This window comes from Gryllotalpicola koreensis (assembly GCF_039538185.1).
Classification (GTDB): Bacteria; Actinomycetota; Actinomycetes; order Actinomycetales; family Microbacteriaceae; genus Gryllotalpicola; species Gryllotalpicola koreensis.
The window spans coordinates 221,465-278,086 of record NZ_BAABBW010000005.1 but is presented as its reverse complement, the minus strand read 5'-3'; the positions used below and the strand labels follow the sequence as shown (position 1 = coordinate 278,086).

The window sequence follows — 56,622 nt, the reverse complement described above, 5'->3', positions numbered from 1 at the left end:
GGCGGCATCCGCGGAAGCGCGAGGGGTGCCGTGCAGCGCCGGCGCGAGAACAAGCGCCAGCGCGAGCGCGCCGGCGGCTGTTGCCCTCGAATAAATCATCACCTGATGAAATATAGGTCTCCGACGATGGCATGGGAACGTTGCAGAAGGCCCCAGCTCGGGGGGAGGGTCACTCGCCGAACAGGTAGCGTTCGATCGTCGGAGCGACCAGCTCGACGAGATCGTCGACCGATGCCGAGGCCAGCGGCTCGATCTCAAAGACGTAGCGGGCGACGAACAGCCCGAGCAATTGGGTCGAGACGAGCCCCGCCCGCAGCGCCGGGTCCGGCCCGGCCGCGATTGCGGCGAAGCGAGCGTTGACCTCGCCGTCGACGAAGATCTGCGAGAGATGCGCCATCTCCGTAGTGCCCACGGCCGCGCGCACGAGCGCCGTCATCTGCTCGCGTGGGGCGGGCTGCTCATAGAGCGTGAGCGCGTAGCGCAGATATCCGCGGGCGAGGGACTCACGGGGGCCGTCGAGCACGGCGAGGAACGCGGAATCGACAACGCCCGACGCGCTCAGGACCGCGTGGAAGAGCGCAGGCTTGTCTTCGAAGTAGTGATGAACCAGAGCGGGATCGACGGAGGCCCGCCGCGCGATCGCCCGCAGCGAGGTGCCGTCGTAGCCGTTCTCGGCGAACTCCTCGCCCGCCGCCCGCAGGATCGCCTCGCGGGCATCCGTTTGCGCTCCGGCACGCGGACGCCCGCGGCGGCGTGCGGGCTCAGGCATGCGCACCACGATACGGGCTCGGGTTCTTTACAGTGGGGACATGCTCCACGCCATTCCACGGGAACCCGGTTCCCCGACGTCGCAGAGGTCGAGCCTGACCGAGCGCGCCGACATCGTGCTGCGCGGCGGCCTCTACGCTCTGCGCAACACCGACCTCACGCCGTACGAATCCATGGTGAACGACCTGCTCGCCGTGCGCGCCGTGCTCGCGGCATCCGAAATCCCCTATCTGCTCGTGCGCGACGAGACCGGCCGGCTCGTGCTCGCCGTCGATCGTGCCGCGCGCAAGCGGCTCGTGGCCGCGCTCGCCGAGGCGTTCCGAGACGAGCCGTTCTACGCCAGGACGATGCGCGTCGACGGCACCACCGCGCGCAAGGACGACAGCCGGCCGCTGCTGCTTGCTGACGGAGTGCTCTCGGAGCGCCGCAAGGCGACCGTGTTCCGGCTGTACCGGCCCCGCATCGAGCCGGTCGGGCAACTGCGATACGGGCATCGGGATGCGTTCCAGCTCGAGCTGTGGCGGTTCGGCGACGAGGAGATCGAGGCGCCGCTGCCGAACCTGCTGACCCGCACCCGCATCAAGCGCTCGGAGGCCGTCGCCGACGAGGTCGAGCTGCTCGGCACCACCTGGCCGACCCTGCAGGGCATGTTCGAGCCGGCGGTCACCGACATCGACTTCCCGATCGACCTGGTGTTCTCGTGGGTCGACGGCTCCTCGGCCGAGTTTCAGCGGGCGCGCGCTGCGCGCATGGCCAACTACGTCGTCGGCGAGGGCGACGACTCCGAGGCGCGCTTCCGCCAGATCGACGAGCTCAAGTACGCGCTGCGCAGCGTGCACCTGTTCGCCCCGTGGATCCGCCGCATCTTCATCGCGACCGACTCGTCTGCGCCGGCCTGGCTCGCGGAGCACCCCAAAGTGACGATCGTGCGCAGCGAGGAGTTCTTCGCCGACCCCGAGGTGCTTCCCACGCACAACTCGCACGCCGTCGAAGCGCAGCTGCACCGCATCCCCGGCCTGGCGGAGCACTTCCTATATTCCAACGACGACATGTTCTTCGGGCGCCCGGTGCAGCCGTCGCTGTTCTTCTCACCGGGCGGAGTGTCGAAGTTCGTCGAGGCGACGACCCGCATCGGCCTCGGCGACAACGACCCGGCGCGCAGCGGCCACGACAACGCCGCGCGGGTCAACCGCCGGCTGCTGCGCGAGCGCTTCGGCCGCACGACGACGCGGCACCTCGAGCACTGCGCCGCCCCACTGCGTGTCAGCGTCATGAACGAGCTCGAGTCCGAGTTCCCCGAGGACTTCCGCCGCACCGCCGCAAGCCGCTTCCGCAGCGCGAGCGACATCTCCGTCACCAACTCGCTCTATCACTACTACGCGCTCATCACGGGGCACGCCGTCGAGCAGAAGCAGGCGAAGGTCACCTACGTCGAGACGACGCTGCGCCGCTCGCTGAACCAGCTCGATCGGCTGCTGCGCCGTCGCGACCAGGACATGTTCTGCCTCAACGACGGAAGCAATCCCGAGCTCTCCGTCGAGGAGCGCACGGCAGCCGTGACGGAGTTCCTCGAGCGCTACTTCCCGATTCCGGCGCCCTGGGAGCGGCCGGCGGCTAGCTCTCGAGAACCGGCTCCTCCTGCGGAAGCAGCAGCGGCTCCTCCGGCGTGACCCACGCGTTGACGCGCTCGGGGATACGGATGCCGGCGTCGGCGAGCTGCGCCGCGGCCGCCTCGGGGCTCACATAGTCGAGCGCCTCGTACTGGCCGAGCGGCACGACCGAGTGCAGCACGGTCTCGGGGTAGACGTGCACGAGGTTGAACGCCTGGGCGCCGTCGCGGGCGCGCGTGCCCCGGCTCTCGTCGTGCATCGGAACGTTGAGATCCTGCGTGTAGCAGGTGGCGGACGCAACCGACACGGGGATGCCGGCGAACATGCCGCTCGAGGAATAGTGCAGGTGCCCCGCGAGGATTGCGCGGACGTCGGTACCCTCGACGACCTCTGCGAGCGCGGCCTGGTCGCGCAGCTCGACGGTCACCGCGAGGTCGAGCACCGCGGGAACCGGCGGGTGGTGCATGGCGAGGATCGTGCCGTGCGGCGCGGGCACCGACAGCTCCTCCGCGAGCCAGTCGAGCTGCGCCGGCGTCACGACGCCCCAGTGCTCGCCGGGAACGCTCGTGTCGAGGGTGATGACGCGCAGCCCGTTGACGTCGTAGACGCGATCGACGGGCCGTGGCGTCGGCACCTCGCCGAAGAGGTGCTCGCGGAAGGTGCGGCGGTCGTCGTGGTTGCCCATCGCCCAGATCACCTGGGCGCCCAGGCGGGCGGCGGCGGGCTCGACGATCGAGCGCAGCAGCTCGTAGGCATCCGCCTCGCCCTTGTCTGCAAGGTCGCCCGTGAACACGATCGCCTCGGGGCGCCCGCGGCTCGCCTCAAGCTCGGCGAACAGCTCGGCGAGGGCGGCAGCACTGTCGACCCGGTCGTAGAGCTTGCCGGGGGTGCCGTCGCGGCGGGCGAGCAGGTGCGTGTCGGAGAGGTGGAGGAGGAAGTGGTCCGGCCGCGGATATTCCGCTGTGCGGAGGCTCATACCTTTATTCGACCAGCTCTCCACGAACGTTTGGTGAATGACACGCAACCGGACGTCACAGTTCGCGGGGCTCCAGTCGTCGGAGTTGGGTGACGTGCCGCGGTTCGAGCTCGGCGACGTTCGAGACCTGGAGGAGCTTCATGGTGCGCACGATCTGCTCTTGCAGGATCGCGATCGCCCGGTCGACGCCCTCGCGACCGCCGGCCATGAGGCCATAGAGATAGGCGCGGCCGACCAGCGTGAACTTGGCGCCGAGGGCGAGGCTCGCGACGATGTCGGCCCCGTGCATGATGCCGGTGTCGACGACGACATCCACGTCCTTCCCGATCTCGCGCGCGACGTCGGGCAGAAGGTGGAACGGGATCGGCGCGCGGTCGAGTTGGCGGCCGCCGTGGTTGGAGAGGACGATCCCGTCCACGCCGAGATCGGCGAGCCGCTTGGCGTCGTGCAGGGTCTGCACGCCCTTGATGACGAGCTTGCCGGGCCACATGCCGCGGATGGTCTCGAGATCCTCATAGTCGATCGACGGGTCCATGGCCGCATCCAGCAGCTCGCCGACGGTTCCGCCGGTCGCCGACAGCGAGGCGAACTCGAGCTTCGGCGTGGTGAGGAAATCCCACCACCACCAGGGGCGGGGGATCGCGTTGAGGATCGTCTTCGGGGTCAGCTGCGGCGGGATGGAGAACCCGTTGCGCTTATCGCGCAGCCGGGCGCCGGCGACCGGGGTGTCGACGGTGAAGAACAGGGTGTCGAACCCGGCTTTCGCGGCGCGTTCGACGAGCCCGTAGGAGATCTCCCGCTGGCGCATGACGTAGAGCTGGAACCAGTTACGCCCTTGCGGGTTCGCGGCCTTGACCGCCTCGATGCTCGTGGTGCCGAGGGTGGAGAGGGTGAACGGGATGCCGGCCGCGCCGGCGGCTCCTGCGCCCGCGGTCTCGCCCTCGGTCTGCATCAGGCGAGTGAACCCCGTGGGCGCTATCCCGAACGGCCACGCCGAGGGGCCGCCGAAGATCGTCGTCGACGTGTCCACGGTGGAGACGTCGCGCAGCACGCCCGGGTGGAACTCCACGTCTTCGAACGCCTGCCGGGCACGGGCGAGGGACAGCTCGCCCTCGGCGGCGCCGTCGGTGTAGTCGAAGGCTGCGGCCGGGGTGCGCCGCTTGGCGATGTTCCGCAGGTCGTAGATCGTCAGCGCGGACTCCAGCCGTCGCTTCCTGCCGTCGAGCTCGGGCTTCTTGAACTTCATCAATTCGAAGATCTCCGCCGGCCTCGGCACCTGACGCTCAACCATAGGAAACCGTCTCTCTCATCGTGGTCGGAGTGTACGTTTGCGGCCGCTGCGTCGCCGCGACCACAGCGCGCAGCGACTCGAGCGAGCCGGAGATCGCGCCGACGGCGCGCGCCTGCACGAGCAGGTTCCCGATCGCCGTCGCCTCGACGGGCCCCGCGACGACGGGCAGTCCGGAGCGGTCGGCGGTCGCCTGGCACAGCAGCCCGTTCAGCGCGCCGCCGCCGACGAGGTGGATCGCCGACACCCGCTTGCCCGAGAGCGCGGCGGCCGTCGCCACCGTGTCCGCAAAGGCCTGCGCGAGGCTCTCGACGATGCAGCGCACGAACGCGGGGCGCGAGTCGGGCACGGGAAGATCGTGTTCCCCGAGCCACGCGGCGATGCGCGCCGGCAGATCGCCCGGTGCCAGAAAGCGCGGGTCGTCGACGTCGAAGACGGGCACGGATGCCGGCACCGCAGCCGCCTGCGCCAGCAGCTCCTGCAGCGCGCTCGACTGCTCCGCCGAGCTCGCGCCCGGGCCGAGCCAGGTGCGGATCGATTCCGACAGCAGCCACAGCCCCATGACGTTGTGCAGGAAGCGGACGCGCCCGTCGACGCCGCCCTCATTGGTGAAGGACGCCTCGCGTGCGGCATCCGTCAGCACCGGCTCCTCGAGCTCGACGCCGACGAGCCCCCACGTGCCGCACGAGATGTAGGCGATGTCGTCGCGCGGCGTCGGAATGGCGACGACGGCGCTGGCCGTGTCGTGCGAGCCGACCGCCGTGAGCGGGGCGCCGATCGCCTCGACGGCGCCGAGCGAGGTGCCCGGGTCGACGAGCGGCGGGAACAGCTCGCGGGCGAAGCCGAGCGTTGTCGCCAGCTCGCGATCCCAGTCACGGGCCCCGGCCCCGAGCAGGCCCGTCGTCGAAGCGTTCGTGCGCTCGGCGACGACCGTGCCCGTGAGCTGGAAACCGAGCAGGTCGGGAATGAGCAGCATCGCGTCCGCCCTGTCGAGCATGCCGTCGGCCCGGTCGCAGGCGAGCTGGTACACCGTGTTGAACGGCAGGTGCTGCAGCCCGTTGCGGCGGAACAGGCTCGCCCCGTCGATCGCATCGTGCACCAGCTGCGGCCCACGTCGCCCGCGGCGCTCGTCGCGGTAGTGGTACGGCACGCCGAGCATCCGCCCGTTCCGCAGCAGCGCATAGTCGACGGCCCACGAGTCGATGCCCACCGACGCGATCTCGGCCGACTGGCGAGCGGCCGCCGCGAGCCCCGAGAGCACGTTGCGGTACAGCCCGAGCACGTCCCAGTGCAGCCCGTCGCGCAGCGCGACCGGCTCGTTCGGGAAGCGGGCGACGTGCCGCAGCTCGAGCTCGCCCGGGCCGACCCGGCCCAGGATCACGCGGCCGCTGGTCGCCCCGAGGTCGACCGCGGCCAGCTCGACGGGGGAGCTCATCTGAGGAACGCGGCCGCCACGCCGGCATCCACCGGGATGTGCAGGCCTGTGGTGTGGTCGAGATCGCCCGTGCACAGCACGAACACGGCGTTCGCGACGTGCTCGGGCAGTACCTCGCGCTTCAGCAGCGTGCGCTGGGCGTAGTACTCGCCGAGCTTCTCCTCCGGCACGCCGTAGACCGCGGCCCGTTTCGCGCCCCAGCCACCGGCGAAGATCCCGGAGCCGCGCACGACGCCGTCGGGGTTGATGCCGTTGACCTTCACACCGTGCTCACCCAGCTCGGCCGCGAGCAGCCGCACCTGGTGCGCCTGGTCCGCCTTCGTCGCCGAGTAGGCGATGTTGTTCGGGCCGGCGAACACGGAGTTCTTGGAGGAGATGTAGATGATGTCGCCGCCGAGCTTCTGGTCGATGAGCGCTTTCGCGCTCGCCCTGGAGACGAGGAAGGAGCCCTTGGCCATCACATTGTGCTGCAGGTCCCAGTCGGCGACCGTCGTCTCGAGCAGCGACTTCGACAGCGACAGTCCGGCGTTGTTCACGACGATGTCGAGCCCGCCGAAGGCGAGCAGCGCGGCATCCACCGCGGCCTGTACCTGGTCCTCGTCGGTGACGTCCACCTGCACGCCGACCGCGATGTCGGCCGAGCCGAGCTCGGCGGCCGCCGCCTGCGCCTTCTCGAGGTCGAGATCGGCGATGACCACGCAGGCGCCCTCGGCGGCGAGCCGGGTGGCGGTGGCCTTGCCGATGCCGCTGGCGGCGCCCGTGACGAGCGCGATGCGCGTCGCGAGCGGCTTCGGCTTCGGGCGGCGCTGGAGCTTCGCCTCCTCCAGCGCCCAGTACTCGATGCGGAACTTCTCGGACTCCTCGATCGGCGCGTACGTCGACAGCGCCTCGGCGCCGCGCATCACGTTGATCGCGTTGAGGAAGAACTCGCCGGCCACGCGCGCGGTCTGCTTGTCGGCACCGAAGCTGAACATGCCGACGCCCGGCACGAGGACGATCGCCGGGTCCGCGCCACGGATTGCCGGCGGCTCCTCGCCCTGCGCGCGAGCGGCGGCTGCGCCGCGCTCGTAGTAGGCGGTGTAGTCGGCGCGGTACGCCTCGTGCAGCGCCGGCAGGCGGTCGACGATCTCCTCGACGGATGCCGTGGACGGAAGATCCACCACGAGGGGCTTCACCTTCGTGCGCAGGAAGTGGTCGGGGCAGCTCGTGCCGAGCTCGGCGAGCTGCGGGTGCTTCTCACGCGCGAGGAAGTCGAGCACGGCATCCGTATCGATGAAATGCCCCACCTGGGGTCGGTCGTGCGAGGCGATCGCGCGCAGGTGCGGCACGAGCGCCGCCGCCTTGGCCCGCCGCTCGGCTTCGGGCAACGGCTCGTAGCCGGGCAGGGCGGCCCCGAACGGGTCTGGCTTGCCGTGCTCCTCGATGTACCGCGCGGCGGTGTTGATGATCCACAGCGAGTTCGCCTCGACCTCGTCGCTCGTGTCGGCCCACGCGGTGATGCCGTGGCCGCCGAGGATCGCGCCGATCACGCCCGGGTTCTCGGCTTTGATGCGCGCGATGTCGAGGCCGAGCTGGAAACCCGGGCGGACCCACGGCACCCACGCCACGCGGCCGCCGAAGATCTCGGCCGTGAGCGCCTCGCCGTCTGCCGCCGCGGCGATCGCGATGCCGGAGTCGGGGTGCAGGTGGTCCACGTGCGCGGCGTCCACCAGGCAGTGCATCGTCGTGTCGATCGAGGGGGCCGCGCCGCCCCTGCCGTGCAGCGTGTAGTCGTACGCCGCGACCATCTCGTCCTCGCGCTCCACGCCCGGGTAGACGTTCACGAGCGCGCGCGCCCGGTCCAGGCGCAGCACGGCGAGCCCCGACTCGGTCAGAGTGCCGAGGTCGCCCCCCGAGCCCTTCACCCAGATGAGCTCGACCGGCTCACCCGTGACCGGGTCGATGTCGGTGCCCTTCGCCGAGGTGTTGCCCCCGGCGTAGTTGGTGTTGCGAGGGTCGGCCCCGAGGCGGTTCGACCGGGCGATCAGTTCCTTCGCGGCATCCGTTGCCATCTCTACGCTCCCCAGCCTGCCTGCACGCCACCGACGCGCTCGGCTTCGATCTTCTCCTGATATCCGGATGCCGCATAGGCCACCATCGGGTCGCCCGGCAGTCCGCGCGATTCCCGCCACTCGGCCAGCGCCGGGCGCACATCGGTGTAGAACGCGTCCATCAGCACGCCGTTCGCGCCGAGCACGTCACCGGCGCGCTGCGCCGCAGACAGGGCGTCCGTGTCCACCAGCAGTGCGCGCGCCGTCATCTCCTGCACGTTCAGCACCGAGCGGATCTGCCCCGGGATCTTCTTCTCGATGTTGTGGCACTGGTCGAGCATGAACGCGACATCGGAGTCGGCGCCGTAGCCGCCGCCGCGGATCACCTCGAAGAGGATGCGGAACAGCTGGAACGGGTCGGCCGCGCCGACGATCAGGTCATCGTCGGCGTAGAAGCGCGAGTTGAAGTCGAAGCTCCCGAGCTTCCCGAGGCGCAGCAGCTGCATGACGATGAACTCGATGTTCGTGCCAGGCGCGTGGTGGCCGGTGTCGAGGCAGACGACCGCACGCTCGCCGAGCGCGCTCACCTGTGCGTAGCTCGTGCCCCAATCCGGCACATCGGTGTGATAGAACGCTGGCTCGAAGAACTTGTACTCGAGCACGAGCCGCTGGTTCTCGCCGATGCGCTCATAGATCGCGGCGAGGGATTCCGCGAGCCGGTCCTGCCTGCCGCGCAGGTCGTCCTGCCCGGGGTAGTTCGTGCCGTCGGCGAGCCAGATCTTGAGGTCGCGCGAGCCCGTCTCGTTCATGACGTCGATGCAGCGGAAGTGGTGGTCGATCGCCTTCTGCCGCACCGCCGCGTCGCTGTGCGCGAGGCTGCCCAGCTTGTAGGCGTCGTCCTGGAAGGTATTCGAGTTGATCGTGCCGAGGGCGACGCCGTTGTCCTCGGCGTGCTTCGCGAGGTCGGAGTACGAGTCGACGAGATCCCACGGGATGTGCAGCGCGACGGAGGGGGAGAGGCCCGTGACCTTCTGCACCTGGGCCGCGTCGCTGATCTTCTCGAACGGGTCGCGAGGCGTCCCCGCAGAGCCGAACACCTTGAATCTCGTGCCCGAGTTCCCGAACGCCCAGCTCGGCAGCTCGATCGCCTGCTCGGCGAGCCGGTCGGCGATCTCGGCGAACGCCTTGGTCATGATGTGGCTCCTTCTGCAGCGCACGGCTGCCGCGAAATGAATCGTTTCAAACAATATGGGTCAGGGTGCCCGCACGCAAACGACGCCTGTCGTCATCCCTTCACGGCGCCGCTGGTCATGCCGGCCACGATCTGCCGGTTGAAGAAGATGTACATGATCAGCGGCGGGATCGTGATGAGCAGGATGTTCATGAACAGCAGGTTGTTCTGGCTCACCGATTGGCTTTGGAAGTTGTAGAGCGTGAGCTGCACGGTCGGGTTGTCGCTGCCGGGCAGGAAGTACAGCGGACCGGTGAAGTCGTTGAACACGGCGACGGCCTGCACCACGATCACGGTGACGATCACCGGGCGCAGCAGCGGCAGGATCACGCCGAAGAAGAGGCGCATCGCCCCGGCCCCGTCGATGATCGCGGCCTCGTCGAGCTCGCGCGGGATGGTCGCGACGAAGGCGCGGAACAGGAGGATCGCGAAGGACAGCCCGAAGGTGGCTTCGATCAGGATCATGCCCGGAAGGGTGTCGAAGATGCCGAGCCGCTGCAGCACCCAGATGGTGGGGACGACGGCCGGCGGCGCGATCAGCCCGGCGAGCACGAAGAAGTTGACGACGGGGTTCAGCCGCGATCGTCTGCGTTGGAGCAGATAGCCGACCATGGCCGAGAAGACGACCATGATGGCGACACTGACCACCGTGAGGGCGATGCTGTTGATGAACGCCGCGAGCAGCTGGAAGTTGTTCGTCTGGATGACCTCGGCGAAGTTGCGCCAGAACTGCGATTGCGCAGGCAGCGCGAACTGCATGAGGCCCGCTTCTCGCGGGTTCTTCGACGCCTGGAGGAGGACGAAGACGAAGGGGACCAGGAAGACCACGATCGACACGAGGATGGCAACGGCGCCGAGAAGATATTTGCGGGCGAATCGCCTGACCGTGAACGGCCGGCGCGCGGCCGCCGTCGGGGCGCTCACAGCTCTGCCTCCCGTCGGGTGAGCAGCCACTGCACGGGGACCATGATCGCCGTCACCACGATGAACAGGATGACGTTGCCCGCGGTCGACAGTCCGAAGAATCCGGCCTGGTACTGCTTGTAGATGACGGACGCGATCACGTCGCTCGAGAAACCCGGTCCGCCGTTGGTCATCGCCCAGATCAGGTCGAAGGAGCGCAGACCGCCGATGAGCGAAAGGATGATCACCGTCGCCATCGCCGGTCGCACCAGGGGCAGGGTCACACTGCGGAAAACCTTCCAGGCGGAGGCACCGTCGACGCGCGCCGCTTCGAAATACTCCTGCGGTATGGCGACGATCCCCGCCATGAAGATGAGGGTCGCGATCCCGACGCCCTTCCAGATGTCCACGCCCGCTACGGTGAGCAGCGCGAGGTGCGGGTCGGTGTACCAGCCTGGCTGCGGCAGATGGAGCGCGCCCAGGACGGAGTTGACCACGCCGTGAAACGGGTCGAGCAGCGCCTTGAAGGTCAAGCCGACGCCAACCGTGGAGACCAGCACGGGGAAGAACACCACAGCACGCAGGTATCCGCGGCCGAAGATCGAGGTCGTCAGCAGCAGGGCGAGCGCCAGGCCGAGCACGACTTTCGCAGCCGAGGTGACGAATCCATAGATGAAGGTGTTGATGAAGCCCTGGGTGAGAGCCGGGGTCTGGAAGAACTGGACGAAATTGCCGAGGCCGATGAACTGCTGGTCGAAGAGCGTCCACCTGGTGAGGGCGAAATAGAACGACGAGAACGTCGGCAGAGCGAAGAACAGGAGATAGAGCACGCCTGCGGGGATGTAGAACCAGGAGGGGTAGAGGCCCCGGATGCCGCCGCGCCCTTTGCGCGGGGTCCTCGGGGCGTTCGCATGCCGTGCGGGCTCCACACCGGCGACTGCAGTGGTCATTGGAGGCTCCTTGATAAGGGGCGGGGGCCGTTGAGACGAACGCGGCCCCCGCCCACAATCGATCGATCAGGGGTGAATCGAGGCCCTACCAGCCCTTGATTCCCAGCTGCTGCGCCTGGGCCTTCACGTCCTGGTCATACTGCTGAGCGCCCACCTGCGGCGAGGTGGTTCCGGAGCCGACGCCGATGAGGATGGTCTCGAGGTTCGGTCCCTTGATGGGCGAGAGGAACTCGAGCGCGGGGCTCGCCTTGTCATCGTCGATGTACTTCTGGATGTCGGCGACGAGAGCCGGTGCGTCTGACGGCGCCTTGCAGACGCTGTCCACGTATGGTCCCGCGACGGCACCCGTGGTGTTCTGGATCTCGCATCCGTCAGGAGAGTTGAGGAACGCGACGAACTTCTTCGCGGCGGCGAGTTTGTCGCCCGTCGTGGTGCTCGCGATGTAGACGCCGTTGGGCTCCCACAGTGTGAGCGAGGTATCGGCCGCCGTCGTCGCGGGGATCGCGAACACCCCGATGTCGTTCACCTTGTCGGCGTTGTCTTGCTGAACCGTGGCGATCGAGGCGGTGAGCATCGGGTACTGCGCCGCTTTCCCCGTCGCGAGGGCGTCCATCGCCTGGGCATTGGTCATCGAGGCGAAGTCCTTGTTCACCAATCCGGAGGTGTGGATGTCCGCGGTGTGCTGGAAGCCTTCGAACGCCGGCTCGTTGACGTACTTGGCGTCGCCCTTGTTGTTCGTGTAGTTGTCGGCCCAGTTGGGGTCCTGTTTATTGATGTTCGCGAAGTCGCCGAGCACCAGCAGCTGCGACGTCCAGGTGTCGCCGTAGGACTGGAGGATCGGGGTGACTCCCGGGTCCGAGGCCGCGATCTTCTTGCTGTTGGCGATGAACTCGTCCCAGGTCGTCGGGATCGACAGCCCGAGTTTGTTATAGATCGCCTTGTTGTAGAGGATGCCGCCGGCGAACGACGTGCCGAGTGGCGCGCCGTACACCTTGCCATCGACCGAGACGACCTGCTTGAAGTTCTTGTCGAGGTCCTTGACCCAGCTCTCATCGCTCAGGTCGACCATGCTCGTCTTCGGGTTCAGCGCCTGGAACAGGGAGCCCGAGTTGTAGTAGAAGACGTTGTCCATGGTCTTGGTCGACAGCTTGGTCTTCATGAGGTTGTCGCCCTGCGTGCCCGCGGGCTGGGTGTCGAGCTTGACGGTGATGTCGGGATTCTTCTTCTCGAAGCCGGCGATCAGCTGCTTGGCTCTCGTGGTGGTGGCCTGGTCGTTCTGGACCAGGAAGGTGATCGTCACCTTGCTGCCGGCGTTGCCGGTCGAGGCGCCGAAGCCGCTGCAGCCGGAGAGTGCGGCCGCGGCCGCGGCGAGAGAAGCGACGGCCACAACGGGCCGCCACAAGCGGTTCTTCTTCATCCCATCTACCTCCTTGTAGATATGTGGGTGCGTGGTGTGCGAGTGCTGGTGATGCCGGATGAGCGCCGTCAGGCGACGGCGGGTGTGAGTTCTGAGATCGAGGTGGTACGGCCGCCCGTGATCGTTCGGTCGCCTTCGCCTGGCAGACGCAGGATGCCTTCGACGCCCTCCGGCAGCTCGACTTCCACGGAAAGCTGGTCGCCGTCGGTCGTCCAGTGCACGGCGACGCGGCCCCGGGGCGTCTCGAGCGCGGTCTCCGCCTCCGTCAGGCCGCCTCCCGGCTGAGGCGCGATAAGCACCGATGCGTACCCGGGAGTGAGCGGGGCGATCCCACCCACGACTCGGTGCATCCAATCGGCCACGGCGCCGAGGGCGTAGTGGTTGAAGCTGGTCATCTCGCCGGGGTTGATACTGCCGTCGGGCAGCATCGAGTCCCAGCGCTCCCAGACGGTCGTCGCTCCCATGGTCACCGGGTAGAGCCAGGACGGGCAGTCCTTCTCCATGAGGAGCCGGTATGCGGCATCCACATGTCCGGTCTGGGTCAGAGCGTCCGTGATGAACGGCGTTCCCGCGAATCCGGTCGAGATGCGATAGCCCGCCTGTTCCGCGAGCTCTGCGAGTCGTCTGCCGGCGAACTCCTCATGCTCCGGGCTCAGCAGCCCGAACACGATGGCGAGCGAATACACCGTCGTGCAATCGCTCTTCACCACTCCGTCGTCGACGTATTCGGAGTTGAAGGCGTCGCGCAGCCGGGCGGCGATGGCGTCGAACTCGCGGTGGGCCTCCTCGAGGCCGAGGAGAGCCGCGGTGTCGGCGACGATACGCGCCGAGCGGTAGATCGCAGCCGTGGCGACGACTCCCTTGTCGGCCTTCGCATCGGCCGGGTACTCGGGCGGAGCATCGGGGTCGAGCCAGTCGCCGAACTGGAAATTCCCCTCCCAGACCCCTGAGGGGGAGAGCAGGGAGTCGACCCGTCGCACGTGCGCGGCCATCGAGCCGAACTGCCGTCTCAGCACGCTCTCGTCGCCGTAGGCCTGGTAGAGGGTCCACGGCACCCAGACCGCCGCGTCGCTCCAGATCGCCGTCGAGTCGACAGGGCCCATGTCCGTGGGCCGCTCGCGGTCGTGATACTTCAGGATGTCGGGGATGACGAAGCCGACGATGCCGTCATGGTGCTGCTGCTCCAAGTCGAGGTCGACCAGCCAGTCCGAGAGGAATGCGTCGACATCGAAGAGGAACGCCGCGGTCGGCGCGAAAGCCGCGATGTCGCCGGTCCATCCGAGGCGTTCGTCTCGCTGCGGGCAGTCGGTGGGAACGTCGACGAAATTCCCGCGCATGCCCCAGACCACGTTCTCGTGGAACTGGTTGAGGAGGGGATCGGAGGTGCGCATCGTTCCGATGCGGTCGAGCTCCGACCCGATTGCCACGGCGGTGAACGCCTCAGGGGAGAGCGCCCCTGGCCAGCCCTCGATCTCCGCGTAGCGGAACCCGTGGAAGGTGAAGGTGGGCTCGAACTCGTCCGTGCCGCCGCTCAGGACATATCGGTCGGTGGCCTTCGCGCTGCGCAGCGGGCGCGTGCCGAGCTCGCCGTTTTCGAGCACCTCGGCGTGGCGGATGGTGATCTCGGTTCCTGCCGGTCCGCTCGTGCGAACCCGGATCCAGCCGACGAGGTTCTGGCCGAAGTCGAGGATCGTCTTTCCCGACGGCGAGACGATCACCTCAGCGACCGGAAGTTCGTTCCACCGCCGCACGGCGGGCCCGATGTACGGGACGAGCGTCGAGGTGTCGAACTCGAGGGCATGCACCCCTCGCCAGCCGCCATCATCGAAACCCGGGCGCTTCCATGCGTCGTCGACGAGCCGTGCGTCGATGGTCTGCCCGTCGTACAGGTCGTTCGCGAGCACCGCGCTCGGCCCGCTCCGCCAGCTCTCGTCGGTCACGACCAGCTGGACGGTGCCGTCCTCGAACTCGATCTCGAGCTGGGCGAAAGCGCCGAGCTCATCGCCATAGAACGATCCCTTCCCGGACCAGCCGAGACGCCCGCCGAACCAGCCCTTCCCCAACGAGAGCCCGACGACCGTGCGCTCCTGGATGAGCGTGGTCACGTCATAGGACGCGTACCGCAGGCGCCATTCGTAACTGCTCCATCCGGGAGTGAGCACATCGTCGCAGACGCGCCGGCCGTTGAGCCAGGCCTCCACCAGGCCGCGAGCCGTGACGAGGAGCGTGGCGCGTCGGACCGCACCATGCTCTCGCTCGGTCTCGAATTCCGTTCGCAATTGCGGAGCTCCGTTGAACGCATCGTCTGGAGCGATCATTTGGGCTGTCCAAGCCATCTCTACCCTTTCGGCGATCGACATCTTCGTCGGCGGCAAGCACAGCACTCACCGCATTCTCGCCGCGGCGTTGCTGGCTCTATTGAAACGCTTCAACGCACGCTAGAGCGCGCGGAGATCGCCTGTCAAGGCTTGATTGTCACGATTCAATCGCCAGAGTGTGAGTATGGTCGTCAACTGAGGGGAGCGCATGGCAGAGAGTGTCAAGGACGTCGCCCGGCTCGCCGGGGTATCCGTCGGAACCGTGTCGAACGTGCTGAATCACCCCGATAAGGTCGCGGAGGCGACCGTCGCACGCGTGCAGGAGGCGATCGAGAAGCTCGGCTTCGTGCGCAACGACGTGGCACGGCAGCTGAGGGCGGGGAATTCGCGCGCGATCGGGCTCCTCATCCTCGATGTGCGCAACCCCTTCTTCACCGATCTTGCCCGCGGCGCCGAGGCTCGGGCCGCCGAACTCGGCCACGCCGTGCTGCTCGCCAACAGCGACGAGAGCAGCGCGCGTGAGGCCGACTATCTCGATCTCTTCGAGCAGCAGCGGATCCGCGGTCTGCTGATCTCGCCGGTGGGCGACATCACCGGCAGGCTGCACCGGCTCCGTGACCGGGGCATCCGTTCCGTGCTTGTCGACCGCCCGTCGTCGGACATCGCATTCGGCTCGGTGTTCGTCGATGATGTGGCAGGTGGGGAGATCGCGGTGCGGCACCTCCTCGAGATCGGGCGGCGCCGCATCGCCTTCGTCGGCGGCTCTCTCGCGATTCGGCAGGTCAGCGACCGACTCACCGGTGCCCGCGCGGCGGTAGCCGAGCACGCCGGCGCATCGCTCGAGGTCGTGGAGACGGCAGCGCTCACCGTGGATGAGGGCGCAAAGGCGGCGCATGCCCTTCTGACGCGCCCGCCGGCCGACCGCCCTGACGCGGTTTTCGCGGCCAACGACCTGCTCGCGATCGGGATGCTTCAGGTGCTTGCGGGTTCCGGCGATGTCACGATCCCGGACGATATCGCCCTGGTCGGCTATGACGACATCGATTTCGCGAGCGCGGCGATCGTCCCGTTGAGCTCAATCCGGCAGCCGGCGGCCCTGATCGGCGCGACGGCCGTCGAACTGCTGCTCACGCGCACGGGCGAGGCGGCGGTCGTCGGTCGAGCGTCCGAGCCCACGCGCGCGGTGCGGTTCCAGCCTGAGCTCGTGGCCCGTGCCTCAACTGGCGTCCGATAATTATTGTCACTTAGTGACGGCTTAGGTATACGGTGACACCGATTGGTGTCATGTGGACACCATCGTTCAAAGGAGAACGAAGATGCCCGGCCTCGACGACCACCGCAGCGCACTGCGGAATCCGCCGATCGAATACCGTCCCGAGTTGCGCTGGTGGCTGGCCGAGGGGCTCCACACCGACGCCACTCTGCGGGCCGAGATCGCCGCGGCTCACCGCTTGGGGTTCGGGGGAATGGAGTTCCTCGCCATGGACGAGGGGCACCTCGACCATCGGCGTTACGGCTGGGGCTCTGAGGAGTGGGTGCACGATTCCGGGATCGTCGTCGAGGAGACGACCGCGCGCGGCATGTCGTTCAGCTTCACCTCCGGCACGAACTGGTCGAACGCCAATCTGCCGACCATCGACCCCGATCACCCGGCTGCGGCCAAAGAGCTGAACTTCGTGAGCTTCGACGTGCCGGGCCTGCAGCATGCCTCCCGCGTTCTTCCCCGCATCGACCTGCAGGCCGAGCACGCCCCTTCGCTGCTGCCCGGCGAGCGGATCGCGCCGACGAAGCAAGAACTGGTCGCCGTCGTCGCGGCGCCCGTGCTCGGCGAGGGTGTGCTCGACCCAGAGGGAGTGGTGGATCTGACGGCGTCGGTGAGCGAGGGCGAGCTCAGTTGGACGGCTCCCGACGCCCGCCTGTGGCGGGTTTTCGTGTTCTGGTCTCACGGCACGGGGCAGACCGCTTCGCCGTCCGCGAGCGTGAACTACACGATCAACTACCTGGATCGCGACGGAGTCGACGCCCTCACGCACTATTGGCGCACCGTCGTCCTGACTCCCGAACTGAAAGCAGACATCGCGCGCAACCCGCGCGCTCAGATGTACATGGACTCCCTTGAGCTCACGACGTGGGGTGAGGGCGGGATGTTCTGGGGGCGCTCGGTCGCCGAGGAGTTCCGCCGTCGGCGCGGGTACGACATCGTCCCGTGGCTGCCGTTCCTCGTGCGCAGCGCGCCGATGATGGCGGCATCCACCGCCTACCACTACGAGCCGGAAGCGGCGCACAGCGTCACCGTCGGGAAGGTGCGCTTCGACTATGTGCGCACGCTGACCGATCTCTACATCGAGAACATGCTGCGCCCGTTCGCGTCGTTCCTGCACGAGAACGGGATCCTGCTGCGTTCCGAGATCAGCTACGGCCTGCCGTTCGAGCTGACCCGCCCCGGCCCCGAAGTGGACGGGATCGAGACCGAATCGCTGGAGTTCGGCTCGCAGATCGACGGTTACCGGCTGCTGGCCGGACCTGCCCACCTCTTCGGGAAGCAGTACTCCTCCGAGACCGGTGCGACGACGCGCAACCACATGCTGGATCACCGCTTCTACGACCAGATCATCGCGACACAGCTGGCCGCCGGAGTCACGAAGACGGTCCTCCATGGCTGGGCCAGCACCGCGGGCGCCGAGGGCGCGACGGAATGGCCCGGTCACGAGGGCATGTGGTCGATGTTCTCCGAGCGCTTCGATCTGCGGCAGCCCGGCAGCGAGTTCTACCCGCTCTGGAACGACGCCATCGGGCGGTACCAGTACCTGCTCCGGCAGGGCAGGCCGCGCATCGACGTGGGGATCCTGCGAACGGATCACTTCGTCGACAACACCTCGGGGATGCACTTCGGCACCGCGGACGGCGGGCGGATTCCGGACGAGGAGGCGTACGGCCGGCTGTGGATGCGCGATCGCCAGAATCACTGGTGGCAGGACCTCGGCATGCAGGATGCCGGCTGGACCTACGAGTTCTTCGACGGGACGCTGCTCACGCGGCCCGAGGTCATATTCCAAGACGGGGTGGTGCAGCCCGACGGCCCCGGCTATCAGGCGCTCATCGTCTTCCAGGAGGCGTTGGACGTCGAGGTCGCGGAGCTGCTCAGAGAGTGGGCGACGCAGGGGCTGCCGATTCTCATCGTCAACGGGGCGCGCGAGCTCAAGTGGCTCTTCGCCGGGGCATACACGACGCATCAGCGCGCGGCCTCGCAGACCCCGGGGCTCGACGGCCGCGACGCGGAATTGCGTGCCGTCATGGACGAGCTGCGGGCGCTGCCCTCTGTCGCCGAGATCGCGGACCCCGCTGAGACCGTCACGGCTCTTCGCCGACTCGGGGTGCGGGGGCGCGCCGAGTTCGATGCAGCGAACGCCAGCGTCCTCACTCACCTTCGCGAAGACGGCGAGCTGCTGCACCTCTACGTCTACAACTTCCTCTACGAGACCGGCGGAGAGACCCGACTGGACATCTCCGTCCTCGGCGAGGGGGAGGTGTATCGGGTCGACGCATGGAGCGGCTCGGTGCGGCCGCACTCGGGGACCGGCCTCCGCGACGGGCGCACCCGGATCTCTGTCGCGCTCGGGGCGGGGGAGATGGCGCTCTTCACGATCGACCGCACGCAGCGGGCTGAGACCCGCGACCTCGCTGAGCGCGCGGTCGTCGCCGAGCTTCGCAGCTGGGATATCACGGTGGAGAGCTGGGATGCCGGCGAGCCCGCGATCATCACCGAGGATCGCGGCCTCGGGTACGTCACCCGCGAGGTCCAGCCGACGACCGAGATCACCCCGCTGCACGTGTCCGGGCTGAGCGAGCTGCGGCCCTGGACCGAACTGGCGGGCGTCGGCGCCGAGGTGTCGGGTGTCGGCGAGTACGTCGCGGAGTTCCACCTTCCCGGCGAGGTCGACCCGGATTCGCGGTATCTGCTCGAGCTCGGGTCCACCAACGGCGGGCTGGGTTCGGTGGCGCTCAACGGTGCGCCACCGCGCGGCTTCGACACCTCAGTGCCGATCGTCGACGTGACCGACGATCTCGTGCCTGGGGCGAACCGCGTGGTCGTGCGGGTGTCGAGCTCGCTGAACAACAGGCTCATCGCTCGCGGCTACTACGACGAGCTACCGGACATCGGGGCGCTCTTCCTCGGCAGGCAGGCGACGCACACTGTGCGTGTGCGGGAGTACGGCCTCGTCGGGCCGGTGAGGCTCGTGCGGGAGCGGCGTTCCTCGTCAGGGCGGCGACTGCTGAGATAGTGGTCGCGGAGGTGGCGTGTGGCTGGACAGGGTGCGAAGAACGGCGAGCCGGATCTGTCGCCGGTGATCCCTCAGGACCCGCTGGACGTTCTGCTCTCCGTTACGTCCATCGTGCACTGGGCCGACAGCCGCGACGTCCGCCTCGCGGCCATGGAGGCCTCGGAGTTCCCCGTCGATGACATGCCGATGTTCCTCGTCGTCAACCAGCTCTGCTACCGCGGCGCGCTGAGGCCGACGGACATCGCCGCGGTGCTGGGCATGAGCAAGACGAACATCAGCAAGATCATCCGCAGGCTCGAGCAAGTGGGGCTCGTCACCCGCGCGCCCTCCCCGTCCGATGACCGCAGCGTGCTCATCGCGCTTACGGCTGAGGGAAGAGCCCTCGGCGAGCGCATCATCGCCAATGCGCGGCGCACCGTCGACGATCTGACCGCCGTCTGGACCGACGAGGAGGTCCAGACGCTTCGCCGTGTGCTCGCCCACTTCGCGCAGCAGGCGCGTCACGAGATCGCCCTGCATTCGCCGGCGTTGCGCACTCTCCGCTGAGCGCCGACCCCGGCATCCGTTCATAGGAGTTTGTTGCTTGATCCGCGAAAGGGGGCCACATAGCCTGGCGTAGCCCAAACACAACGGCGTATTTGGAGGTAGTCAGGCATGGAACGACGCAGCGTGCTCACGATGGGCGCAATCGGTGCGGCAACGATCTTGGCGGGCGGGGTCGCGACAGCGACGCCGGCGTTCGCCGACACGGCGAAACGGGGCCCGAGGCCCGTCGGCAGCAGCGACCCGCAGTCGCTGCGCGCCCTCGGCACTCTCATCAATCTGCCGATCGGCTCGGCGCTGACCCCGCAGGACATCACGCAGTGGGCGTCGATCTCCGGTGGCCAGTTCTCGGTCGTGACCGGCGCGAACGCGATGAAGTGGGAGACGGTGGAGCCCGCGCGGGGCACATATGACTGGACGGATGCCGACCAGCTCGTCGCCTTCGCCAAGGCCAACCATCAGCTGGTGCGCGGTCACACCCTGCTGTGGCACAACCAGCTGCCCGCCTGGCTCACCGCCGGCGTCGCAGCAGGCACCATCACGAAGACGCAGCTCTGGGGCCTGCTCGAGAAGCACATCTTCACCGAGCTCGGCCGGTACCGGGGCAAGATCTGGCAGTGGGACGTCGCGAACGAGTTCTTCACCGACGCGAACCCCTCCGGCGTCAACCCGAACGACTGGTGGGTCGTGAACGCCGGCGAGGGCATCATCGCGCAGGCATTCAAGTGGGCGCACCAGGCCGACCCGGGCGCGCTGCTGTTCTACAACGACTACAACGTCACCGGCGAGGACGGCACGAACGCGAAGCACGACGCCGTCTTCGACTGGGTGAAGAAGCAGCGGGATGCCGGCGTGCCGATCCACGGCGTCGGAACGCAGGCGCACCTCGACACGCAGTACGGCTTCGACCCGCAGCGATTCCAGCAGGATCTCGAGCACTACGCCTCGATCGGCCTCAAGATCGCGATCACCGAGGCCGATGTGCGCACCTTCGTCGAGACGACCGACTCGAACCAGACGCCGACGGACAGCCTCGCCCAGTTCGCGCAGCCCTTCGAGTACTCGGCGATGCTGCAGGCGGCGATCTCGGTGCCCGAGGTCATCTCGTTCACGGTCTGGGGCTGGACGGACGCGGATTCCTGGGTGCCCGGCACCTTCCCGGGCGAGGGCTACGCCTGCATCTACGACGTGAACCAGCAGCCGAAGCAGGCGTACTTCACGCTGCAGAAGGACCTGGAGCTGGCGGCTCAGGGCGGCCCGCGCCGGGCCGCGCCGCCGCGCGCGTAACGCGGGTTCACGACGGCCGGGCGGGTTTCGCCCGGCCGTTCGCGTGTCGCTAGCGTCGGGGCATGGCGCAGCGAGTCGAGTTCGTGGTGATCGGCGGCGGTGCGATGGGCTCGGCCGCGGCGTGGCAGCTCGCGCGGCGCGGGCGCGAGGTCGTGCTGCTCGAGCGGTTCGCGGCCGGCCACGTGAACGGCGCGTCGCACGGCCCGAGCCGCAACTTCAACGTCACCTACGACCGCGAGCCCTATCTCGGCCTGCTCGTCGAGGCCCAGCGCCTATGGCGCGAGCTGGAGGGGGAGACGGATGCCCGGCTGCTCGACCTCGTCGGCATGGTCACCCACGGCGGAACGGGGGAGTACCCCGAACTCGAGGCAGGGCGCGCCGTCGGCATCCCCGGCGAGATCCTGAGCGCGGCAGAGGCGAGCGAGCGCTTCCCCGGCATCCGATTCGAGACCCCGGTGCTGTGGAACCCGCAGGGCGGCCGGCTGAACGCCGACGCGTCGGTCGCTGCGCTGCAGTCGGCGGCAGCAGTGCACGGCGCGGTGGTGCGACACGAGTCGCCCGTCATCGCGATCGAGCCGCACGGCGACGGCGTGACCATTGTGACCGAGAGCGAATCGTTCGCGGCATCCGTCGCCGTCGTCGCCGCCGGTGCCTGGTCGGCCAAGCTGCTCGACGGCCTCGTTCCGCTGCCTCGGCTCAGGGTGACGCAGGAACAGCCCGCGCATTTCGCGCTGCGCGTGCCTGATGCGGATGCCGAGTCGAGATGGCCCGGCTTCAACCATCGGCCGCGGCCGTCGGGCGACGAGTGGTGGCCCACCCCGATCTACGGCATGTATACGCCGTGCTTCGGGGTGAAGGCGGGCTGGCACGGCTCCGGGCCGGTCACGGATCCCGATGCGCGCAGCTTCCTGCCCGAGCCGGCGCAGCTCGCTCTGCTGCAGCGCTACGTCGCCGAATGGCTGCCGGGTGCCGACCCCGAGCGACTCGAGCCGATCAGCTGCACCTACACGACGACCCCCGACCACGACTTCGTGCTCGACCGCGTCGGCCCGCTCGTCGTCGGCGCCGGCTTCAGCGGGCACGGCTTCAAGTTCACACCGGCGATCGGCCGGGTGCTCGCAGACCTCGCGATCAGCGGGGCGGATGCCGGACCGCAGGCGCTTCGCCTCGCCCGGTTCCGCTGACTCACGCCCCCGACGTCTGGCGGGTGCGCTCACGGTGTGCGCGCACGCGGAGGCGGTTGCCGCAGGACTGGTCGGTGCACCAGCGGCGCCGGCCGGTCGGATCGAGGAAAACGCCCGCGCAGGTGTCGTCGCCACAGGCGTGCAGCTGGGCGACGTGCGGCCCGGTGAGGTCCTCCACCGCGGTGCGGGTCAGCCGTGCCAGCGCCTCCTGCGCGGAATCCGGTCGCCGGATGCGCAGGCCCGCGTCGCCGCGTTCGATTTCCAGCCCGCGATCGGCTGAGAGCGCTTCCGCGACGGCGTGGGCGTCGGCGGGCGAGGCCGCCTCGCCGTGCAGTGCCTGCACGGTCACCCGGTGCAGCGCCTCGCGCGTGACGGCGAAGAGCTCGACATCTGTGGCGGTCGGGTACCTGGCCGGCTCGAGACCGTTCTGCCGAAGCCACTCGTGCAGTGCATCAGGAGTGTCGATGCGGTCCCGGTAGCGCGAAGCGTCTCGGTAGCGGCCCTCTCGGGTCGACAGGAGGTCGAGCCATGCGGCGCCGTTGCCGCTGCGGAACGTCGTCATGCGGTCAGTGTAACGGTTTGACGCGTTACCGGGCTCGTGCCAGTGTGTAACAGGTGAAGTCATTACGGATCGACGTGGTCGGAGTCGCCTTCATCCTGCTCTGGAGCAGCGGGTACGTCGTCGGCGCGCTCGCCACCGATGTCATGCCGCCTCTGACGGTCATGCTGTGGCGCTTCGTCTTCGCGGTGGTCGCGCTCGGTGCGATCGCGGCGCTCCGCCGGGAGCCGTGGCCGCGAGGGCGTGAGCTGTGGGGTCTCGCGGGCATCGGCGTGCTGATGTTCGCCCTTCAGTTCGGCGGGCTCTACACGGCGCTGTCCGAAGGGATGCCCGCCGGAACCGTCGCGATGATCGCGTGCTCGTCGCCGCTGCTCGTGGCCGCAGCCGGTGCGGCTCTCGGGTGGGAGAGGCTCTCGCCTCGGCGCTGGGTCGGCATCGGCCTGGGCGTCATCGGCGTCATCGTCACGCTCTCCGACCGCGTCGGCAGGCCGCCGAGCCTCGCGGCGCTGCTGTGGACCCTGCTCGGACTCGCCGGGCTGGCCTCGGGAACGCTGCTGCACGGCCGACTGCGGGCGCAGAGTGGCCCGACCGCTCAGGGCACCGTCGAGACCGCGGCCGGCCTGGTCGTCATGGCGGTGTGGGCGCCGCTCGCGGGCAGCCTCGCGATCCCGCGGAGCGCCCAGGCGATCGAGAGCTTTGCCTGGCTCGCCGTCGCGGGCAGCATCGTCGCTCCGCTGATGCTGTTCTCCCTCATCCGCCGCCGCGGGGCCACGCGCGCCAGCACGCTGCTGTTCGCGGTCCCGGGAGTCACCGTGCTGGCATCCTGGCCGATCCTCGGCACCCCGATCGGCCCGCTGACGGTCGTCGGGCTCGTGATCGTTGCCGTTGGCCTATGGCTCGCGCGTCAGCGCGAAGCTCGGCCTCTCGACTTTGCCCGAAAGTTAACCGTCGTGCAGCAGGCAAAGTGAAGGCCCGGTCAGAATTGCTTCTGACCGGGCCATTTGGTTGCGGGGACAGGATTTGAACCTGCGACCTCTGGGTTATGAGCCCAGCGAGCTACCGAGCTGCTCCACCCCGCGTCACAAGAGACCACATTACCAGCTTGTGAACCACGCGCGAAATCGGGAGCCGACTTCCGTAGGCTCTGGGGCATGGCAGCGACGCCCGGAGCATCGGCCACTTTCGAGATCGGCGGCATCGAGGTGCTGGCCGGCCACAACGTCGACGGCGTGCCGTTCCCGGCGCTCGCCCGGCAGATCCGCGAGGCATACGCGGCGGGCGAGGCCGTCGAGCTGACCTGGAGTTCGATGAATCCGATCACGAACGGCGGCGCCGGTCACAACACGGCGCCGATGTCGGTGGCATCCGTCTTGCCAGGCGGCGAGAGCCACGAGAAATACGTGCGCTGGCTCGATCACGTCGCCATGTTCATCGAGCAGCTGACGGATGCCGAGGGCCGGCCCATCCCGCTCGAGTTCCGCCTCTTCCACGAGCACGAGGACGACCGCTTCTGGTGGAGCACCGGCGGCGAGCATCCGTGCGCGACGCCCGAGGAATTCGACGCCATCACGCACTTCACGGTCGAGTACCTCTCCGAACTCGCCGGCCTGCACAACGTGGTCTGTAAGGTCGAGTCGTGAGCGAGCTCTCGGTTGCCGTCGCGCAGTTCGCGCCTGGACCTGATACGGATGCCAATCTCGAGGCGATCCGCGAGCTGACGGATGCCGCAGTCAGCCGGGGCGCCCAACTCGTCGTCTTCCCCGAGTACTCCTCCTTCTTCGTGAATCCCATCGGCGCCGCCTTCCTCGACGCCGCCGAGCCGCTCGACGGGCCGTTCGTCGCGGCGCTCGCCGAGCTGGCCGACGAGCGCAGCGTGACCGTCGTCGCCGGTATGGCCGAGACCTCAGGCGATGCAGGACGGTTCACCAACACGGTCGTCGCCGTGACGCGCGGCGCGGGGCTGGTCGCGAGCTACAGGAAGCAGCACCTGTACGACGCGTTCGGCGCGCGGGAATCCGAGTGGGTCGCACCCGGCGAGCTCGCCGAGCCGCAGGTGTTCACCGCGGGCGGGGTGATCATCGGACTGCAGACCTGCTACGACCTGCGCTTCCCCGAGGTCACGCGCCGCATCGTCGACGCGGGCGCCGAGCTCGTGCTCGTGCCGAGCGAGTGGGTGCACGGCAACCTCAAGCTGCACCACTGGCGCACGCTCATCACGGCGCGCGCCATCGAGAACACCGTCTATGTCGCGGCATCCGATCACATCCCGCCCATCGGTGTGGGCGCGTCGCTCATCGTGGACCCGATGGGCGTCGTTCTGGCCGAGCTCGAGGATGAGACGGATGCCGCGCTCGCCGTCGTCTCGTCCGAGCGCGTGCGCGAGGTGCGCGGCGTGAACCCGGCGCTGAAGCTGCGCCGCTACGCAGTCATCCCGGCGAGCTGAGCGGCGGCGCGCTCGAGCACGTCCTCTTTCTTGCAGAACGCGAAGCGCACGAGCGAGCGCGCCTGCCCCCGGTTGGCATCTGAATAGAACGCCGAGAGGGGAATCGCCACGACGCCCGCCCGGTGCGGCAGCTCGCGGCAGAATTCGACCGCGTCGGGGAAGCCGAGCGGTGCGGCATCCGCCACCACGAAATAGGAGCCACGTGAGGGGAACACGTCGAATCCCGCGGTGCGCAACCCTGCGCTGAGCAGATCGCGCTTGGCCTTGAGGGTCGCGGCGGCGGTCTCGAAGAAGCTGTCGGGCAGGCCGAGTCCGACGGCGATCGCCGGCTGGAACGGCGCCCCGTTGACGTAGGTGAGGAACTGCTTGACAGCCAGGATCGCCGTGATCAGCTCGGGTTTCGCCATGACCCAGCCGATCTTCCACCCCGTCGTGGCGAAGGTCTTGCCGCCGCTCGAGATGGAGATGGTGCGATCGGATGCCCCGGGCAGGCTCGCGATCGGAGTGTGCGGCGTCTCGAACCTGAGGTGCTCGTAGACCTCGTCGGTGACGATGTAGGCGCCGTGGCGCTCGGCGAGCTCGACGATGCGGGTGAGCGTCGCGATGTCGAAGGTCGCGCCGGTCGGGTTGTGCGGGTTGTTGACGAGGATGATCTTCGTCTTGTCGGTGATGGCTCGGCTCAGCTCGTCGAGGTCGGGGGCAAACTCGGGGGCGCGGAGCTGCACCGTGACGTGGCGGCCGCCCGCGAGGTTGATGAGGGCGCCGTAGGCGTCGTAGAAGGGCTCGAAGGTGACCACCTCGTCGCCCGGTTCGACGAGCGCGAGCAGCGTCGCGGCGAGGGCCTCGGTGGCGCCCGCGGTCACCAGGATCTCGCGGTCAGGGTCGTACTCGAGACCGTAGAAGCGTCGCTGATGGTCGGCGATCGCGTGACGCAGCTGGGGGATGCCGATGCCGGGCGGGTACTGATTGACGCCGTTCGTGATCGCGTCGACCGCTGCGTCGAGGACTTCCCTGGGGCCGTCCTCGTCGGGGAAGCCCTGACCGAGGTTGATGGCGCCGGTGCGCGCGGCGATGGCGCTCATCTCGGCGAAGATCGTCGAGGCGATGCTTCCGTCGGGAGCGAGCAGGCCGGCGCCGGCGGCGGCGCGCCGCCAGGGTCCAGGAATCTCCATGAGGTCAACGCTAGGGCCCGGTCAGTCACGCGACGCACGATATGTCACACCCGATCGCTGCATCCGTGTGACACATCGTGCGTTTGGTGACGAACGCATGCGCCTGTGGATAGTTCCGTCTCGAGCTCTTGAGATGTCCTACCTTGGGGGCCATGCGGATTCCTGGTCGCACGTTTCTCGCGGCGTGCACTCTCGCGCTCGCCGCCTCGCTGCTGGCCGCCTGCACGCCGTCGCACCCCGTGACCGACCCGACCAAGACTTCCAAGCCGACTCCGACGCCGGTCTTCACCTCAGACGCCGACGCCCTCGCCGCGGCGACGGACAGATTCAAGAAGTACGAGTCCGCTTCAGATCGTGTCGGTCAGAACGGATGGCGCGATACAACGCCAGTGCGCCCGTTTGTCTCTGACACCGGCTATCAGCACGAAGTGAATTCGGCGACGAAATATCGCGCACAGAAGGCGCACGCCATCGGCAATACGGTGATCAACAACACGGAACTTGAATCGCATCGCGAGGAGAACGGCGTCGCCACAGTACGCATGTATGTGTGCGAGGACTTATCTGCTGTTGACGTCATTGATGGGTCCGGGAAGTCCCTAATCGATCCGAGTCGAGCAGACTTTGTTGCATTTGTAACCGAGCTCCGCGGCAAGTCATCGACGTCGCTTGTCATTCAATCGCTCGACTACTGGTCGGGTGGGGGCATATGCAAGCAATAACGGCCGCCGTTCTTGCAATCGTGATGACGATGACGCCATCAGCAACACTCGCGAGCGAAACGGACGTGGGTGGAACGTGGGTAGATGACGGCGTCAAGGTGGGAGGCTCGACCCGTGGCGACGAGGGGTTGCACCCTAAAGGCAGGCACTCAGGAACCGGGGTCACGGCTACGACCCCAACGCCCGACCCGTGGGAGCCGGGGACGGGGCCGCAAGCTCTGTCGTGCGACTCGCCGGACAACTGCCCCGGGTCTGATCCACCGGGGACGCCTCCCGCTCCACCGCCGCCGGCGCAGCCGGGCACGCCGGGGATCAGCGATGTCGCGAGATTCCTGGTGGGAAACCCGACGGTCACGTCGGAGCCGGCGGGGTGGACGATCGCCGGCGCGCAGACGAACTTCATCGCGAGCGCAGGAGAGCGCGAACAGGCGGGGGAGCTGCTGGGGCAGCCGGTGACGGTGCACTTCACACCGGTGGCGTACGACTGGCGGTATGGGGACGGCATGGGACAGACGGTCACGTCTCCGGGGCGCAGCTGGGCGGCATCCGGTCTCCCGAACTTCGCGAAGACGCCGACGAGCCATGCCTACGAGAACCGTGGGACGTACACGGTGACCGTCACCGTCGAGTTCGCGGCGAGGTATCAGTTCGCCGGGCAGGGCTGGATGGACATCGCCGGTACGCTGGGCCTGACCTCCGACCCGATCACCGTCACGGTGAAGGGCGTGAAGACCGTGCTGGTCGGGAAGACGTGCGAGGAAAACCCCTCAGGACCAGGTTGTTAATGCGCAGCAACGAGTTGCCGTAACGTTGGGCGACATTCGAGACCGCTCCAAGAGTCGTCATAAGGTCCGCACAGCTTCGCGTCGGATGCTTGTAGTGCTTGGAAAAGGAGCGAACCCATGAGCGACAACGCGAACGAGCCTGTGAACCCTGAACAGCCCGAGAGCGCGCAGCAGCCCGAGACCCCGACCACCCCTCAGCAGTCGGAGTGGCAGGCACCCGCGCAGGCGACGCCGCCGCAGGCATCCGCCCCTGAGCAGCCCGCTGCACCCGCGGCCCCCGCGCAGCCTGCTGCTCCGCAGCAGGCGTCGGCGCAGGCACCGCGCTGGGGAGAGTACGCGTCGCAGCAGCCGGGCCAGCCCGCGCAGCCGGCCCAGGCGCAGCCGACGCAGCAGTACCCGAACGGATACGGGCAGAGCTCGAACGGCTACCAGCACACGCAGCCGACGCAGCCGCTCGGCGGCCACCCCCAGCAGCCCGCGCAGCAGCCGCAGCAGCACCCGTACTACGCGCAGTTCACCTCGCCGCAGCCGATGAACCTGCCGCCTCAGCAGCAGCCCGGCCAGCCCAAGGCGGAGAAGCCGAAGACCACCCTCACGGGCAAGTCGATCGCGATCATCGCGGCGGCGCTTGTTGTCGGCGGCCTGCTCGGCGGCGGCATCGGCGGCGGCATCGCGGCCGCGACCAGCCACGGCGGCAGCACACCGGTCAGCATCAGCGGCGGCGGCAGCGGCGCCTCGAACATCACGGTGAACGACCCGAAGAACGCGACGCAGGTCACCGCGGTCGCGGCGAAGGCGTCGAACAGCGTCGTCACGATCAACGTGACCGGTCAGCAGGAATCCGGCACCGGGTCGGGCGTGATCCTGACCGACGACGGCTACATTCTGACCAACACCCACGTGGTGACGCTCGACGGCGACGAGTCGGGTGGCCAGATCCAGGTGCAGACCAACGACGGCTCGCTATACACGGCCAAGGTCATCGGCACTGACCCGACCGACGACCTGGCGGTCATCAAGCTGAACAACGCCAAGGGCCTCACCCCGATCAGCTGGGGCGACTCGAGCAAGCTCAACGTCGGCGACCAGGTCATCGCGATCGGCGCCCCGCTCGGCCTGCAGGGCACCGTCACCGACGGCATCGTCAGTGCGCTGAACCGCAGCGTCACGCTCCAGTCGAGCGCCCCGAAGCAGTCGAGCGGCGGCAACGACAGCCAGGACCCCTTCGGCGGCTTCGGCGGCAGCAACCCCTTCGACCAGGGCCAGCAGTCGTCTGACACCGACAGCATCTTCGTTCCGGCGATCCAGACGGATGCCGCGATCAACCCCGGCAACTCGGGCGGCGCCCTGCTCAACGACAACGGCGAGCTCATCGGCATCAACGTCGCCATCGCGAGCACTGGCTCGAGCGACAGCTCGACCCAGTCCGGCAACATCGGCGTCGGCTTCGCCATCCCGGCGAGCGTCGCGCACCGCATCGCCGACGAGCTGAAGGACACGGGCAAGGCCACCCACGGCCTGCTCGGCGCGACCGTGAGCAACGCGGCGGCGCAGACGGATGCCTCGACCGTCGGCGCCCGCATCGAGTCGGTCAACGCCGGCAGCGCGGCTGCGAACGGGGGCCTCAAGGCCGGCGACGTCGTCACCAACGTGGACGGTGTGCCGGTCACGAGCTCCGACGATCTGACGGCTCAGATCCGCTCCGCGGCGGCCGGCGCGAAGGTCAAGCTGACCTACGTGCGCGACGGGAAGACCTATCAGGCCGACGTCACGCTGGGCAGCTACTCGCCCCAGTCGTAACCCTCACGCGGGGTCCGCGCGGGCCCGGCGCGCGGCGGAACTCCAGCGTGGCGATTGCTACGCTGGAGTTCCGCCGAACGTCTGGAATCCATGCCGCACGACTTCCACGAACTGGGTGAGCAGCCCGGCGTCTCGTACGTGATGCCCGTCCTCAACGAAGAGGATCACGTGGCGGCCGCGGTGGCCAGCCTGCTCGCACAGGACTACGACGGCCCCTCCGAGGTGGTCCTCGCGCTCGGGCCCAGCACCGACGGCACGGATGCCGCAGTCGCCGCCCTGCTCGCGGCCGAGCCGCGCATCACGGTGGTCCGCAACCCCGACGGGTCGACGCCCGCGGGCCTGAATCGGGCGATCGAGGCATCCTCGTACCCCGTCGTGGTGCGCGTCGACGCGCACTCGATCCTGCCGGCCGACTACACGCGCATCGCGGTCGAGGTCATGCAGCGCACGGGTGCCGACAACGTCGGCGGCGTCATGGACGCGCAGGGCGTGACCCCGTTCGAGCAGGCGGTGGCGGTCGCCTACGGCAGCCGCATCGGCCTCGGCGGCACCCGCCACCACACGAGCGGCAAGGAGGGCCCGGCCGAGACGGTGTACCTCGGGGTCTTCCGTCGGCAGAGCCTCATCGATGCCGGCCTCTTCGACGAGGGCTTCAAGCGCGGGCAGGACTGGGAACTCAACCGCCGCATCCGCTCGCGCGGCGGCATCGTCTGGTTCACCCCGGCGCTCAAGGTCGGGTACCGCCCGCGAGCCAGCGTGCTCGCGCTGGCCCGGCAGTTCTTCTCGACCGGCGTGTGGCGCGGTGAGCTCGCGCGCCGCTTCCCGGCGAACAACGGGCTGCGCTACTGGGCGCCGCCGATCGCCGTCGTCCTCATCGTGCTGGGTCTCGTCGTCGGCAGCTTCGGCGACGAGTCGCCGTGGCTGTTCCTCGCCTACGTGATCCCGGCGGGCTATCTGCTGGTCGTGCTCGCGTCGAGTGTGATCGCCCGCGCGCATGGCCTCAGGGCGATGGCCTGGTTCGTCGTCGTGCTGCCGGTGATCCACTTCACCTGGGGCTTCGGCTTCATCCTCGGGTTCCTCAAGCTCACGCGGAACCTCGCGGAGTTCACAGGTCGCTGACCCGGGCTTAGAGCAGCCCCTCGCGGAAGATCCGCTCGACGACCCGCTCGCCGGCGTGCCCGTCGTCCTGCGGATTGAAGCGCGCGCGCCATTCGGCGTAGCGCGTCGCGTGAGTGGCGGCGGCGGGTGAGGCATCCGTCACCGCGTCCGCCAGCTCGGTCAGGCTCGTCGTCACCGGGCCGGGCGCGACGGGGAACAGGTCGAAGGTGAAGCCGCGCGTCTGGTCGCGGTAGTGCTCGAAGTCGGGCATGTAGAAGAAGATCGGCTTGCCGGTGACGCTGAAGTCGAACATGACCGACGAGTAGTCGGTGATGAGGATGTCGGCGGCGAGATACAGTTCGCTGATCTCGGGGTAGCCCGTGACGTCGATGACGCCGGGGGCGGTGACGGATGCCCCGGGGCGGAGGGTGCGCGAATGGCCGCGGATCAGCGTGACGAAGCCCGGCCCGAGCCGCCGTGCGAAGGCGGCGACGTCGAGATGGTCGACCGCGCCCGGCCGATCGTCGCGCCACGTGGGCGCGTAGAGCACGACGGTCGCGTTCGCGGCGATACCGAGGCGGGCACGGATGCCGGGGCCGGCCTCACCTCGCGCCACGATGTCGTTGCGGGGGTACCCCTCTTCCCAGATCGGGCCGCGGAAGGCATACGCCGACCGGAATGTGTCGGCGCTGAAGGGGTTCTGCGCGAGCAGGATGTCCCACCGAGAGCTCTCGGCCCGAGCTGCCAGCCGGGCGCGCGGCCGCAGGCCTGACTTGTCGAGCGCGAGCTTCTTGAGCGGCGTGCCGTGCCAGGTCTGCAGCACGGTCTGCCCCGGTCGCTTGCGCCAGCGCTTCCGCAGCCAGTCGTTGACGACCAGCAGACGGGACGCCGCTCGGGCGTGCCACCACTCCGCGCTGCCGTCGATCACGCGCACGGCGCCCTCCGGAACCTGCACAGACGCGTCGGCCACCGACCAGTAGCGCGTGACCTCGGGATGAGCGGCCGCGAGGGCCCGGTCGATGCCGAGCGGGTTGCACGACACGTTGTTGCCGAAGTAGCTCTCGAAGAACACCGCCTGCTCCAGCGGCGCCGGGCTCGACCGATAGGCGGAGAAGAGGCGGCGCTGGTTCGCCGCACCGACCTCGTCGTCGGCGAGTGGTGCCGAGAGCTCGACGGCGATCGCGCCGCGCGCCGCTGACACCGCTGCCCGGAACGAGTTCCCATAGCGACGTGAAGGGGGCAGCGCAGCGCCCGTGTCGAGCTCGAGCGGGTGGCCGGGCGAGCTCATGACGGTGAGGGCATATTCACCAGAGCGCGGCGGCGTCGGCGCTGCGCCCCACACCTCGATCGCGAGCGGGACGCGCGCGGACCAGCGGCCGTCGGCGAGCTCGACCGTACCGGGCAGCACGGCGCGCGCGCCGCGCAGCAGCACGGTCTTGGGCTCGACGGCCCCGAGGGGACCCTCGGCCACCAGGGCGAACCCGGTGCCCGCGGGCACGACGCGCACGGCGTCGACGCGCAGCGGAACAGAGGCCGCGCGTGCCGGCGGCAACGGCGGCATCGCGTCGGCCTCGCCGGCGAGCCGCCGCTCGATCAGGGAGAACAGCCGCTCGGTCGACCGGCCGTCATGGAACGCGTGGTAGCGCTCAGCGAGCCATGCGGCGTGCTCGGCGTAAGGAGCGCGGGCAGAGGCATCCGTCAGCACTCCGCCCAGCAGCGGCAGCAGCGACGCCCAACTCGCGACGTCGAGGCCGCCGGAGAAGTCGGCGTAGGGCTCGTAGGCGCCGCGCCGCCCGACGTACTCGGGCACGTCGGGGGCGAGGAAGAGGGTGACGCCGCCGGTGAGCGCGAAGTCGAACGCGATCGACGAGTAGTCGGTGATGAGCGTGTCGACGGCGGGCAGCACCGGCGTGATGTCGGGCTGCAGCTCGGCGCCGAGCAGCGCGACGCGGTTGCTCGCCTCGACTCCGGCGGCGAAGTCGCCGCGACCGAGCGGGTGTGAGCGGATCAACAGCAGCGCGCCCGCCTCCGTGAGCAGTGCGTCGAGCTCGGCCCACTCTTCAGCAGTCGGCACGGCGGGATGAGCCCGTCCGTCGCGCCAGGTCGGGGCGTACATGACGAGGCGGCTGTCGAGAGCGCGCGGGTCGCCGAGGGCCGCGGCGATGCGGGAGCGGGCAGCGCGCTCCCGTGCCTCCGCCGTATCGGCGAGGAGCACGTCGTCGCGCGGATCGCCGGTGACGACCGCCTGTCGCTCGGTCAGCGCGAACGCCGAGCGGATCCGGGCGGCGGCGAGCGGCGACGCGGTCGAGAACAGCGAGATGCCGCGGCCCGAGCGCGCGAACGCGCGTCGCACCGCGCGCCTCACGAACGGCAGCCGGCCCACGATCGGCACGCGCATCGCCTCGGGCGAGTCGATGCGCAGCCGCTTGAACGGGATGCCGTGCCACACGTTCACGACGAACGCGCGGTGCGTCGCGAAGCGGTTCACATCGCCGAAGCCATGCGTGACGACGAGCACCTGGGCGCGCAGCGTCAGCCGGAAGCCGCGCCATGAGTAACGCGGCGCGGTGGGGATGCCGAGCGCTGCGGCATCCGTCACGTCCCGCTCGTTGCGCGCCAGCCACACGACGCGCGCGCCCGCATCGCGAGCGCGCACGTGCTCCAGCAGCGCGAGGGCGCCCTCGCCGACGCCGACGCCGGAGCCGAAGACCCACAGCCCGGGCGTGCGGGGGACGACGGATGCCGCGAGGCGGCCGAAGGCGTAAAGGGGAAGAGCCGCGATCTTGCGCACATTGCCCGCTGCGAAGGTGAAGCGACCCATGCCAGAAACGGTATCAGCGGGCGCTGACCTGCCGCCGGTACCCTTCGTGGTGATGGGACTTCTGAAGGACGCGCGCTCCGCTGTACGCCTGGTGCGCAAGGCGCTCGACCGCCGCCGCGCCCGCCACTGGTACCGCGAGCGGCTGCGCCAGGCGCCGCCGCTGCCACCGCGCGAGTTCAAGATCGCCGTGTACTTCGCCGACGGCGACGTCAACCTGTACCAGATCCGCCAGTGGTACAAGCCGCTCGCCGAGCTCGCGAAGCGCTGGCCCGTCGTCATCGTGTCGCGCACGATTACCGGCGCTGAGCCGCTGCTGCGCGAATCGCCCGTTCCTGTCGCCTACCTCAAGACCGTCGTCGACATGGAGCGGTTCCTCGCCGAGCAGGACATCCGCATCGTGCTCTACGTCAACCAGAACATGCGCAACTTCCAGATGATGCGCTACGGCCAGCGCTGGCATGTGTTCATCAATCACGGTGAGAGCGACAAGATGTACATGACCACCAACCAGTTCAAGGCGTACGACTACGCCCTGGTTGCGGGGGATGCCGCACTGGCGCGCCTCGGCCGCGAGCTGTGGGACTACGACCTCGACCGCCGCGCCATCAAGATCGGCCGCCCGCAGGCCGACCACTACTCGGGCGAGCTGCCGTTCACGCCCGACGAGCGCCAGGTCGTGCTGTACGCGCCCACCTGGGAGGGCGATCGGCCGGCTGCCGCCTACGGCTCCATCGCGAGCCACGGCGAGGCGCTCATCGCCGCGCTGCTCGCCGATCCGCGCTACCGCGTGATCTATCGCCCTCACCCGCGCAGCGGCGCGGTGCTGCGCAGCTACGGCGAGGCGAACCACCGCATCATCGCGGCGCTCAAGGCGGCGAACGCGGCTGACCCGAGCGCCCACCACGTGTTCGACGACGGGCCCGAGCTCGGCTGGCAGCTCGCCGTCGCCGACATGGCGATCGTCGACATCTCGGCGATGGTCTACGACCGGCTCGCGGCAGGCAAGCCGCTGCTCGTCACGCGGCCCGTCGACCCCGAGGCGGAGATCGACGAGGGCGGCTACCTCTCCGACGCGGACTGGCTCGAGGCATCCGATGCGGCATCCGTCGCCGCTCTCATCGACACGATGTCGCATGACGCCATGGCCGCCGCCCGGCTGCGCAACTGGGTCGAGTACTACTTCGGCGACACGACGCAGGGCGTGGCGACGACGCGCTTCCACGCGGCGATCGGATTCCTGATGGAGGAGTGGGCCCGCCACGCTGCGCTGCACGCGAGCGAGGCCTCGGCCTCTTAACCGTGCGCGGCCAACGCCCGCTTCGCGATCTCTTCGTCGAGCACGATGACGTCCGACGGCGGGAAGGCGTTGCGCGCGGCGTTGACGACGCGGCGACCGAGCAGGTTGTTGCCGAAGCCGCCGACGACGGCGCCGATGCCGTAAGGCAGCGCACGCCCGATGATCGAGCCGGCCTGGCGGGCGGCGACCTTCTTGAAGAACATCGTCTTGAGCTTGTTCAGCACGGGTTTCAGCACTGCGGTCGGCACCGAGTCGCTGACGATGGCGCCCCAGTAGCCGGCGCGCGTGACGTCCTCGTTGAGGATCTCGAGGCCGAACTGCTTGATGATGTCGCTGCCCTCTTTGCCGAGCATCAGCGCGAGCACCAGCGTGCGGGTGCGCTCGGGCTCGTCGACGCTGATGCCATGCAGCTCGGCGACGGACTGAGCGAACAGCGCCGTGGTCTCGAGGAAGGCGACGGTCTCTGCGGCGGAGAGCGCGAGCGCTGTCACGGTGCCGACGGCCGGGATCACGGCGGTGGCGCCGGTGGCCGCGCCCGTGCCGGTGACGGCGGCGAGGTAGCGGCGCTCGAGCACCCAGTGCAGCTGCTCGACGGTCGCGTCTGGGTGCTTGCGCTTGATGGCATTGAGATGCGCGACGACGGCGGGGCGGTGAAAGCCCACCAGCGTGTCGACGGACTTCTCGATCGTGTTCGGCAGAAACGTGCCCTTCACGTTGCCCTGCTTGTCGACCTTGACGAGCTCTTTGGTCTTCGTCTTCTTGCGAGCCATGCGGGCGAGTCTATGGCGGTTATCTTCGAGTTATGGAGCCCTTGCGGATTACCCAGGAGATGCTCGATGAGCTCCTCTCAGGCTTGGTGCTGACGGGGGCGACGCCCGATCAGCTACGCGAGCGAGCAGAGACCTTGTACTCATGGGCGACGGATGCCGGGCGTTTCGAGCTCGGGCCGGGAGTGAGCCGGGCGGCCGTGCTCTCGAGTGCCGCCGAGGACTACATGGTCGCCGGCGACACCGACCGGGGGCTTGAGGTGGCGCTCGAGGCGAAGGCAGCGGCCGGACCGGGGGAGTACGAGCCGCACGCGACGCTGATCGCGATCTATGTCGAGCGCGGTGACGTGGCCGCGGCCAGGGCCGTCGCGGAGGAGGCGCGCTCAGGCGTGGCATCCGACCCCATCGTCGCCGACCTGATCGGGGACTCGTTCGAGCTCGCGGGAGAGTTCGCGCAGGCCGAGCGGATCTACTCGATCGGCCTGCGGGGTGCGAGCAGGGACGCCGACGGCATCTGGTACGAGCGCCTGCTGCGCGACCGCCACCGCGTGCGCCGCGACCAGAACAAGCCGCTCGACGGTTTCGACGAGGAGTTCGAGGCGTTCACGGGGGAGTGACGCCGGCGACCGCTCACTCGAAGAGCGCGCGGTAGAAGAGCGTGAACACGGGCACGTAGACGAGCGCGACCAGCAAAGCGTGGGTCAGAACGAATCCGCCGAGCTCAAGCGCGCGCCCAGGCTCGCGCAGGTGGCCCGCGAGTTTGCGGACGAGGGATGCCGGATGCCGCACATCCCAGCTGTTGAAGCGCAGGTACCGGCCGAGGTAGACGCCGAGCGCGCCGAGCACGATGACCGCGCCCGCGAAGACCCAGCTGAACACGGGCGCCCCTGAGCCGTGCCCCGTCGGGTCGGCGATCAGCACGATGAACTCGGACTGCACGATCAGCAGGCTCGCGATCGCGTTCATGATGCCCGACAGGGTCAGCGTCAGGGTCTGGATGATGTCGAACCAGAGCGGCACCCTGTCATCGGCACCGCGATGGCTGAAGTTCAGCTCGGTGATCAGGTAGATCGCGTTCGGGAAGAACAGCAGCCAGAGCAGAGTCGCGAGGGTGAGATAGCCCCAGAGGATGACGGGAACCACGCCCTGCAGCAGATCGGCCAGCGCCGTGAGCGCCGGCGCGAGGAAGAGGAGCCCCGCCACGGCGGCCAGCGCGCCCACCACGGGCACGAAGGACAGCGCGACGTTGACGAGCATCGGCCGATAGAGCCTCGCGCCGTAGAGCCGCGCCCGCAGCACGATCAGCACGACCGCGTAGACGTTCAGCAGAGCGACCGCGATCAGATCGACGAGGGCTGCCATGCGTCATGCATAGCGCACGGCAGGGTCAACCCTCGGGATCCCAGGGGGCAATCAACTCGAGCCCGATGTGGCAGTGGTTAAAACCCAGATGGATTTGCCCGCTGGTCCCGCTTTCGCGTGGCATATAGGCAAGAGGGGTGAGTCCGAGAGCCGCCAAGAGGAAGACCGCCGCGTCGGTCGCGCTTGGTGAGCGAGTGAAGGCGCTACGTCAGGGCATCGACGGCGCCACGCAGGAGCGGGTCGCGCAGCTCGCGGGCATCGACCTCACGAACTACGGCGACATCGAGCGCGGCTTCGGCAACCCGACTTTCGAGACGCTGCTGCGCATCGCCGGCGTGCTGAAGGTGCCGGCGAGCAAGCTCATCGACGGGCTGAGCCGTTCGGATCTTCCCGACGAGGACCCCGAGCTCACGGTCGCCGACTTCATCGAGGCCCGAAAACAGCAGCGGCGGGTCGCGCGGGGCTAGAAGACCGCCCGCCACAGGTATTCGTCGCCGTTCTGGCGCCGCCACCTCACGATGAGCGTCGTGGCCCGTGCTAGATCATCACCTTCGATCGGCAGCCAGGCCGTGTCACCCGCATTCACCGTCACGGGGAAGTGGTCGGGCAGCGAGCCTGGCCCGACGAGCGAGAAGCTCACGTGCTTCAGCGTCTCGAGGCTGCAGTTCTTGAGCCCGTACGTGGGCGCATGGTCGCGGATCAAAAGCCACGGAACGGGATAGGCAAGGGAAGCGTCTGACATGCGAGGCACGTTAGGTGCGGCATCCGACACCCTCACCCCGGATGTGAGCAAAGCGGATTCCTGGTCCGCTGTGCTGAGGGAGATCCCTGCTACGCGTCGACGATGGGCGGCACCGAGCCCATGTTGTAGTCCGCGTTGTAGCGGTCGATGACGTCGTCGATCGGGCCGTCCATCACGAGCTCGCCCTTCTTGAGGTACAGCCCGCGTGTGCAGAAGCGCCGCAGATCGCGCTCGGAGTGCGAGACGAAGAACAGCGTGCGCCCGGCCGCCAGCAGTTCCTCGATGCGGCCGTAGCACTTCTCGCGGAAGGCCTTGTCGCCGACCGCGAGCACCTCGTCGACGATCAGGATCGGCTCCTCGAGCTGCGTGATCACGCTGAACGCGATGCGCACCTTCATGCCAGAGGACAGGTGCTTGTAGGGCGTGTCGAGGAAGCCGGGGATCTCGGCGAAGTCGACGATCTCATCGAACTTCGCGTCGATCTGCTTCTTCGACATGCCGTGCAGGCCGGCCGTCAGATACACGTTGTCGCGCACGGACAGGTCGTCGACGAATCCGCCCGTGATCTCGATCAGCGGCGCGACGCCCTGCCGCACCCGCACCGAGCCCTCGTCGGGGATCAGCACCCCGGCGATCAGCTTCAGCAGCGTCGACTTGCCCTGGCCGTTGCGGCCGACCACGCCGATCGCCTCGCCGGGGCGGATGCCGAACGTGACGTTCCGCAGTGCCCAGAACTCGTCGGGGCGCGAACGTCGCCGGCGACCGGCGAACAGGTCCTTGAACGACCGCTTGGCGCGCTTGTTGCGCTTGAATCGGATGCCCAGGCCGGACACCTCGATGACATCGCCGCTTCCGCCGGTCGCGACCACGGGCGGGGAATCCACCGCGACCATCACATCTCCTTCAGGACGGCGGGCACCGAGCGCCGGAAGACAAGCGTTCCGATGCCGAGGATGACGAGCGACCCGATCGCCGAAACGATGACGTGGAGGGCATTGAACTCATGCGGCCAGAACGCCGAGCGGTACAGCCCGAAGATCCCGGTCAGGGGATTCAGCTCGAGGAGCGGTCTGACGGGGAATCCGCGGATGTCATTCGGCCACTGCGTGGGCGAGTACAGCACCGCCGACGCGTAGAAGAGAACACGCAGGATCAGGCGAACGGCGCGCTCCAAGTCCTTGTAGAACACGGTGAGCGGCGCGACGATCAGCCCCAGCCCGTAGACGAGGATCGCCTGCAGCACGAGCCCGACGGGGAACCACAGGACCGTCCAGTGCACGGGCGTCGGGAAGAGGATCGCGAAGATCACGAGGACGGCGAGGGATGCCACGTACTCGATGCCCTTCGAGAGCACGATGCGCGCCACCCAGAGCGACTGGGGGAGCTTCACCGAGCGCACGAGCTTCGCCTCTTTGCTGAACACCCGCGTGGCATCCGTGATCGCGCCGTTGAACCAGGTCCACGCGAGCAGCCCCGTCATCAAGTAGACGATGTACGGGTTCTCGCCCTGCTTGTCGCCACGGTGGAAGACGACCACGAACACGAAGAAGTAGATCAGCGACATCAGCAGCGGGTCGAGCACCGACCACACGTAGCCGAGGGCGTTCGTCGTGTACCGCACCGACAGATCGCGCTTCGTCAGCAGCCACAGCGAGTGGCGGTATCTGGCGAAGGGAGTGCGCTGTGCGGGGCGCACCGCGGTGGAGCTGGTCACGGCCTCAATGCTAGGGGGCGCATCTGGGTATGGTCGGAAGGTGACCCAGGTGAGAATCGGCGTTCAGATCGCCCCGCAGCACGCGTCCTACCAGCAGATCCGCGACACCGTCGTCGAGCTCGAGCAGCTCGGCGTCGACGTGCTCTTCAACTGGGACCATTTCTACCCGCTGTCGGGCGAGCCCGACGGCCTGCACTTCGAGGGCTGGACGATGCTGGCCGCGTGGGCCGAGCAGACGAGCCGGGTCGAATTCGGATGCCTGGTGACCTGCAACTCGTACCGGAATGCCGACCTGCTCGCCGACATGGCGCGGACCGTCGACCACATCTCGGCACGGGGCACGGATGCCGGGCGTCTGATCTTCGGCATCGGCTCGGGCTGGTTCCAGCGCGACTACGACGAGTACGGCTACGAGTTCGGCACGCCGGGGACGCGGCTCGACGCGCTCGCCGAGGCGATGCCGCGCATCGAGGCGCGCTGGTCGAAGCTCAACCCGGCGCCGACGCGGAAGATCCCCGTGCTGATCGGCGGCGGGGGAGAGAAGAAGACCCTGCGCATCGTCGCCCAGCACGCCGACATCTGGCACAGCTTCAGCGACCTCGAGACGCTGCGGCGCAAGAAGGCGATCCTCGCCCAGCACTGCGAGACCGTCGGGCGCGACGTCTCTGAGATCACACTGTCGGCCGCCTTCGGGCAGGCGGCGCCCGCGGAGGTCGGCGACGCGCTCGTCGAGGAGGGCGTCCGTCTCTTCACCGTGGGCATCACCGGCCCCGATCACAAGGCCGGAGTCGAGCAGGTGAAGGCCGCGCTCGCCTGGCGCGATTCGCTCTAGCCAGGCAGCTCGCCGTCGGCGGCGAGGAGCGCGGGGATGCCGGCGGCCGACGGCAGCAGGTGGGTGTGGCGGTGGCGGCCGAGCTGCTCGGCCGAGTAGGCGCCCGTGAGCACCCCCACGACGTAGCGCACCCCGGCGGCGACACCCGCGCCGAGGTCGTTCGCGGTGTCGCCGGCGACGAGCACCTCGTCGACCGAGGTGACGCCGGCGGCCTCCATTCCGCGGAAGATCAGGAACGGGGCGGGGCGGGAGACGGGAACCTCGTCTGACGTGGTCACGGCGTCGAGGTCTTCCCCGAGCCGCCACCCGACGATCTCGAGCAGCAGCTCGGCGACGTCACGCGAGTACCCGGTCTGGAGGGCGACCTTGACGCCCGAGGCGCGCAGCGCGGTGACCGCCTCGCGCACCCCGGGGATGATGGTGGGCGGATCGGCGAGGTACTGCGCCCGCAGGGTCGTGCGGAACTCCTCGAACAGGGCGTCCTGCCGCGCGCTGTCGGGAGCTTCGCCGAGCGCGGTGAGCAGCCCACCGATCGCCGCGTGCTTGCTCGTGCCGCCCCACGTCGACAGCAGCTCGTCGCTGATGGCGCGGCCCGTCGCCTGTTCCACGGTGGAGCGCAGCACGGCATAGACCGTGCCGGCCTCCGCGATCGTGGTGCCTGCCATGTCGAGGGAGACGAGGCGGATGGTCATGCGGGCAGTCCTTCCTGGAGCACGGGTGCGGCGAGACGAGCGACGCTCGGGCGCGAGACGGCCGAGGTCGAGCGCGAGTTGCGGATGGCGAGCTTCGCGCGATCGGTGCGGTAGCGGTCGTCGGCGTATTCGAGGACATGCCCGGCCGACGACGTGGTGAGCCGCTCCACGCGCAGCAGCGGCGAGCCGGGCGGCACGCCGAGCTGCTCGGCGTCGAGCGGATCGGCGGCGACGGCGTCGATCGTGTGCGTTCCGCTGTCGAGCGGCACCCCGCGCTCGATGAGCGCGCCGAAGATCGAGCCGTCGTCGGGGTCGAAGTCGAACAGTCGGCGCCCGACCTCGGAGATGTACCAGCTGCGCTCGAGCATGGCGGGCAGGCCGTCGATCGAGCGGCGGCGCACGATGACGACGGCCCGATCGGATGCCGCGAGCTGCAGCTTTCCCGCGACTTCGGCGGGTGGCACGCGCCAGGCGAGCTCGATGGTGTGCTGCCCAGGAGTGCGCCCGGTCGCCTGGACCCACGCGCTGAACGAGAAGAAGTCGTCGATCGAGTGCGCGAGCGGCCGGCCGAGCACCGTCGGCACGCGCCCCTGGCTCGTCTCGATGAGCCCCTCATTGCGCAGTTGCGCGAGTGCCTGCCGCACCGGCCCGCGGCTCGCGCCGAACTGCGCGCTGAGCTCCGATTCGGAGGGCAGAGGCGCGCCGACGGCCAGGTCTCCCGATCGGATGCGCTCGCGGATCGCGTCAGCGACGACGACGTGTAGAGGCATTCGCACGGTCTCAATACAAGTGCCCCAACCGTCGCGACCGGTCGATATACGGCGGTCTGTTCACCTACCGTTTTCCCCGCGGTCCCGCCGATTGAACTTCTCATGACAAGTGCTGCGGCGCGCTGGCATCCGCCGTCCCCGGCCCGTCACAGTGGCACTCGTGACCCCGGCCTCCACCGATCTTCCTGCCCGCTACGACGTCGCCGTCGTGGGCGCCGGCATCGTCGGGCTCGCACACGCGTGGCACGCGGTGCGCGCGGGGCTCAGGGTCGTGGTGATCGAGCGCGACGAGTTCGCGGTCGGCGCGAGCGTGCGCAACTTCGGCCACATCTGCACGACCGCGCAGTCGGGGCTCGTCTACGAGTACGCGCTGCGGGCGCGCGAGGAGTGGCTGATGCTGGCGACGGATGCCGGGCTGCCGGTCGCGACCACTGGCACGGCGGTCATCGCGCGACGCCCGGAGGAGCTCGCCGTGCTCGAGGAGTTCGTGGGCGAGCGCAGCGACGACAACGTGCTTCTCACCGCACCACAGCTCGCCGAGAAGCTGGGCTTCGATGCCCCCGGCGCCCTCGGCGGCGCCTGGCTCGGGCTCGACCTGCGGGTCGACGCACCGACAGCCATTCCGGCGTTCGGCGCCCAGCTGGCGCGGCTCGGGGTCGAGTTCCGCTACCGCGCCAACGTGCTCGGGGTCGAGTCGGGCCGCCTCGTCACGGCTGCCGGCGACATCGCGGCCGACCGCATCATCGTCGCCGTCGGCCACGACGTCGACCGCCTCTTCCCGGCGGCCGCCGCAGCGCACGAGGTCGTGCGCTGCCGACTGCGCATGATCGAGGCGGATGCCCCGACCGGGCTCGTCGTCGGCCCGGGCGTCTTCACCGGAACCTCGCTGCTGCGCTACGACGGCTTCGCCGAGACGAAGGCGGCGGAGGTGCTGCGCGATGCGCTCGCCCGCGAGGTGCCGGCGCTCGGCGAGCACGGCGTGAATCTCATGCTCACGCAGCGCCTGCCGCACAGCGCGCAGGCCGGGCGGCTCGTGCTGGGGGACACGCACCACTACAGCCTCACCGAGCCCCCCTTCGACGACGAGGCGAGCGACGAGCTGCTGCTCGCCGAATTCCGCGCGTTGCTCGGGGTCGACCACCTGGTCGTGCGCCGCCGCTGGCGCGGCGTGTACGCCTCGAGCACGAAGGGCCCCTACCTTGTCGCGCACCCCGCGCCCGGCGTCACCGCCGTCTCGGTCACGAGCGGCATCGGCATGACGACGGCGCTCGGGCTCGCGGCATCCGTTCTCGATCTCTAAGTCCTGTTTCTCACCCCTGCATCACCTGTCATCCGAGGAGAACAATGAACAGCAAGCTCCGCCGCGCGGCCTCCGGCCTCGTGCTCGTGGCGGCCGCGGCCATCGCGCTGACCGCCTGCGCGGGCAACGGCAGCACCTCGAGCGCCGCCGACGCCAAGGACTGCAAGACCCTGTCGACCGCACAGGCCGCCAAGGCCACGAGCGCGGCCGATTTCGGCGGCCTCGACTGCCTCGCCCAGGCAGCCGAGAAGGAGGGTCACCTCAACGTGATCACCCTGCCGCCGTCGTGGGCGAACTACGGCAAGATCATCGCCGGATTCCAGAAGAAGTACCCGCAGATCAAGATCAACTCGGAGAATCCCGACGGCTCGTCGCAGGACGAGGTCGACGCGGCGAAGACGAACAAGGGCCAGTCGACCGCGCCCGACGTCTTCGACATCGGCACCACGGTGCTGAGCGCGAACCCCGACGTCGTCACGCCGTACAAGGTGCAGAACTGGGACAAGATCCCGGCCGACTTCAAGGACCCCGACGGCAACTGGTACTACGACTACACGGGCCTGATCTCGATCGGCTACGACTCGTCGAAGATCAAGAAGGCGCCGACCTCGCTCGACGACCTGCTCGGCGCGCAGTACAAGAACGCCGTCGCCATCAAGGACTCGCCCGTGAAGGCGAATGAGTCGCTGATGGACGTCGTGCTCGCCTCCGTGCAGAACGGCGGCTCGGCGGACGACCTCACCACGGGTGTCGACTTCTTCAAGAAGCTCAAGGCCGCCGGCAACTTCGTGCCCACCGTCGCCGCGCAGGCGACCGTCAACAACGGCTCGACCCCGGTCGTGCTGCAGTGGTCGTTCAACAACGTCGCCTGGGGCGACGCGTCGCAGGGCGGTAACCCGAACTTCAAGTCCGTCGTCCTTCCGGGCGCGGCCGTCGGGTCTTACTACAACCAGGCCGTCGCCGCGGGCGCGGCCGACCCCGCCGCCGCCCGCCTGTGGGAGGAGTACCTCTACACCCCCGAGGTGCAGAACCTCTACCTCGCGGCCGGCGCCTACCCGGCGATGCTCGACGCGATGAAGAAGGACGGCACCGTCGACAAGGATGTGCTCGCGAAGGTCGGCGACGCGCCTTCCGACATCACCCTGCTGACCGCGGACCAGGCGACCAAGGCGGGCGCGCAGATCGCCCAGCTCTGGCCCGCCGCGATGGGCTGAGGCAGGAACTCGCCATGACCGCTGTCGCACCGCGCGCGGCGAGCGGCCGGTCCGCAGGCGCCGGGGCCGTACGGCCCCGGCGCCGTACGGCCGGCTGGCTCGGCTTCACACCGTTCGCCGCGTACACCCTCGTCTTCCTCGCCGTGCCGACCGTGCTCGCCGTGTGGAGCGGTCTCACCGATGAGAAGGGCGCCTTCACGCTCGCCAACCTCGGCGCGTACCGCGACCCGATCATCCTGAAGGCGTTCGCGAACTCGATCGGGCTGTCGCTCGCGACCGCCGTCGCGAGCGCGATCGTCGGCGCCGTCATCTGCGTGGCGCTGCTCGCGGTCAACCCGGTCGGGTTCACGCGCGTGGTGGCGGATGCCGCGGCATCCGTCTTCGCCCAGTTCGGCGGCGTCATGCTCGCCTTCGCCTTCGTCGCCACGATCGGCACCACCGGCCTGCTGACGCTGTTCCTGAAGCAGGCCTTCGGCTTCGACATCAACTCCATCGCGCTCGACCCGACCGCCGGGCCGCTCATCAACCAGGTCTCCGGCATGTTCTTCGTCTACGTCTACTTCTCGGTGCCGCTCATGGTGATCGCCTTCATGCCGGCGCTCGTCGGCCTGCGCCCGCAGTGGGGGGAGGCGGTCGCGACGCTCGGCGGCGGCCGCTGGAGCTACTGGCTGCACGTCGGATTCCCCGTGCTCGCACCGTCGTTCTTCGGCTCGATGATCCTCGTGTTCGCCGGCGCGTTCTCGTCCTACGCGACGGCGTCGGCGCTCACCAACAACGGCGTCATCATCCCGATCATCATGCAGCAGGATCTCAGCAGCGAGACGCTGCCGGGCATCGCGCACGTGCCCGGGGTGCTCGCGATCGGCATGATCGTCGTGATGGCGGTCGTGATGTGGCTGTACTCGCTGCTGCAGCGCCGCGCCGCGAGGTGGCAGCGATGAGCGCCCGCACCGCGCGGGCGCCCCGCGTCGGCGCCACCCCGAGCCGCACGACGGCGACGATCGTCCTCGTGCTCGCCGCGTTCGGCTTCCTCTACCCGCTGTACGCGCTGTTCCGCTTCGCGTTCTGGCCGACCGCGCAGACACACGGCTTCACCCTGCAGCACCTCGAACGGCTCGCCGACCCCGGCCAGTCCTATATGTACTCGCAGCTGTTCGAGGGCATCCAGAACTCCCTCGTCATCGCGATCGTGACGGTCGTGCTGATGATCGTGTTCCTGCTGCCCGCGATGATCCTCGCCGAGCTGCGCTACCGCCGCCTGCGCCAGGTGATCGAGTTCGTCTGCCTGCTGCCGATCTCGATCCCGACTGTCGTGCTCGCCGTCGGCTTCGTGCCCGTCTATCAGCAGCTCTGGCACGTCACCGGCTCGGTCGCCTGGGTGCTCGCGTTCGCCATCGGCATCATCGTGCTGCCCTACGCGTACCGGCCCATCCAGTCGAACATGTCGGGGCTCGACATGGTGACGCTCGCGGAGGCCTCCCGCTCGCTCGGCGCCGGATGGCTGGCCACGGTGTGGTCGGTGATCCTGCCGAACCTGCGGCGCGGCATCCTCTCCTCCGCCCTCATCACCGTCTCCGTCGTGCTCGGCGAGTACACGATCGCCTCGTTCCTCACGCAGAACACCTTCCAGACCGCGCTCGCGCTGCTGCAGCACGCCGACCCGTACGTCGCCGCGACCTTCGCACTCGGCGCGCTGCTGCTCATCTTCCTGATCCTCGTGCTGATCGGTGCCGCGGGCACGTTCAGCGGCGCCCGCAAGCGAAAGGCTGCATAGCTGATGTCCGTCGTCGAATCCGTCTCAGCCGCCGCCGCCCTCGAGGTCGCCGGCACCGCCGTCGAGCTCATCGACGTCGTCAAGCGCTACGGGAGCCATCAGGCGCTCGCCGGTGTGGACCTGCGCGTCGAACCCGGCGAGTTCATCGCCCTGCTCGGCCCGTCGGGCTGCGGCAAGACCACCGCGCTGCGCGCCCTCTCCGGCCTCGAGCAGATCGATGGCGGCCGCATCGTGATCGACGGCACGGATGTCGCGCAGGTTCCGGTGAACAAGCGCGACATCGGCATGGTCTTCCAGTCCTATTCGCTGTTCCCGCACATGACCGCACTGCAGAACGTCGAATTCGGCTTGCGGATGCGCAAAGTGGATGCCGCGGGCCGGCGTTCCCGCGCCACCGAGGCCCTCGAGCTGGTCGGGCTCGGCGAGCTCGCCGAGCGATACGCCCACCAGCTCTCCGGTGGCCAACAGCAGCGCGTCGCGCTCGCCCGCGCCCTGGTCACGCGCCCGCGCGTGCTGCTGCTCGATGAGCCGCTGTCGGCGCTCGACGCGAAGGTCCGCGTCAGCCTGCGCGACCAGATCCGCCGGATCCAGAAGGATCTCGGCATCACGACCCTGTTCGTCACCCACGACCAGGAGGAGGCGCTCGCCGTTGCCGACCGGGTCGCCGTGATGAACGCGGGGAACATCGAGCAGATCGGCACGCCCGAGGAACTCTACCTCAACCCGCGCACCTCGTTCGTCGCCGACTTCGTCGGGCTCTCGAACAAGCTCGACGGGAACGCCGTCGGGGGAGTGGTGACCGTGTACGGGCAGCCGCTGAGCGTGCTCGGTGAGTCGGCGGTCACCGGCGCGGTCACGGCCTTCGTGCGGCCGGAGGATATCGCCCTTTCCGACACAGGGCTGCCCGCCACCGTCGTCTCGACGAGCTTCCTGGGCTCGCTGCGCCGCACCTTCGTGCGCCTCGTCGACGAGACCGTCGTCGCGGTGCAGCACGAGGTGAGCGACAAGCCGCAGCCAGGCGACAGCGTTGCGCTGCGCTTCAAGGGACGGCCGGTCGCGGTGAGCCCGCGCGGCGGAGCGTGAGTTACGCGAACAGGTTGTTCGCGCGCTCGAGGTCTTCCGCGAAGTCGACCTCGACGGCGTAGAGGTCGGAGATATCCATCGGCTCCACGCGCATGCCGTCACGGCTGATGGAGAGCTCGATGCCGCCTTCGAAGTACTCCTGCGCGTCGACCTTGTCGAGAGCGCGGATGAGGGCGGCCTTGTCGCGGCCGGAGACATAGTTGATGCCGACGGCCTCGCCGAGCGCCTTGCTCAGCTCGACCTTCTTCGAGAGCTTGTCGATGAAGCCCTCGGCGTCGACGGTGTACTTGACCTCTTCGTCGGAGACCTTCGAGGTGTTCACCGTGACGAAGCTCTGGTCGCGCGCGATGAGATCGGCGGCACGCACGAGGGCGGCGGGGTCGAAGACCACATCGCCGTTCATCCACAGCACGCCGCCCTTGTTCGACGCGCGCAGCGCGCGCAGCAGGCTCTTGCTGGTGTTGGTCTGGTCGTACTGCTCGTTGTAGACGAACTTGGCGCGGTCGCCGTAGCGCTCGACGATCTCTTCGGAGCGGTAGCCGACGACGATGGTGACCTCGGCGTCAGCGCCGAACGCCGCCTCGACGTTGCCGAGCTGCTGACCCATGATCGTGCGGCCGTCGACGAGCTCGGTAAGGCACTTCGGCAGCGAACGGCCGAGGCGGGTTCCCATGCCGGCGGCCAGAATCACGATCTGTGTAGTCACGCTTACTCCTCACAGTGGACGACAGACGTTCACGCCGAGTTTACCCGGTCCATCTCCGCGGGTGCCCTGAACACGCATTTTCGTAACCGGTCTGTAGCAGGGGGCGCGGGATGTACGAGCGTCTTGCTACGGTGGCCCCATGAGCTCGCTTCCGGAGACGCCCGCTGAAGACGGACCCCGTGCGAACCCTGTCTCACCGGTTGAGCCTGTGACGGAAAGCGCCCCGTCAGAGCCGAAAAAGCCCGCGACCCCGCGTGCGCCGCGGACCCGGGAGGCGACGCCGCGGACGGCTGCGAAGCCCCGGACACCGGCCAAGCCGCGAGCCCCGCGCGCTCCGCGTGCGAAGGCGGCGCAGAAGACCGCGCCGGCGCCGGTTCCCGAGCCGAAGCCCACCGCCCTCGGCATCCGTCAGCTCTACAAGCGCTTCGGGAGCACGATCGCGCTCGACGGCGTGAGCATCGACGTGCCGGAGGGCTCGTTCTTCGGGCTCGTCGGCCCCAATGGCGCGGGCAAGACCACGATGCTCTCGATCGTGAGCGGCTTGCTGCGCCCCGATTCCGGCGAGGTCGTCGTGCACGACGTCGACGTGTGGAAGCAGCCGGAGCGCGCGAAGCACCTGATCGGCGTGCTGCCCGACCGCCTGCGCCTCTTCGACCGCCTCACCGGCGCGCAGCTGCTCTACTACTCGGGCACGCTGCGCGGCCTCGACGGTGCGACCGTGACGTCGCGCGTGAACGACCTCGTCGAGGCGTTCGGCCTCGAGGGCGCGGTGGGGCGCCTCGTCGCCGACTACTCGGCCGGCATGACGAAGAAGATCGCGCTCGCTGCGGCGCTGATCCACTCGCCGCGCGTGCTCGTGCTCGACGAGCCGTTCGAGTCGGTCGACCCGGTCTCGGCCGCGAACATCACCGAGATCCTGCAGAAGTACGTGGCGTCGGGCGGCACGGTCGTGCTGTCGAGCCACAGCATGGACCTCATCCAGCGCATCTGCGATCGCGTCGCGATCATCGTCGCGGGCGTCGTGCTCGACTCGGGCACGGCCGACGAGGTGCGCGGGCAGAAGACGCTCGAAGAGCGCTTCGTCGAACTGGCAGGGGGGCGCAAGGCGGCGGAGGGCCTCGAGTGGCTGCACAGCTTCTCGGAGTGACGATCCCCGACCGCGCGCGGGCGGTCCGGTACGCGCGCAGGCTGGGCGATGGGGTCACGGATGCCTTGGCCGACGTCCCCCGCTTCCTCAGGCTCAAGCTGGCCCTGCTCGGCGGCGCCTTCCGCCGCAGCCCGTGGCAGGTGGTCGGCCTGGTGCTGGCGTCTCTCTACGGCGTCGGGATGATGGCGCTGCTCGTCGCGGGGCTGATCGCCGCGCGGTTCGTGCCCGATGTGGCATCCGTTCGCTCCATCGTGATCGTCGCGGGCACCGTGGTGACCACGGGATTCCTGCTGCTGCCGCTCGTCTTCGGCGTCGACGACACGCTCGACCCGCGGAAGTTCGCACTCTTCGGCATCACGAAGAACCGGCTGGCGGTGGGGCTCGCGGCGGGGTCGATCCTCTCCGTCCCCGCCATCGTGCTCGCCGTCTGCGTGCTGGCGACCGTCGTGACGTGGTCGCACGGGTTCTGGCTCGTGCTGCTGGCGCTCGTGAGCGCGCTGATCGCGATCGCCACGGGCGTCCTCGCCGGTCGCGTCGCGACGGCCGTCGCGGGTTTCCTGCTCGACACCCGCCGCGCCCGTGAGCTGACCGGCGTTGTCGGCGTGCTGCTCGTCGTGCTGATCTCGCCGCTCGTGCTGTCGCTCTCGAACGTCGACTGGGGCGCACAGGGCCTGTCGATCGTCGGGGTGTTCGCCGACATCCTGCGCTGGTCGCCGATGGGGGCCGCCTGGGCGGTGCCCGCCGACACCGCAGCGGGTCACGGCGGCGCCGCGGCGCTTGAGCTGGTGATCGCGCTCGCTGCGCTTGCGGCGCTGTGGGTCGCCTGGCGTGCGCTGGTCGCGTACATGATCGTGACGCCGTCGCGGTCGGCCGACGTCAAGACGTACTCAGGACTCGGCTGGTTCGGCCTCATGCCCGCCAACGCGTGGGGAGCGGTCGCCGCGCGCAGCCTCACCTATTGGGCGCGGGATGCCCGCTACTGGGTCTCCCTCGTGATGATCCCGGTCATCCCGGTGATCGTCCTGGTCGCATTCGGCGTCGTGCACGCGATCCCCGGCACCTATCCCGCGTTGCTGCCGCTGCCGATCATGGTGCTCTTCCTCGGCTGGGCGGCGCACAACGACGTCGCGTACGACGGCACCGCCGTGTGGCTGCACGTCGTCGCGGGCCGGGTCGGGCTCGCCGACCGTGTCGGCCGGCTCGTGCCGCTGCTCTTCATCGGCATTCCGCTGATCGTGATCGGAACCGCGGTCTCCGTGTACTTCTACGGCGACGCGCGGGCCGCTCTTCCGCTCGTGGGCGTCACGGTGTGCGAGCTGTTCGTCGGGCTCGGCCTCTCGAGCGTGACCTCGACACTCGCGCCGTATCCCGTGCCGAAGCCCGGCGACAGCCCGTTCGCGCAGCCGCAGAGCGTCGGTGCGGTGTCGGCGGTCGTGCAGGGCTTCAGCCTCACGGTGATCCTGCTGCTGTCGGCCCCGTCGATCACCTTCGGCGTGCTCGGGGTGTTCGTCGACCCGGCGTGGTTCACCGCGTCGCTATGGGCGGGGCTCGTGGTCGGCGTGCTGGCGCTCGCCGGTGGAGTGCTCGGGGGTGCGGCGATCTTCGACCGCCGCGGACCGCAGATGCTGGCGGCGGCGGTCCGCGCTGCGTGACAGCCGCGTGACACGCGTGTGCGCGGCGCTTCTACACTGGACGGCATGAGCATCTCGGAACCCGGCGGACCGCTCGAAGGCGGCAGCACTGCGACGCTCGATCGCGAGCTCGAGGAGCTGCTCGAGAAGGAGTCCATCGAAGAGGGCGACCACGACCGGTTCTCCCATTACGTGCGCAAAGAGGCGATTCTCGAGTCCGCCGTGACCGGCAAGCCCGTGAAGGCTCTCTGCGGCAAAGTCTGGGTGCCGGGGCGCGATCCGGAGAAGTTCCCGGTGTGCCCCGAGTGCAAAGAGATCTACGAGTCGCTCGCCGACTGAATCTCGAATAGATCTCGACACAGGGCAAAACTGCTGACAAGCGGTGGTTTTGTGTCATAGCCTGACCCCGTCGCTGTACCGCATTCGGGTGATGGGTGGGGCTGGATGAGTTCGGGGTTGGCCGGGTTGTGAATCCGGTGTTCCGTAAGCGCGCGCGGCCCGTCGTTGCGGGGGGCGCTGCGGTTGCGGCATCCGTTTTCTCACTGCTGAGCGTCGGGGCGCCTGCCCTGGCTGACACGCCGACACCCACGCCGACGGCGACGTTCACGCTCTCGCCGACGCCGACGCCGCTGCCGACGCCCGGCGTGACGCCGGGCCCCGTCGACTGCGTCGACTACACCTACACGCTGCTGTTCAACCCGCCGGCCGCCGGGCCGCAGGGATTCGCGTTCATCACCTGTGTTCCCGTGGTGCCGGGGCCTCAAGGCGCGGCCGGGGCGACGGGTGCGGCCGGTGCGCAAGGCGGCATGGGGCTCACGGGTCCCCAGGGGCCTGCCGGCGTCAATGGTGGGACCGTCATCATCGGAGGTTCGGGGGAGGCAGGGCCGCAGGGGCTCACCGGCGCCGATGGCGCGCAGGGGCCGCAGGGTTCTGCAGGTGCGCAGGGACCGCAAGGCGCCCAGGGCTCGGACACGGGGGTGCAAGGGCCTGCTGGTCCGCAGGGCGAGCAAGGCGTGCAGGGTGCCGACGGGCTCCAGGGATCTCAGGGCTCACCGGGGAGTCAAGGATCGGCGGGGCCAGCGGGCCCCCAGGGCACGACGGGCCCGTCGGGTCCGATCGGGGCCGCTGGTGCGCAGGGTTTCCAGGGTGCGCCGGGCTATCAGGGGGCGCAGGGCCCGCAGGGCTCGACCGGGGTGGCCGGCCCGCAGGGCGCGACGGGGGCGATCGGAGCGCAGGGCGGCAACGGGCCGCAGGGCGCGGCAGGGGCCACCGGCGCGACGGGACCCCAGGGGCTGCAGGGCACGCAGGGCGTGCAGGGATCGGTAGGCGTCGCCGGCGCGCAGGGCAACCAGGGTGCGCCGGGGCAGATGGTGCGCAGGGTGCGACCGGCGCCCAGGGTGCAGCGGGGGCGCAGGGGGACCAAGGCGAGACCGGAGCGGCCGGCCCGCAGGGCCTGCTCGGGCCGCAGGGCAACCAGGGCTATCAGGGTGTGCAGGGTCCGCAGGGCACCCAGGGCTATCAAGGCAACGACGGCGCCGAGGGGCTCGTCGGACCGCAGGGCGCGGCAGGCGGCTCCGGCGAAGAGGGCACGCAAGGACAGCAGGGTTCTGCCGGCCAGCCGGGGCCACAGGGTGATCAAGGCCAGATCGGAGCCCAGGGCAACCAAGGCGTCCAGGGCTCCGACGGCCTGCAGGGGCCGCAGGGGTACCAGGGTGCAGTCGGCGCCCAAGGCGACACCGGCGCGACGGGAGCCACCGGTCCGCAGGGCGACATCGGCGCGACGGGGGCGACGGGCAGTGCGGGCCCGCAGGGGCTTCAAGGCGCGCAGGGCGACCAGGGAGCGCAGGGCGACCAAGGTGCAACCGGTGCGCAAGGTGAGACCGGTGCGACGGGTGCGCAGGGCAGCCAGGGCTATCAGGGCATCACCGGCGCGCAGGGCTCGCAAGGTGCGGACGGCGCGCAGGGCGATCAGGGGCTGACCGGCGCTCAAGGCTTCCAGGGCGCAGCCGGATCCCAGGGTGCCGTAGGCGAGCAAGGTCCGGTGGGCGCGACGGGCGCGACCGGAGCCCAGGGCAACCAGGGTGTTACTGGTGCGCAAGGCAACCAGGGCTTCCAAGGGGTCGCCGGCCCGCAAGGCGATGAAGGCGCGCAGGGCTCGCAGGGCGCCACCGGCGCGCAAGGCACCACCGGGGCGCAGGGCGGCCAAGGCGACCAGGGCGCGCAAGGTGCGCAGGGCGAGCAAGGCGCGCAAGGGGACCAAGGCGCGCAGGGGGAGCAGGGCGCGCAGGGCGGTCAAGGCGCTGCCGGGGCCCAAGGCCCCCAAGGTTTCCAAGGCGCCGACGGCACGCAGGGCACCACCGGTGCTCAGGGCTCGCAGGGCAGCCAGGGTGCGCAGGGCTTCCAGGGAGTCGCCGGCGTTCAGGGTTTCCAAGGCGCAGCTGGGGTGCAGGGGGCCCAGGGCTCGCAAGGCAACCAGGGCTACCAGGGCAATGCGGGACCGCAGGGATTCCAGGGCTCCGCCGGAGCGCAGGGTGCCACCGGTGCTCAGGGTGCTGCGGGCGCCAATGGTGCTCAGGGCGCGGCCGGAGCCGCCGGCAGTCAGGGTTCGCAGGGCGTTCCCGGAACCAACGGGACCAACGGAACGAACGGCGCTCAAGGCGCGCAGGGCAGCACCGGCGCGCAGGGGTCCCAGGGCTCGCTGCTCGCCTTCGCGAACTTCATCTCGAGCACGACCCAGACCGTCAATACGGGCGACAACGTCACGCTCGGAACGGTCCAGGCCCAGGTGGGCCTTACGGGCAACATCACGAACTCCGGCGCGATCATCACCTTGCAACCCGGCACGTACTGGCTTGAAGGCGGAGTGGGCGCAACTCAGACGACCAGCCTGCTCGGCACAGGAACGGGCATGGGGTACACGTTCTACAACATCACCGCCGGCGCCTACATCGGCCAGATGGGCGGCCACGCCGCGGGGAACGTGTCGTACAGCTACAGCGATCCGCAGGGCGCCGCCGTGGTGGGGATCACCGTCACGGCGCCGACTCAGATCGCCTTGCGCATCAGCAATCTGTCCCAGACCTCGACGATCAACCAGCAGGGCGACGGACAGCCGCCCGTCTACCCTGCGTCGATGTCGTGGGTCACCGTCATGCAGGTCGGCTGAGGGGAAACCACATGAAGACATTCGGATCGCGCAGGGTCGTCGCCGCCATCGCGGGAGCGCTCGTGGTCGGGTCTGCGCTCGCCGGCTGCACGAACGGGAGCGCGAGCGCGAAGCATCCGTCATCGTCCGCCGCGCCTACCTCGACACAGGCCGCGCTCGAGAACCAGATGCTGCAGAACGGCATCAAGCAGGCGGGCGCGGGCAAGTACGATGACGCGACCTCGACCTTCAAGGCGATCGTCGCGCTGGATGCGAAGAACAAGTACGCGCTCTACAACCTCGGCCTGATCGCGCAGATCCAGGGCGACAAGGACGGCGCGCTGGACAACTATGACAAAGCGATCGCGGTCGACCCGAAGTTCACCTCGGCGCTGTACAACAAGGCGATCGTGCTCGAGCCCTCCGATCGCAAGCAGGCGGAGAGCATCTATGAGCAGATCGTGAAGATCGACCCGAAGGCGTCCACGTCGTTCCTGAGGCTCAGTTATCTCTATCAGGCCGACGGGGATCAGGCGAAAGCGGATGCCGCGAAGCAGTCGGCCCTCAAACTCGACCCGTCCCTCGCCACCGTCACCCCGACTCCCGGCCAGTGAGCGACGGCTACGCCGGCGCCGCGCCGCGCTTCTCGATCTTCACCCCCTCCCACGACCCGCGCTACCTCGCCGAGTGCGAGGAGAGCGTGCTCGAGCAGACCGCCGACGACTGGGAATGGATCGTCTACCTGAACGGCGGCGCGGAATGGGCGCCCGAGTCGGAAGACCCGCGCATCCGCGTCTTCTCGACCGAGGCGAGCCTCGGGGTGGGAGCGGCAAAGCGGCGCGCGTGCGCCCAGGCATCCGGTCAATACCTCGTCGAGCTCGACCACGACGACATGCTGCTGCCCGCCGCGCTCGCCGAGGTGGGCGCGGCGTTCGAGGCGCGTCCGGCGGCATCCCTCGTCTACAGCCACTGCGCCGCGATGCTCGCTGACGGCGGCCGGGACGAGACCCGGTATCGCGAGGGCATCGGCTGGGAGTACCGCGATGTGCGCGTCGGGCAGCGCGTCCTGCAGCATCCGGTGTCGTTCGCGCCGACGCCGCACAACGTGTCGTACATCTGGTACGCGCCGAACCATGTGCGCGCGTTCCGGCGCTCCGCCTACGAAGAGGTGGGGGGCTACGACGCGTCGCGGGACATCCTCGACGACCAAGAGCTGATGAGCAGGCTTTATCAGTGGGGCGAGTTCGTGCAGCTCGACCAGTGCCTGTATCTGCAGCGGATGCATGATCGCAACACGCAGCGCGACGGTGTGCTCAACGCGCGCATCCAGACGGAGACGGTCGAGCTCTATGCGCGGTACTTCGAGGGCAACGCGGTGGCGTGGGCGCGACGCGCAGGCCTGCTCTGCCTTGACTTCGGGGGCGCACACAACAAGGCGGTCGGATTCCTCGGGGTCGACCAGCACCCCGGCCCGGGCGTCGACATCGTCGCCACTCTGCCCGGGCCGCTCGACCTGCCCGACGGTTCGGTCGGGGTCATCCGCGCGTACGACTTCTTCGAGCACGTCGCCGACAAGATCGGCCTGATCACCGAGATCTACCGGCTGCTCGCGCCCGGCGGCATCCTCATCTCACGCACGCCGTCGACCGACGGGCGCGGCGCCTTCCAGGACCCGACGCACGTCGCCTACTACAACCAGAACTCGTTCTGGTACTACACCGACCAGAACCTCAGGCAGTACGTGGCGGGGCTCGATGTGCGTTTCCAGGTCTCGCGCCTCGTGACGTTCTTCCCGACGCAGTGGCACCAGGCCAACGACATCTCCTACGTCGACGCTTTCCTGCTCAAGCTGCCCGACGGCGGGGTGCGGAACGCGGCCGAGATCAACGTCTGAGCAGCCGGCTACACGAACAGCGTGTGCAGCACCGGGTCGCCGGCGCCCAGGCGGAACGCCTCCTCCGGCAGCTCGTCGATCGCCTTCGCGTTGTGCAGCCGGGCGGCCGCCACTCCGTCGGGGCCGAGGAATGCGACATCCGCCTCGCCGTCCGCCATCAGCGTGGTGAGCAGCTCGCGCCCCTCGGCGCGCGGCGGCCGCGTGGTGAGCACGTGCACGACCTCGGCGGTCGCGGTGCCCGAGGAGTCGAGGTGCCGGATCGGCACCTTGCGACCGCCGACGGACGCCTTCCCATCCGACTTCTTCGCCACCGGAATCCATTCGCCCTGATCGGTCTTGTGCGCCACCAGCTTGTAGACCATGCCGGCCGCGGGCGCTCCGGAGCCCGTCACGAGCGAGGTGCCGACGCCGTAGCTGTCGACGGGGCTCGCCGACAGCGCCGCGATCGCGTACTCGTCGAGGTCGTTGGTGACGGTGATCTTCGTGCCCGTCGCGCCCAGCGCGTCGAGCTGCGCGCGCACCTTGCCGACCAGCTTGGGCAGATCACCGGAGTCGAGACGGATGCCGCCGAGCTCCGGCCCCGCGACCTTGATCGCCGTCTCGATCGCCTGCTCGACGTCGTAGGTGTCGACGAGCAGCGTCGTGCCGACGCCCATCGCCTTCACCTGCGAGCGGAACGCCTCCTCCTCGGTGTCGTGCAGCAGCGTGAAGGCGTGCGCCGCCGTGCCCATGGTCGGGATGCCCCAGACGCGGCCCGCCTCGAGGTTGGAGGAGGCGGAGAAGCCGGCGATGTACGCGGCCCGGGTCGCGGCGACGGCGGCGTCCTCGTTGGCGCGCCGAGAGCCCATCTCGGCGAGCGGCCGGCCGTTCGCAGCGTGCACCATGCGACTCGCCGCTGTCGCGATCGCCGAGTCGTAGTTGAGCACGGA

51 protein-coding genes and 1 tRNA gene (2 of these 52 only partly in view) are annotated in these 56,622 nt (G+C 69.0%); 28 read left to right on the top strand and 24 right to left on the bottom strand.

Annotated features, from left to right (window positions below; translation table 11 throughout):
* Positions 1-99 carry the beginning of an InlB B-repeat-containing protein gene (locus tag ABD708_RS15780; RefSeq protein WP_344756720.1) on the bottom strand. 2,130 nt of this gene lie to the left of the window's left edge, so the window shows 99 of its 2,229 coding nt (coding positions 1-99); it begins with the start codon at positions 97-99; its stop codon lies beyond the left edge, outside the window.
* Positions 100-169: 70 nt separating this feature from the next.
* The gene (locus ABD708_RS15775) at positions 170-769 is read right to left on the bottom strand and encodes a TetR/AcrR family transcriptional regulator (RefSeq protein WP_344756170.1); all 600 of its coding nucleotides are present in this window, start codon (positions 767-769) and stop codon (positions 170-172) included.
* A 40-nt stretch (positions 770-809) separates the two neighbouring features.
* Between ABD708_RS15775 and ABD708_RS15770 the strand changes: the two genes are divergently transcribed.
* Positions 810-2,438: a stealth family protein gene (locus ABD708_RS15770; RefSeq protein WP_344756168.1), complete on the top strand. Its 1,629-nt coding sequence runs from the start codon at positions 810-812 to the stop codon at positions 2,436-2,438.
* On the opposite strand, the gene ABD708_RS15765 is transcribed toward ABD708_RS15770, so the two are convergent.
* The 9 genes from ABD708_RS15765 to ABD708_RS15725 form a co-directional block, all read right to left on the bottom strand.
* Positions 2,383-3,354, bottom strand: a complete 972-nt coding sequence (locus ABD708_RS15765; RefSeq protein ID WP_344756166.1) for a metallophosphoesterase — start codon at positions 3,352-3,354, stop codon at positions 2,383-2,385. The genes ABD708_RS15770 and ABD708_RS15765 overlap by 56 nt on opposite strands.
* 55 nt (positions 3,355-3,409) lie before the next feature.
* Entirely contained in the window at positions 3,410-4,645 is a 1,236-nt protein-coding gene (locus tag ABD708_RS15760; RefSeq protein WP_344756164.1) for an alpha-hydroxy acid oxidase, read from the bottom strand.
* Positions 4,638-6,077 (bottom strand): rhamnulokinase, encoded by a 1,440-nt coding sequence (locus ABD708_RS15755; protein WP_344756162.1) that lies wholly within the window; start codon positions 6,075-6,077, stop codon positions 4,638-4,640. Before ABD708_RS15755 ends, ABD708_RS15760 begins: the two co-directional genes overlap by 8 nt.
* Positions 6,074-8,128: a bifunctional aldolase/short-chain dehydrogenase gene (locus ABD708_RS15750; protein ID WP_344756160.1), complete on the bottom strand. Its 2,055-nt coding sequence runs from the start codon at positions 8,126-8,128 to the stop codon at positions 6,074-6,076. The genes ABD708_RS15755 and ABD708_RS15750 overlap by 4 nt, the downstream gene beginning before the upstream one ends.
* Positions 8,129-8,130: 2 nt before the next feature.
* A complete protein-coding gene (rhaI, locus tag ABD708_RS15745; RefSeq protein ID WP_344756158.1) occupies positions 8,131-9,300 on the bottom strand; it encodes an L-rhamnose isomerase in 1,170 nt (389 codons plus the stop codon).
* 92 nt (positions 9,301-9,392) lie between these two features.
* Entirely contained in the window at positions 9,393-10,262 is an 870-nt protein-coding gene (locus tag ABD708_RS15740) for a carbohydrate ABC transporter permease (protein ID WP_344756155.1), read from the bottom strand.
* Positions 10,259-11,191 carry a carbohydrate ABC transporter permease gene (locus tag ABD708_RS15735; RefSeq protein ID WP_344756153.1) on the bottom strand — a complete coding sequence of 311 codons (933 nt, stop codon included), beginning with the start codon at positions 11,189-11,191 and terminating at the stop codon, positions 10,259-10,261. The genes ABD708_RS15740 and ABD708_RS15735 overlap by 4 nt, the downstream gene beginning before the upstream one ends.
* A gap of 85 nt (positions 11,192-11,276) precedes the next feature.
* Positions 11,277-12,608 (bottom strand): ABC transporter substrate-binding protein, encoded by a 1,332-nt coding sequence (locus ABD708_RS15730; RefSeq protein ID WP_344756151.1) that lies wholly within the window; start codon positions 12,606-12,608, stop codon positions 11,277-11,279.
* A gap of 68 nt (positions 12,609-12,676) precedes the next feature.
* Positions 12,677-14,926 (bottom strand): alpha-L-rhamnosidase, encoded by a 2,250-nt coding sequence (locus ABD708_RS15725; RefSeq protein ID WP_425553309.1) that lies wholly within the window; start codon positions 14,924-14,926, stop codon positions 12,677-12,679.
* Between the two features lie 208 nt (positions 14,927-15,134).
* On the opposite strand from ABD708_RS15725, the gene ABD708_RS15720 reads away from it, so the two are divergent.
* From ABD708_RS15720 to ABD708_RS15700, 5 genes are all read left to right on the top strand, one after another.
* Positions 15,135-16,160 (top strand): LacI family DNA-binding transcriptional regulator, encoded by a 1,026-nt coding sequence (locus ABD708_RS15720; RefSeq protein ID WP_344756147.1) that lies wholly within the window; start codon positions 15,135-15,137, stop codon positions 16,158-16,160.
* Between the two features lie 82 nt (positions 16,161-16,242).
* Positions 16,243-19,209, top strand: coding sequence for a glycosyl hydrolase (locus ABD708_RS15715; protein WP_344756145.1), 2,967 nt, complete (start codon positions 16,243-16,245; stop codon positions 19,207-19,209).
* 18 nt (positions 19,210-19,227) lie between these two features.
* Positions 19,228-19,755 carry a MarR family winged helix-turn-helix transcriptional regulator gene (locus ABD708_RS15710; RefSeq protein ID WP_344756143.1) on the top strand — a complete coding sequence of 176 codons (528 nt, stop codon included), beginning with the start codon at positions 19,228-19,230 and terminating at the stop codon, positions 19,753-19,755.
* Between the two features lie 108 nt (positions 19,756-19,863).
* Positions 19,864-21,039, top strand: a complete 1,176-nt coding sequence (locus ABD708_RS15705; protein ID WP_344756141.1) for an endo-1,4-beta-xylanase — start codon at positions 19,864-19,866, stop codon at positions 21,037-21,039.
* Positions 21,040-21,101: 62 nt separating this feature from the next.
* Positions 21,102-22,223 (top strand): FAD-dependent oxidoreductase, encoded by a 1,122-nt coding sequence (locus ABD708_RS15700; protein WP_344756139.1) that lies wholly within the window; start codon positions 21,102-21,104, stop codon positions 22,221-22,223.
* Position 22,224: 1 nt separating this feature from the next.
* Here the strand turns inward: ABD708_RS15700 and ABD708_RS15695 are convergent, their stop codons facing one another.
* Positions 22,225-22,785: a CGNR zinc finger domain-containing protein gene (locus tag ABD708_RS15695; protein WP_344756137.1), complete on the bottom strand. Its 561-nt coding sequence runs from the start codon at positions 22,783-22,785 to the stop codon at positions 22,225-22,227.
* Between the two features lie 53 nt (positions 22,786-22,838).
* Between ABD708_RS15695 and ABD708_RS15690 the strand changes: the two genes are divergently transcribed.
* Positions 22,839-23,750: a DMT family transporter gene (locus ABD708_RS15690; RefSeq protein ID WP_344756135.1), complete on the top strand. Its 912-nt coding sequence runs from the start codon at positions 22,839-22,841 to the stop codon at positions 23,748-23,750.
* Between the two features lie 34 nt (positions 23,751-23,784).
* Here the strand turns inward: ABD708_RS15690 and ABD708_RS15685 are convergent.
* Positions 23,785-23,861: transfer RNA gene (locus ABD708_RS15685), tRNA-Met, on the bottom strand.
* A 72-nt stretch (positions 23,862-23,933) separates the two neighbouring features.
* On the opposite strand from ABD708_RS15685, the gene ABD708_RS15680 reads away from it, so the two are divergent.
* Both ABD708_RS15680 and ABD708_RS15675 read left to right on the top strand, forming a co-directional pair.
* Complete coding sequence (locus tag ABD708_RS15680; protein ID WP_344756133.1) at positions 23,934-24,422, top strand: glycosyl hydrolase; 489 nt, start codon at positions 23,934-23,936, stop codon at positions 24,420-24,422.
* Positions 24,419-25,225: a carbon-nitrogen hydrolase family protein gene (locus ABD708_RS15675; RefSeq protein WP_344756131.1), complete on the top strand. Its 807-nt coding sequence runs from the start codon at positions 24,419-24,421 to the stop codon at positions 25,223-25,225. The genes ABD708_RS15680 and ABD708_RS15675 overlap by 4 nt, the downstream gene beginning before the upstream one ends.
* Here the strand turns inward: ABD708_RS15675 and ABD708_RS15670 are convergent.
* Positions 25,201-26,397, bottom strand: coding sequence for a pyridoxal phosphate-dependent aminotransferase (locus ABD708_RS15670; protein ID WP_344756129.1), 1,197 nt, complete (start codon positions 26,395-26,397; stop codon positions 25,201-25,203). The two genes, ABD708_RS15675 and ABD708_RS15670, sit on opposite strands and share 25 nt — an antisense overlap.
* 152 nt (positions 26,398-26,549) lie before the next feature.
* Between ABD708_RS15670 and ABD708_RS15665 the strand changes: the two genes are divergently transcribed.
* From ABD708_RS15665 to ABD708_RS15650, 4 genes are all read left to right on the top strand, one after another.
* Complete coding sequence (locus tag ABD708_RS15665; protein WP_344756127.1) at positions 26,550-27,119, top strand: hypothetical protein; 570 nt, start codon at positions 26,550-26,552, stop codon at positions 27,117-27,119.
* Between the two features lie 335 nt (positions 27,120-27,454).
* Positions 27,455-27,904 (top strand): PKD domain-containing protein, encoded by a 450-nt coding sequence (locus ABD708_RS15660; RefSeq protein WP_344756125.1) that lies wholly within the window; start codon positions 27,455-27,457, stop codon positions 27,902-27,904.
* A gap of 117 nt (positions 27,905-28,021) precedes the next feature.
* Entirely contained in the window at positions 28,022-29,704 is a 1,683-nt protein-coding gene (locus ABD708_RS15655; RefSeq protein WP_344756123.1) for a S1C family serine protease, read from the top strand.
* Positions 29,705-29,794: 90 nt separating this feature from the next.
* Positions 29,795-30,823: a glycosyltransferase family 2 protein gene (locus tag ABD708_RS15650; RefSeq protein WP_344756121.1), complete on the top strand. Its 1,029-nt coding sequence runs from the start codon at positions 29,795-29,797 to the stop codon at positions 30,821-30,823.
* A 7-nt stretch (positions 30,824-30,830) separates the two neighbouring features.
* On the opposite strand, the gene ABD708_RS15645 is transcribed toward ABD708_RS15650, so the two are convergent.
* On the bottom strand, positions 30,831-33,623 hold the full coding sequence (locus ABD708_RS15645; protein WP_344756119.1) for a CDP-glycerol glycerophosphotransferase family protein: 2,793 nt from the start codon (positions 33,621-33,623) through the stop codon (positions 30,831-30,833).
* A 52-nt stretch (positions 33,624-33,675) separates the two neighbouring features.
* Here ABD708_RS15645 and ABD708_RS15640 point away from each other — a divergent pair, with 52 nt between their 5' ends.
* Complete coding sequence (locus ABD708_RS15640) at positions 33,676-34,920, top strand: CDP-glycerol glycerophosphotransferase family protein (RefSeq protein ID WP_344756117.1); 1,245 nt, start codon at positions 33,676-33,678, stop codon at positions 34,918-34,920.
* On the opposite strand, the gene ABD708_RS15635 is transcribed toward ABD708_RS15640, so the two are convergent.
* Positions 34,917-35,690: a hypothetical protein gene (locus ABD708_RS15635; protein WP_344756115.1), complete on the bottom strand. Its 774-nt coding sequence runs from the start codon at positions 35,688-35,690 to the stop codon at positions 34,917-34,919. The two genes, ABD708_RS15640 and ABD708_RS15635, sit on opposite strands and share 4 nt — an antisense overlap.
* 59 nt (positions 35,691-35,749) lie before the next feature.
* Here ABD708_RS15635 and ABD708_RS15630 point away from each other — a divergent pair, with 59 nt between their 5' ends.
* Complete coding sequence (locus ABD708_RS15630) at positions 35,750-36,304, top strand: hypothetical protein (protein ID WP_344756113.1); 555 nt, start codon at positions 35,750-35,752, stop codon at positions 36,302-36,304.
* Positions 36,305-36,317: 13 nt separating this feature from the next.
* Here ABD708_RS15630 and ABD708_RS15625 read toward each other — a convergent pair whose 3' ends face one another.
* A complete protein-coding gene (locus ABD708_RS15625) occupies positions 36,318-37,049 on the bottom strand; it encodes a DUF1361 domain-containing protein (protein WP_344756112.1) in 732 nt (243 codons plus the stop codon).
* Between the two features lie 137 nt (positions 37,050-37,186).
* Here ABD708_RS15625 and ABD708_RS15620 point away from each other — a divergent pair, with 137 nt between their 5' ends.
* Positions 37,187-37,516 (top strand): helix-turn-helix domain-containing protein, encoded by a 330-nt coding sequence (locus ABD708_RS15620; protein WP_344756110.1) that lies wholly within the window; start codon positions 37,187-37,189, stop codon positions 37,514-37,516.
* On the opposite strand, the gene ABD708_RS15615 is transcribed toward ABD708_RS15620, so the two are convergent.
* The 3 genes from ABD708_RS15615 to ABD708_RS15605 form a co-directional block, all read right to left on the bottom strand.
* Positions 37,513-37,791 (bottom strand): hypothetical protein, encoded by a 279-nt coding sequence (locus ABD708_RS15615; RefSeq protein WP_344756108.1) that lies wholly within the window; start codon positions 37,789-37,791, stop codon positions 37,513-37,515. The two genes, ABD708_RS15620 and ABD708_RS15615, sit on opposite strands and share 4 nt — an antisense overlap.
* 89 nt (positions 37,792-37,880) lie before the next feature.
* Positions 37,881-38,684: an ABC transporter ATP-binding protein gene (locus ABD708_RS15610; protein ID WP_344756106.1), complete on the bottom strand. Its 804-nt coding sequence runs from the start codon at positions 38,682-38,684 to the stop codon at positions 37,881-37,883.
* Complete coding sequence (locus tag ABD708_RS15605) at positions 38,684-39,505, bottom strand: ABC transporter permease (protein WP_344756104.1); 822 nt, start codon at positions 39,503-39,505, stop codon at positions 38,684-38,686. The genes ABD708_RS15610 and ABD708_RS15605 overlap by 1 nt, the downstream gene beginning before the upstream one ends.
* 7 nt (positions 39,506-39,512) lie before the next feature.
* On the opposite strand from ABD708_RS15605, the gene ABD708_RS15600 reads away from it, so the two are divergent.
* Positions 39,513-40,337 (top strand): LLM class F420-dependent oxidoreductase, encoded by an 825-nt coding sequence (locus ABD708_RS15600; RefSeq protein ID WP_344756102.1) that lies wholly within the window; start codon positions 39,513-39,515, stop codon positions 40,335-40,337.
* On the opposite strand, the gene ABD708_RS15595 is transcribed toward ABD708_RS15600, so the two are convergent.
* Both ABD708_RS15595 and ABD708_RS15590 read right to left on the bottom strand, forming a co-directional pair.
* On the bottom strand, positions 40,334-41,029 hold the full coding sequence (locus ABD708_RS15595) for a phosphonatase-like hydrolase (protein WP_344756100.1): 696 nt from the start codon (positions 41,027-41,029) through the stop codon (positions 40,334-40,336). The two genes, ABD708_RS15600 and ABD708_RS15595, sit on opposite strands and share 4 nt — an antisense overlap.
* The gene (locus ABD708_RS15590) at positions 41,026-41,799 is read right to left on the bottom strand and encodes a GntR family transcriptional regulator (RefSeq protein ID WP_344756718.1); all 774 of its coding nucleotides are present in this window, start codon (positions 41,797-41,799) and stop codon (positions 41,026-41,028) included. The genes ABD708_RS15595 and ABD708_RS15590 overlap by 4 nt, the downstream gene beginning before the upstream one ends.
* A gap of 160 nt (positions 41,800-41,959) precedes the next feature.
* On the opposite strand from ABD708_RS15590, the gene ABD708_RS15585 reads away from it, so the two are divergent.
* From ABD708_RS15585 to ABD708_RS15565, 5 genes are read left to right on the top strand one after another with little or no spacing between them, the layout of a single operon-like run.
* Positions 41,960-43,099: a TIGR03364 family FAD-dependent oxidoreductase gene (locus tag ABD708_RS15585; RefSeq protein WP_344756098.1), complete on the top strand. Its 1,140-nt coding sequence runs from the start codon at positions 41,960-41,962 to the stop codon at positions 43,097-43,099.
* 44 nt (positions 43,100-43,143) lie between these two features.
* On the top strand, positions 43,144-44,313 hold the full coding sequence (locus ABD708_RS15580) for an ABC transporter substrate-binding protein (RefSeq protein ID WP_344756096.1): 1,170 nt from the start codon (positions 43,144-43,146) through the stop codon (positions 44,311-44,313).
* A 14-nt stretch (positions 44,314-44,327) separates the two neighbouring features.
* The gene (locus ABD708_RS15575) at positions 44,328-45,254 is read left to right on the top strand and encodes an ABC transporter permease (protein ID WP_344756094.1); all 927 of its coding nucleotides are present in this window, start codon (positions 44,328-44,330) and stop codon (positions 45,252-45,254) included.
* Entirely contained in the window at positions 45,251-46,087 is an 837-nt protein-coding gene (locus tag ABD708_RS15570; RefSeq protein WP_344756092.1) for an ABC transporter permease, read from the top strand. Before ABD708_RS15575 ends, ABD708_RS15570 begins: the two co-directional genes overlap by 4 nt.
* Before the next feature lie 3 nt (positions 46,088-46,090).
* On the top strand, positions 46,091-47,170 hold the full coding sequence (locus ABD708_RS15565; protein WP_344756090.1) for an ABC transporter ATP-binding protein: 1,080 nt from the start codon (positions 46,091-46,093) through the stop codon (positions 47,168-47,170).
* 1 nt (position 47,171) lies between these two features.
* Here the strand turns inward: ABD708_RS15565 and ABD708_RS15560 are convergent, their stop codons facing one another.
* Entirely contained in the window at positions 47,172-47,876 is a 705-nt protein-coding gene (locus ABD708_RS15560; protein ID WP_344756088.1) for a phosphocholine cytidylyltransferase family protein, read from the bottom strand.
* 139 nt (positions 47,877-48,015) lie between these two features.
* Here ABD708_RS15560 and ABD708_RS15555 point away from each other — a divergent pair, with 139 nt between their 5' ends.
* The 6 genes from ABD708_RS15555 to ABD708_RS15530 all read left to right on the top strand — a co-directional run bounded on the left by ABD708_RS15555 (position 48,016) and on the right by ABD708_RS15530 (position 55,693).
* Entirely contained in the window at positions 48,016-49,023 is a 1,008-nt protein-coding gene (locus ABD708_RS15555) for an ABC transporter ATP-binding protein (protein ID WP_344756086.1), read from the top strand.
* The gene (locus ABD708_RS15550; RefSeq protein WP_344756084.1) at positions 48,999-50,675 is read left to right on the top strand and encodes a hypothetical protein; all 1,677 of its coding nucleotides are present in this window, start codon (positions 48,999-49,001) and stop codon (positions 50,673-50,675) included. The genes ABD708_RS15555 and ABD708_RS15550 overlap by 25 nt, the downstream gene beginning before the upstream one ends.
* A 45-nt stretch (positions 50,676-50,720) precedes the next feature.
* Positions 50,721-50,993 carry a DUF3039 domain-containing protein gene (locus tag ABD708_RS15545; RefSeq protein WP_344756081.1) on the top strand — a complete coding sequence of 91 codons (273 nt, stop codon included), beginning with the start codon at positions 50,721-50,723 and terminating at the stop codon, positions 50,991-50,993.
* A 1,150-nt stretch (positions 50,994-52,143) separates the two neighbouring features.
* Positions 52,144-53,820 carry a collagen-like domain-containing protein gene (locus tag ABD708_RS15540; protein WP_344756079.1) on the top strand — a complete coding sequence of 559 codons (1,677 nt, stop codon included), beginning with the start codon at positions 52,144-52,146 and terminating at the stop codon, positions 53,818-53,820.
* An 11-nt stretch (positions 53,821-53,831) separates the two neighbouring features.
* Positions 53,832-54,413, top strand: a complete 582-nt coding sequence (locus ABD708_RS15535; RefSeq protein WP_344756077.1) for a tetratricopeptide repeat protein — start codon at positions 53,832-53,834, stop codon at positions 54,411-54,413.
* Positions 54,410-55,693, top strand: a complete 1,284-nt coding sequence (locus tag ABD708_RS15530; protein ID WP_344756075.1) for a glycosyltransferase — start codon at positions 54,410-54,412, stop codon at positions 55,691-55,693. Before ABD708_RS15535 ends, ABD708_RS15530 begins: the two co-directional genes overlap by 4 nt.
* An 8-nt stretch (positions 55,694-55,701) precedes the next feature.
* Here ABD708_RS15530 and ABD708_RS15525 read toward each other — a convergent pair whose 3' ends face one another.
* Positions 55,702-56,622, bottom strand: the 3' portion of a protein-coding gene (locus tag ABD708_RS15525; RefSeq protein ID WP_344756073.1) for a nicotinate phosphoribosyltransferase. 381 nt of this gene lie beyond the right edge of the window; the window shows 921 of its 1,302 coding nt (coding positions 382-1,302); its start codon lies off the right edge, out of view; it ends in the stop codon at positions 55,702-55,704.

Coding starts and splice junctions, on each gene's coding strand:
- ABD708_RS15775 (WP_344756170.1), bottom strand. CDS start 769: ATGCCTGAGCCCGCACGCCGCCGCGGGCGTCCGCGTGCCGGAGCGCAA.
- ABD708_RS15770 (WP_344756168.1), top strand. CDS start 810: ATGCTCCACGCCATTCCACGGGAACCCGGTTCCCCGACGTCGCAGAGG.
- ABD708_RS15765 (WP_344756166.1), bottom strand. CDS start 3,354: ATGAGCCTCCGCACAGCGGAATATCCGCGGCCGGACCACTTCCTCCTC.
- ABD708_RS15760 (WP_344756164.1), bottom strand. CDS start 4,645: ATGGTTGAGCGTCAGGTGCCGAGGCCGGCGGAGATCTTCGAATTGATG.
- ABD708_RS15755 (WP_344756162.1), bottom strand. CDS start 6,077: ATGAGCTCCCCCGTCGAGCTGGCCGCGGTCGACCTCGGGGCGACCAGC.
- ABD708_RS15750 (WP_344756160.1), bottom strand. CDS start 8,128: ATGGCAACGGATGCCGCGAAGGAACTGATCGCCCGGTCGAACCGCCTC.
- rhaI (WP_344756158.1), bottom strand. CDS start 9,300: ATGACCAAGGCGTTCGCCGAGATCGCCGACCGGCTCGCCGAGCAGGCG.
- ABD708_RS15735 (WP_344756153.1), bottom strand. CDS start 11,191: ATGACCACTGCAGTCGCCGGTGTGGAGCCCGCACGGCATGCGAACGCC.
- ABD708_RS15730 (WP_344756151.1), bottom strand. CDS start 12,608: ATGAAGAAGAACCGCTTGTGGCGGCCCGTTGTGGCCGTCGCTTCTCTC.
- ABD708_RS15725 (WP_425553309.1), bottom strand. CDS start 14,926: ATGATCGCTCCAGACGATGCGTTCAACGGAGCTCCGCAATTGCGAACG.
- ABD708_RS15720 (WP_344756147.1), top strand. CDS start 15,135: ATGGCAGAGAGTGTCAAGGACGTCGCCCGGCTCGCCGGGGTATCCGTC.
- ABD708_RS15715 (WP_344756145.1), top strand. CDS start 16,243: ATGCCCGGCCTCGACGACCACCGCAGCGCACTGCGGAATCCGCCGATC.
- ABD708_RS15705 (WP_344756141.1), top strand. CDS start 19,864: ATGGAACGACGCAGCGTGCTCACGATGGGCGCAATCGGTGCGGCAACG.
- ABD708_RS15700 (WP_344756139.1), top strand. CDS start 21,102: ATGGCGCAGCGAGTCGAGTTCGTGGTGATCGGCGGCGGTGCGATGGGC.
- ABD708_RS15695 (WP_344756137.1), bottom strand. CDS start 22,785: ATGACGACGTTCCGCAGCGGCAACGGCGCCGCATGGCTCGACCTCCTG.
- ABD708_RS15680 (WP_344756133.1), top strand. CDS start 23,934: ATGGCAGCGACGCCCGGAGCATCGGCCACTTTCGAGATCGGCGGCATC.
- ABD708_RS15670 (WP_344756129.1), bottom strand. CDS start 26,397: ATGGAGATTCCTGGACCCTGGCGGCGCGCCGCCGCCGGCGCCGGCCTG.
- ABD708_RS15665 (WP_344756127.1), top strand. CDS start 26,550: ATGCGGATTCCTGGTCGCACGTTTCTCGCGGCGTGCACTCTCGCGCTC.
- ABD708_RS15655 (WP_344756123.1), top strand. CDS start 28,022: ATGAGCGACAACGCGAACGAGCCTGTGAACCCTGAACAGCCCGAGAGC.
- ABD708_RS15650 (WP_344756121.1), top strand. CDS start 29,795: ATGCCGCACGACTTCCACGAACTGGGTGAGCAGCCCGGCGTCTCGTAC.
- ABD708_RS15645 (WP_344756119.1), bottom strand. CDS start 33,623: ATGGGTCGCTTCACCTTCGCAGCGGGCAATGTGCGCAAGATCGCGGCT.
- ABD708_RS15640 (WP_344756117.1), top strand. CDS start 33,676: ATGGGACTTCTGAAGGACGCGCGCTCCGCTGTACGCCTGGTGCGCAAG.
- ABD708_RS15635 (WP_344756115.1), bottom strand. CDS start 35,690: ATGGCTCGCAAGAAGACGAAGACCAAAGAGCTCGTCAAGGTCGACAAG.
- ABD708_RS15630 (WP_344756113.1), top strand. CDS start 35,750: ATGCTCGATGAGCTCCTCTCAGGCTTGGTGCTGACGGGGGCGACGCCC.
- ABD708_RS15625 (WP_344756112.1), bottom strand. CDS start 37,049: ATGGCAGCCCTCGTCGATCTGATCGCGGTCGCTCTGCTGAACGTCTAC.
- ABD708_RS15615 (WP_344756108.1), bottom strand. CDS start 37,791: ATGTCAGACGCTTCCCTTGCCTATCCCGTTCCGTGGCTTTTGATCCGC.
- ABD708_RS15610 (WP_344756106.1), bottom strand. CDS start 38,684: ATGGTCGCGGTGGATTCCCCGCCCGTGGTCGCGACCGGCGGAAGCGGC.
- ABD708_RS15600 (WP_344756102.1), top strand. CDS start 39,513: ATGCTAGGGGGCGCATCTGGGTATGGTCGGAAGGTGACCCAGGTGAGA.
- ABD708_RS15595 (WP_344756100.1), bottom strand. CDS start 41,029: ATGACCATCCGCCTCGTCTCCCTCGACATGGCAGGCACCACGATCGCG.
- ABD708_RS15590 (WP_344756718.1), bottom strand. CDS start 41,799: ATGCCTCTACACGTCGTCGTCGCTGACGCGATCCGCGAGCGCATCCGA.
- ABD708_RS15580 (WP_344756096.1), top strand. CDS start 43,144: ATGAACAGCAAGCTCCGCCGCGCGGCCTCCGGCCTCGTGCTCGTGGCG.
- ABD708_RS15575 (WP_344756094.1), top strand. CDS start 44,328: ATGACCGCTGTCGCACCGCGCGCGGCGAGCGGCCGGTCCGCAGGCGCC.
- ABD708_RS15570 (WP_344756092.1), top strand. CDS start 45,251: ATGAGCGCCCGCACCGCGCGGGCGCCCCGCGTCGGCGCCACCCCGAGC.
- ABD708_RS15565 (WP_344756090.1), top strand. CDS start 46,091: ATGTCCGTCGTCGAATCCGTCTCAGCCGCCGCCGCCCTCGAGGTCGCC.
- ABD708_RS15555 (WP_344756086.1), top strand. CDS start 48,016: ATGAGCTCGCTTCCGGAGACGCCCGCTGAAGACGGACCCCGTGCGAAC.
- ABD708_RS15545 (WP_344756081.1), top strand. CDS start 50,721: ATGAGCATCTCGGAACCCGGCGGACCGCTCGAAGGCGGCAGCACTGCG.
- ABD708_RS15535 (WP_344756077.1), top strand. CDS start 53,832: ATGAAGACATTCGGATCGCGCAGGGTCGTCGCCGCCATCGCGGGAGCG.